The following is a 56,789-nucleotide window of genomic DNA, read 5'->3' as shown; positions in this document are numbered from 1 at the left end:
CAGCGGAGCGGGCGGCGCCGGTGGCCATCCGCCCGCCGTGCGAGCCGAGACGGGACCCGACACCGTCGGCGGCGACCGCACCGGCGAAGCTGAACAGTCCGAAGATCGCGAACGGCGCGAACGCCACCAACACGAGCCCGACCAGCAGCGGCCAGGACTGCGGGTTCCAGATCGTCTTCACCCCGGCGAGGCCGTTGATGATGAGGGTCACGAACCCGATCGTGAGCGGCCCCGTCAGCAGCAGTACGATCACCGCGGATACATACCGGACCACCCATTGCGGTCCGATGCCGCGGACCGGGAACAGCATCCATGCAACCGGACCGACCATGATCAGCGCGGCCAGCACGATGTTGCGGAACGCGAACACCAGCATGAGCAGCAGCATCCCGAGCATAAGGAGGAAGTGGATGAGGAACGCGAAGAAGTAGTTCGCCTGTCCGCCCGCCCACATCACCGACTGCAACGTCGAGTACATGCTGGCGGGGCCCTCGCCGTTGAGGATGTACCAGGTCATCTCATCGACCGCGTTCAACAGATGTCCGGTCAGCCACAGCGTGATCGCGACTGCGGGGATCGCGATGAAGGACCGCACCAACGCTCCGACCAGTTCGGCCCGGTCGCCCGAGACGACCGCGGCGGCGATGGCCCACACCATCGCCCCGAACGTGATGATGAGGATCGCCCACTGCCAGAACGACCACTGATCGACCGCCGCCGTCCACAACAGGCTGCTGGTATCGAAGCGCATGTTCTCCGCGACGAGGAACATCATCCCGGTCGCCGCCAACGCCATCCCGCGACCGGCATTCTCGAACGTGACGCAGACGGCATCGCCAAGGCTGCACCCGTACTTCACAGTGAGCGCCTTGCCTCCGTCGGATTGGATCGCCCGCGCGTGCCCCTCGTAGGTCGTGCAGACCGTCGCCTTTTCGCCGCCCAGAGAGACGCCTATGAAGCACTGCTGAGGTGTGACGTTTCCTGGATCGGTCGGTGTGCAGGTGACTTGTCCGCTGGCGATCTGGCAGTCGACGGGATAGGCGGGAGCCGACCACGGTTCTCCGCCAACGACCTCCATCCGCACAGGGCTGGGGGCATGCGTCGTCATCGCTTGCGCGGCGGTGCCGGATCCCACGGTCAGCGCGATGCCCACGACGATGCCGAGACGGAGAACGCGCGACAGGTTCATCAGAAACCGAAGTCGAAGTTCACGAACCAGGCGAATAGACCGGATGCGGCGCCAAGCACGGCGGCGGCGATGAAGATCCAGAGGATGTTCTCGCCTGCCCAGGTGCGGACCCGGTCCGATGCCAACCCGCGGAATGCGAGGGCAGCGCCGGCGATGATCAACATGATCAGCACGACCAGCATCGCCCCGGCCAGGATGTAGGACGCGATGACTTGGAAGCCTTGGAAGAACGGGGCCGAGAAGTCGGGTTGGATGTCGGGGATGTCGACATTCCCGGGAGTGGTGCGCCTGGACATGATCGTGCTCCCTTGCTCGGTGGCCTACATCAGGGGGAGGCCGCGGGCGGCCATGAACGGCTCCGGGGCTACCGGAGTTCCGGAATCCCGGACTTCGAAATGCAGATGGCAGCCGAACGACTTCCCCGTGTTGCCTTCCGCGCCCAGCGGGGTACCGGCGGTGACCGCCTGCCCGACGGTGACGCGCAGCGAGTCCCACTGCATGTGGCCGTAGAGGGTGACGATCTCGCCGCCGTGGTCGATGCGGACCGCGTTGCCGTAGCCCTGATAGGAGCCGGCAGTGATCACTTCGCCGGGCCCGGCGGCGTAGACGGTGGCTCCACAGCCTTGGGCCATGTCGTAGCCCTGATGATCCGTGGAGCAGTAGCTGCATCCCTGCACCGGGTTGTACCCGAACCCGCGACCTTTGGAGTAGTCCCCGGCGAGCGGAAATCCCCACTCGCCGCTGACCGCTGGAGCGGCACCGGACCCAGCCGAGGTGGTGCTGACGATGCTGCCCGCGACGGCGAACGGGACGGCGATCAGCGGCGTCAGCAGGAACGCGACCGCTAGGAGGGCAGCGAGGCTCGCCCCGATCAGGATCTTCCGGCCAGTCCTCGTGTTGAGGGCTGCGGCGGCGACCATCGGGGCTCCCATGTCAGAGCTCCAACGGCTCCGTGAAGTAGCGGACCACCTTGCAATCCCCAGCCTGTTGCGCCGACTCGAGTGTCGGCACCGATGCCGGCCCGCAGAGCACCTGGACGCTCACCCGCACCGGTTCCTCGTACGCCGTCTCCCCTCCGTCGCCATCTGACCGGGTGAACGTCAACGTCACGTCCGAAGTGCCGATCGACATGTCACCGGATGCGTCATCGCTGACGGCAACGTAGATGACGTCCCCACTCGTCTTCGCTACGACGCGGCCATCCTCGCGGGCGAGCGAGTCCCACTCCTCCTGAGGAAGGACAACACCCGTCCGCAACTCGACCTGCGCGTCGTCTACCGATGACTGTTGGTCGGCTTCCGACGTGTAGCGGGTGTCTGGCGTGAACCAGCTGTCGAGGTAGTCCAACCATTCTTCGCGGGTGCTCAATGTGGTGTCGAACGTGGAAGCCGCTTCGAGCGCGGCCGGGATATAGGTCTCGGGGTCAGTTGTGATCGGCTCCGGTACCCATCCACGCTCAGAGACCGCAGGATCCACGAACTCACCGCCCGCTGATTCCGTTCCACCCGGGCTCGGAGTATTCGAGTTTCCGCCGGGGCTACCGGTAGGGGATGGGGAGGAGAGGGTGGAGCTGACGATGATCGCGACAATTCCGGCGATCAGGACGAGGCCGCCGATGATCGCCCACGCGAGTCCGCGCCGCCCTGAAGCCTGATTTGTCGTCATTGGTCAGCCCTCCTGATCTTGCAGGATGGCCACCGTGCACGGGGAGAACGGCTCGAGCGACGGTCGCCGTGGCGGCATCTTACGCATCCGGGGGCAGCACGGAAAAGGAACCGACCCAAGGTTGTGGACAACTCGGCACAAATGCGTGCGTGTGGACACCTCGCGACAGAGCCGAGTTGGGTGAGCGAATTTTAGGCCGTGAATGAGCGAGTCGTCTGTAGGAAGTTTGGGGGACAAGGCTGCGAGCGCCGCGTTCGACCGCGGTGCCTGTGGCTTGCTCAACCCGACCATGACCACACGGTATAGCAGTGTTGTCTTCGAGTAAACCCCTAAGTCGTATTGTTTGCTGGACGTGTGCACGGTCGGTGCAGCAGAATGGACCTCATGCCTCGTATCGCTCAGCCAGCGGGTTCCGAGGGTTCCGAGGAGCCGATCGCGCTTCTCGGGAGCCTCGTCAAAGCAGCGGTCCTGCGATACCTGCGATCGAACCCGGACGTCACCGCCGGCCCCATCTGCGACGCACTTGAACTTGGTGCGTCGACGATCAAGCCGATCCTCGACGAGCTCGCAGCGGCCGGCCTCGTCATCGCCGACCCACCCCCGGTAGAGGGGCAGTCCCGGAGAGGGATCTGGATCAAGTACCGCGTGAACGACGAGGCCGTCACCGACCTCTACCTCCGGTTGGGAATGGCGATCGGCGAGTTCTGAGCGGCCGCTCGCCGGTTCGCACCTTCCGGAGATCTGGGCGCTCTTGGGGATCGCGACGAGATAGCGTGCCAGGACAGCGCCGCGTTGTGCGAAGCGGGGCGATCGGGGGCTTGTCGATTCGGATCCGAAGGCGGCGGCGGCGGACGTGCTGGTCGATTGAGATCAATCGGCGAAACACAACCGCCGCAAGCGTCAACCCTGCGGGGGCATCGGGCTTGAGCCACGTGAGACCGTGTCGTCGCAGCGACCGCGACCGCGACACCGTCCGTCGGGTAGCTACGCATGCGCCAAGTCACGTCGATTGCCACGCGCTCGGGTCGATGCCATGCGGCCCTCCTGGTCGTTGATGGTGTCCTTCTACGGGTCTGAGTGTGAGTCAGCTGCGCCTTCGCCATGCGGCGGCTTGGGGATCTGACTATGAGACTGCAGTTCGCGCAGGAGGAATCGGCTGGGCAAGCCCAGGCTGACGTCCTCAGCATTCTCGATCACTCGGCTCTCGACCAGGCGGTCGACAATGGCTGGATCGCCGAGTACACACCCCAGGAGGCGGACGCCCTTCCGGCGGAATACGCACGCGCGGGCTACTACTACGCCGTCCAGAGCGTCACCTCGCCGGTCATCGCATACAACACAGACAAGGTCACGCCTGAAGAGGTCGAAAAGCTCCAGGCCGACCCGATGGGCTTCCTCGAGAGCAAGGGCCTCACCGATCGTGTCGGCGTGGTCGCCCCTCAGGCTGGCCAGCAGCTGCAGGCGTACTGGTACCTCTACTCGGATGGTCCTGCGGCCGAAGACTTCGGCTGGGATGGTCTGGGCGGCATCGCGGCCAATACTGGCGCCATCTCGGATACCGTGACGATCGCGCAGAACGTCATCCAAGGTGAAGTCGACTTCGGGCTGCCGCTCGCCGACAGCTACGTGATCTCGCTGATTACCGGCAGCGGCGCCCCGCTCGGCTTCGTCTACCCAGACCCGACTGTCGCGGTCATGTCCGCTCTTGCGGTCGTCGAGAACGCGCCCCACCCGAACGCCGCGCGGCTGTTCTCTGAATGGGCCGCCTCCGCCGACGGTGTCAGCGCGTGGGCGGTGGGTGCGAACAACGCCCCGATGCGCAGCGACGTCGAGGACCCTCGTACCTACCTCGACGAGCCCTGGTTCTCGCCGAAGACGGACGACGTCTGGAGCGACTTCGGTTCGGATCCCGAATTCCTCGAGGCCATGACAGCCGATGGCTGGTACTTCCCGAAGTGGAACGAGACGTTCGGCTACTCAGGATGAGCACACGCGACCACACCATGACCACGACCGAAGCGAAGGAACATTGATGAGTACCAGAACACGTAGGGTCCTATGCGCAGCGATCCTCACCGCGGCCGCGATCGGCCTCGCGGCATGCTCGTCGGGGCCTGCAACACCGGTGAGCTCATCGTCGGGCGACGCGTTCGATTTGGCGACCCTGACGGCAGCGGCCAAGGCCGAGGGCAGCCTCACGATCTACGGTGATGCCTCCGAGGCCAGCCTCCGAGGGTGGGCCGACAAGTTCACCGAGGAGTACGGCATCCAGGTGTTCATCGTGCGCAACACTCCAGGCCCGCTGTTTCAGCAGTTCGCCCAGGAAGCATCGGCTGGGCAGCAACAGGCCGACGTCATCAGTATCGTCGACCATGTTGCACTGGACCAGGGCATCGAGAATGGCTGGATCGCGGAGTACACACCTCAGTATGCGGATCAGTATCCCGAGTCCGAGAGCCGGGCGGGGTACTACTATCCGGTCCAGAACGGCAACGCCCAGACGATCGCGTACAACGCCGACAGCCTTTCAGACGATGAGATCGAACTCATTCAGGAGAAGGGACTTGACGCGCTGACCGACCCGATCTTCGCGGGCCGCGTCGGTGTCGTCAACCCGCAGATCTCCTCGGGCGTCCAGGCGTTCTGGTACCTGTACACGGACGGTGCAGCGAAGGGTTTCGGCTGGGATGGTATGGAGGGCATCGCCAAGAACGTCGGCATGATCTCCGACACCCTGACCCTGGGCCAGAACATGATTCAGGGCGAGATCGATATCGCGGTGCCGATGGTCGACTCCTTCATCTCGTCGCAGATCGCCAACAACGGTGCCCCGCTCGAGTACGTCTATGCGACACCGACCATCGGTCAGACCGATGGTGTGGCCGTCGTGCAGAATGCGCCCCACCCGAACGCAGCACGTCTGTTCTTGGAGTGGGCTGCTGAAGCGCCCCAGGTTTGATGCCGCATCCTTTTGAGTTGGAAGGATGTATGTCATGCCGAAGAAGATCGATCCTGCCCTGCGTGAGCGCGCTGTCCGGCTGGTGCGTGAGCATCGTTCGGAGTATCCCTCGTTGACGGCCGCGTCAGCGGCCGTTGCCCGCCAGGTCGGCGTGGGCCACGAGTCGGTGCGCCGGTGGGTGCTGCAAGCCGATATCGACGACGGCACCCGCGACGGGATCACCAGCGTCGAGCATGCCGAGATCAAGCGGCTCAAGGCCGAGAACAGTCGTCTGCGGGAGGATGTCGCGATCCTGAGAGCTGCGACGACTTTCTTCGCGGGGGAACTCGACCCCCGCAACCGTTGATGCTGGGCTTCATTGACACGATGAGAGCCGAAGGTCACGCGGTCGAGTCGATCATCCGGGTCCTGCAAGCGCAGGGCGTGAAGATCGCCGCGCGCACCTACCGAGCCCACCGGCAAGGCATCGTCGCAGTGCGGACGATCACGGACGCGCAGGTCCAGGACGCTGTCCGCGCCGCGGCATGGACCATTGTCGAACGCAACGGGACGATGCGTCGCGTGCTGACTCCCGAGGGCCTCTACGGGCGGCGGAAGATGACCGCGCTGATCCGCCGCACGTCGATCCCCGGCGCGTCGCGAGGCGCGGTCGACCGGGCCATGCGCTCGCTCGGGCTGTCGGGAATCCGTCGCGACAAGGGCACCCGCACTACGATCCCCGCCAAGGACGGGGTCCGTGCCGGCGACCTGCTGAACCGCGACTTCACCGCGCCCCGGCCGGATCACACCTGGGTGATGGACTTCACCTATTGCCGCACCTGGGCGGGCTGGGTCTACGTCGCCTTCATCGTCGATGTCTACTCGCAACGCATCGTGGCCTGGCACGCACAGACCACCAAGCACGTCGAGCTGGTGATGATCCCGCTGCGCATGGCCCTCTGGGAACGAGCGCGTGATGGGCACCCGGTCCAGCCCGAGCAGCTGCGGGCACATTCGGACGCCGGGTCTCAATACGTCTCGCTGGCCTACACCGAGAAGCTGGCGCTCGATGGCATCGCACCCTCGATCGGGTCCGTCGGCGACGCGTTCGATAACGCGCTGATGGAGACGATCAACGGGCTCTACAAGGCCGAGTGCATCCGCACGACCGTGTTCCACGACGGGCCGTATCGGACCATCGCAGACGTCGAATTCGCGACCGCCGGCTGGGTCAACTGGTACAACACTCGTAGGCTTCACTCGAGCCTCGGCTACGTCCCACCCGCCGAGTTCGAGCAAGCCCATTACGCGACCCTCAACCGAGAGCCGCAACCCGCATAGGAGCGGCACAAAACCTGGAGCGCTTCATCCTCTCCCCGAGACGAACGCGTTCTACTCGACGATCTCGCAGTCCGCTCCGACCAACGTGAAAGCGACTGATTCTCGCAAGATCGTGAATGAGGCATGGTATGCGCCGGCCGGAGATGACACGTGGTTCGACTTCGGCAGCGACGAAGCGTTCCTGACGGCGATGAAGGCCGACGGCTCCTACTTCCCGAAGTGGAACGAGACCTTCGGATACTCCGGATGAATGTGACGGTCGGCGAACACGCGATGAACATCGGAACGGAGCTGTGATGCGCACGAAAGGCGTGTACGCAACGCTGCTCATAGTCGCAGCGACAGGCCTGGCTGCGTGTTCGTCGGCCGTGCCCACAACGGTCACAGCACCTACCGAGAGTGGGAGCGCCTTCAACCTCGAGGCGCTAACGGCGGCAGCACAGGCCGAGGGCAGTCTTACTTTGTACGCGGACTCGACCGAGTCGGTTCTGCGGGGTTGGAGTGACGGCTTCACCAAGGAGTACGGCATCCCGGTGACGATTCTGCGTAACACCGCTGCACCGCTCTATCAGCAGTTCGCGCAAGAGCAGTCGGCCGGGCAGGCGATCGCCGATGTGTTCGGCGTGGTTGACGCAGCCACGATGGCGGATGCGCGGGAGAACGGTTGGATCGCGCAGTACACGCCCCAGAACAGCGACCTCCTGTCGAAAGATCTCGGCGACCCGGGCTACTACTGGGCCCTGCAGAGCTCTACCCAGCAAACCGTCACCTACAATCCCGACAACGTGACTGAGGACGAGGTCGAGTTGATCTTGAAGGACCCCGTCAAGGCCATGACTGACCCACGGTTCGCCGGTCGGGTTGGCGTCGTTCAGCCGCAGGTGTCCCAAGGTGTCGGGGCGTTCTGGTACCTCTACAGCGACGGCGCCGCCGCCGCCGATGTGGGTTGGGACGGCCTTGAGGACATCGCCGACAACACAGCGATGATCGCGGACAACCTCACGCTGGTGCAGAACGTCATCCAGGGCGAGATCGACTTCGCCTTCCCGATCGTCGACTCGATCCCGGCAGCTCAGATCGTCCAGAACGGCGCTCCGCTGCAGTTCGCCTACGCGACGCCAGCGACCGGATCGAGCGCACTCACCGGAATCGTCGCAGACGCCCCGCACCCGAACGCCGCGCGGCTGTTCCTCGAGTGGGCCGCAGAGCCCGACGCGAACTCGCTCTGGTCGAAGCTGTCGCAAACCGCCCCGATCAATGCCGAGGCGACTGACGGACGTGAGTTCACCGACCTGGACTGGTACCAGCCGGCGGGCGACGACACCTGGTTCGACTTCGGCACCGATCCCGAGTTCCTCGCGGCGATCAGTGCAGATGGCGACTACTTCGATCGCTGGAATGAAATGTTTGGATACACCGGATGACGACCATCAATGCCCCCGCCCCGGCCACCAGCAGCGGACGAAACGGGGATCCCGACCCGCCGACGAGGAAGACTACAGCGGAGGCGGTGACGCGTCGGAAAGCGACTAAGCGCGGGCCGAGCCCGTTCGCGGTCGTCATCCTGATCCTGCTCGGCGGCCTGATCCTCGTGCCCGTAGCGATGGTGTTTTTCGGCGCCTTCCAAAGCGCGGCGCCCGGCCTTCCCGGCACCACGTTCTCGCTTCGGGCGATCATGGAGGTCTACGGGACCACGGCGTACCTCGGCTCTCTCATCGGCACACTCCTGATGGCGCTCAGCGTCGCAGTACTGGCGGTGGTCTTCGGTGCGTTGGCGGCCTGGATACTCGCGCGCACCGACGTGCGGCTTCGAGCAGTTCTCGAACTCGGCGTGATCGTTCCGTTGTTCATCTCGCCCTTCATCGGCGCAGTCGCCTGGAACATGCTCGGCGCGCCGCGCTCGGGCATCATCAACGTGAACCTGCGCTGGATCTTCGGCACCGACGCGACATTCATCGACATCGGCACAGTGCCGGGCGTGATCTTCGTGATGCTGCTGTACTTCCTGCCCTACACCTACATGCTCATCTCGGCGTCGCTGAAGAACATGGATCCGGGTCTCGAAGAGGCGTCTTACATGAACGGCCGCGGCATCGTCGCGACTGCGATGAAGGTCACACTCCCGATCGTCCGCCCCTCACTGACGGCCGCGTTCTTCATGATCGCTGTCTTCGCGACCGGGATCTTCGCGATCCCCGCCGCCCTCGGCCTTGACACGGGCTTCTCACCGCTCGCCGTGCAGGTCTACCGCAAGATGACGGTCTTTCCATCTGATCCGCCCGCGGCAGCCGCGATCGGTACGCTTATCTTCTGGTTCACCCTGGCCGGCATCTACTTCTATCGCCGCTCTATTCGCAACAGCGCCCGGTTCGTCACGGTCGGTGGAAAGGCCACGCGTCCGCGCGTCGTGAAGCTGGGCTGGGCACGCTGGCCAGTCACGATCCTCGTCGCGCTCTACGGATTCCTGGCGGCGGTGCTGCCGTACGCGGCGATCATCCTCATTTCGTTGTCGCCCTACACGATCACAGACTTCCGCAAGATGCAGTTCTCGCTCGACAGTCTCTGGACGGTCGTCACCTCCCCGGATGTGACCAGCGCCTTGCTCAATACCGTGTGGATCGCACTGCTCGCACCCACTGTGGCAGTGCTGATCGGCCTTGGTGTCGCCTATATCACCGTGCGCGAACGCGGACGCATCGCCACGATCATCGACTACATCTCGAACTTCCCAATGGCGGTTCCGGGAATCGTGTTCGCAACAGGCATCATTTGGCTCTACGTGCGCACGCCGCTGTATGCGACGTTGGCACTGCTGATAATTACCCTGGTCGCCACGTATATGCCGCAGGCGACGCGATTCGCAGCCACCGGCTTGATGCAAGTCGATGGGTCCCTGGAAGAAGCCGCGCGCATGTCCGGCGCGAGCAAGTTCCGCGCGATTACCACGGTCACCATGCCGCTCGTTGCCCCGTCGCTGATGTCGGCATGGGTGCTCCTGTTCATCTTCTCGTCGCGGGAGGTGAACGAGGCGGTGATCGTTGCCGGTCCCCGCTCCCAGCCACTGTCCGTGCTCGCCTGGAACTACGTCGAGAACGGCTCGCTCAATCAGGCCGCAGTAGTCGGCCTGTTGATGTCGCTCGTGATGCTTGCCGGATTGATCCTGGCGAGATATGTCTTCCGCGTCCGACTCACCTCCTCCCAACTGTGAACATCCGAATCAGTACCCATGCAGAGATGGAAACCCAATGTCTATGACGATTGACAGGACGACGACCGCGACGCAGGAGCGCGTCGGTGCGTCGCTGAGCGTCCGAGATCTGCGCATCCACTACGGCAACGTCGAGGCGGTGAAGGGCATCTCATTCGACATCCTGCCGGGAGAGTTCCTCACGCTCCTCGGCCCTTCCGGATGCGGCAAGTCAACGACCCTGCGCTGTATCGCAGGCCTCGAACCCGCCTCCGCAGGCACGATCACGATCGACGACACGGTTGTGGCAGGTCCCGGAAAGCACGTGCAGCCCGAGAAACGTGGCATCAACATGGTGTTCCAGTCGTACGCCGTGTGGCCGCACATGACTGTCGAGAAGAATGTCGGCTACGGCCTCAAGGGCCTGCAAAAAGACGAAATCAAGACCCGCGTCGACGAGGTACTCGACCTCATCGGGCTCGGCAAGTTCGCGAAACGGTACGGCACTGAGCTCTCCGGTGGACAGCAGCAGCGCGTCGCGCTCGCCCGCGCGATCGTCACCCGTCCGAAGGTCCTTGGCGCCCGTGAGCGGTTGACCGTCCCGGGCATCGCCACGCCCGTCCTTGCCGCCGAGACCGCCGCCAACGATGTTCACGAGTCCGCCTCCGCGGTCTTCCGCGCCGAGAGCCTGCTCGCCGGGAGTGCGGCGGAGTCGGCAGAGAACGTATGGCCGGCGAAGGTCGAGCGAGTCTCATACCTCGGTCGTCACCTCGACGTGCTGTACTCGGTCGGCGATTCGAAGGTCCGTGGTGAGCTTCCGTCGGCGACGCCGATCGTTGTCGGCGACACGGTCACCATCGGCATCCGCGCTTCCGACGTGCACTTCGTGCCGCACACCGAGGTCTAGTATGCGAGCGCAGGTCGCGATCGTCGGCGTAGGAACGACGAAACAGGGCGAGCTTCCCGGGCGGACAGCTAACGAAATCGCCATCGAGGCGATCGAACTCGCGCTCGCGGACGCCGGACTCACGAAGGCAGATGTCGATGGGCTCATAACCTGCCGGAATCTGCATGACCGTTTCGGCATCGACGAACAAATCGGGCACCTGCTCGGAGTGAACCCGAGGTTTGGCGCGACCCTCGATTACGGCACGGGCAACTTCTCGCTTCATCTCGCGGTGATGGCGATCGAGGCGGGTATGGCCGAGACAATCGTGCTTGCATACGGCACGAACCAGCGCTCGATGCGCTCGGGATTCGGCATCTCGGTCGGGGGCGGTGCCGAAATGGCGGCGCTCGCCGGAGTTGTGCACGTCGCCGGACCGGCGGCGCTCGCATTCCGGCGCCACCAGGAGCTGTACGGCACAACCGAGGAACAGTTGGGCTGGGTGGCGGTCGGCCAGCGTGAGTGGGCGCAGAAGAATCCGTTGGCCATCTTCCGTACTCCGCTCACGATTGACGACTATCTCTCCAGCGATCCGCTCGTAGCGCCGCTGCGCCGCGCCGACCTCACGATGATCTCGGATGGGGGGGCCGCTCTCGTGGTGACCTCGAAGCAGCGCGCGAAGGATCTTCCAAAGCAGCCCGTCATGATCGACGGCATGGCCGAGCGCACCGCCTTCCGGGCTGACCACGATCGCGACAGTCTGATGCGCCCCTGGCTCGGCGAACTCGCTCGTGATCTCTGGGCCAGCAGCGGGTACCGCCCCGAAGACATCGATGCCCTCTACATCCAGGATGCGACATCCGTATGGGTGCTCCAGATGCTCGAGTGGTACGGCTTCGCACCGGTCGGCGAGGGAGGCCGCTTCCTCGCCGAAGGTCACACCCGACCGGGCGGTTCCCTGCCGGTCAACACGAACGGCGGCCAACTCTCCGAGAGCTACATGTGGGGATGGCTCCACCTTTGTGAGGCCGTCCGCCAGCTGCGCGGTGAAGCAGGGGAGCGCCAGATAGAGGGGATCGAGGTCGCCCTCGATTGTTCATCTCACGACTTTCTTAAGGGGGCGGCGTCAATTCTGACGACGAGATCATGACGTACCAAGGACTGCTTCCTGACACGCACAACGTGCTCACCGCCCCGTTCTGGGCCGCGACCCACGAGAGACGGCTGACCGCGCAACGATGCAGTTCCTGCAGTGTGTTCCGCTGGCCGCCCAGTGAGCTGTGCCCAGAGTGCCTGAGTACCGCCGCCACGTGGACGCAGCTCGCGGGCACCGCCGAGGTGTGGAGCTATGCCGTCTATCACCGCTCGATGCACCCGGCATTCACGGCTGTGCCCTATACGGTCGCGCTCCTCGAACTTCCCGAAGGCATCCGCATGTACGGAGCCGTGGTGACCTCGACCGGCGACGCCGATGCCGATGGCGAGGTGAAGATCGGCGACCAGGTGCGAGCAGCGTTTGAACGCACCGAAGACGGCGTCGTTCTCGTCCGATGGATTCCAAGCGAGGAAGAATCGGCCCTCGCTGCCGTACAGCTGGAGGAGCAGCCATGACCGACCACGCGAGGCAGGTGAGCTCGACACGCAAGGGGCCGCTGGAACACGTCACCATCCTTGACCTCACCCAGCACCTCTCAGGTCCATTCGGAAGTCAGATCCTTAGCGATCTCGGCGCACGTGTCATCAAGGTCGAGCCGCCCACAGGCGACCCGACACGGCGCATCGGTCCGTACTTCGAAGACGGTGACAGCGCGTACTACCTCAGCGCGAATCGCAACAAGGAGAGCGTCGTCCTTGATCTAAAGGCGCCAGGCGGCGCCGACGCGCTTCTTGCGTTGGCCATGCGTGCTGACGTCGTCATCGAGAACTTCCGCCCGGGTACGCTGGCCAAGCTCGGAATCGACTTCGACGAGCTTCTGCGGGTCAATCCGCGGATCGTGCTGTGCTCGATCACCGGCTTCGGACCGGATGGCCCCTACCGGGCATTGCCCGCGTTCGACATCGTCGTCCAGGCGCTCGCCGGCGGCATGTCGCTCACGGGTGAGGAAAGCGGCAAGTCGGTGCGCTCCGGGCTGCCGATCGGAGACATCTGCGCCGGCATGTACGGTGCAGTCGGCACGCTCGCCGGCCTGCTCGAGGTGGGCAGGACGGGCGTTGGCATGCGTATCGACGTCTCGATGCTCGACGCACAGGTGTCAATGCTCTCGTACGTCGCGAGCTACTACCTCGCCTCAGGCGACGTCGCTGGTCGTCAGGGTCGCGGGCACATGAGCATCCCCACCTACCGGGCGTTCACTTGCCGAGACGGCAAAGACATCGTCGTGGCCGCGAACACGCAGCCGTTCTGGCAGGGTCTCGCGCGTGCGTTCGAGCGCGAAGACCTAGTCGCCGATGAACGGTTCCTCGACAATGACCTTCGCAGGGAGCATCGCGACGAACTCGATGCGGCGCTCGAGGCGGCCGTTGGCGAGCTGGATGCCGCCGAGGCTCTGGCGCGGCTTGCGGCAAACGGCGTACCGTCGGCGCCGGTGAACACCGTCGATGCCGCCCTCGCCGACCCCCAGGTGGTCCAGAGCGACATGGTGTTGCAACTTGAAGGCCGCGGCGACAGCATCCGTGCCGTCGGCAACCCGATCAAGACCCACGGAGGCCGCACCCGTCATATCGCCCCGCCCCGACTCGGCGAAGACACCGAGTCGGTGCTGCGAGACGTAGCGGGCCTGACGGATGATCAGCTCCGGAAGCTCTCGTCCGGCGGGGCGATCACCCTCGCTGCACCCCACGAGGGGTCAGCCGCGGCCTACGCCTGATCCATCGGCCGACATCCGATAACAGTTCACAAGGGAAAAGAACTCGACATGCTTCGCACAGTCCTGATCGGCGTAACCCACTGGCATCTGCCGCTCTTCCTGGAGCCGATGCAGAAACGCGATGACCTCTCTTATGTAGGCGTCTCCGACCCCGATCTCGCCGGTGCGCAGAAGGTCGCCGAACGACTCGGGACGATCGCCCTCGCGGACTACCGCGAACTCGTTGAGCAGACCAAGCCGGACTTCGCGCTCGTGCTCGGTATCCATGCCGAGATGGCGGCGACGGCCGAGTTTCTCATCGAACGCGGCATCCCATTCATCATCGAGAAGCCGGCGGGACTGAACGGCGCGCAGGTCTCACACATCGCGGAACTCGCCGCCGAGCGCGACGCGTTCGCGGCCGTACCGTTCGTTTTCCGTCAGAACGGATGGGTCACCCGGATGCGGGAACACTCGGCCGGCGAGCGCTTCGACCATCTCTCGTTCACCATGATCGGGCGGCCGCCGCAGCAGTACGAACGGATGGCGTCGAGCTGGGTGCTAGACCGCGCCCGTTCCGGAGGCGGAGCGCTTATCAATCTGGGCATCCACTTTCTCGACCTCATCCCCTACCTGGTGCCGGACGAGCCGGTCGAGGTAGTGGGCGCCGCGATCTCGAACACGGCCTGGGACCTCTCCATCGAGGATTTCGCGTCGGTGATCCTCAAGGTCGGCACGAGTCTTGCGACGATCCAGACCGGCTACCGCTACACCTCGCCGGACGAGTACATGGATATGCACTTCTCGGTGCGGACGGCCGCCTCGTATTACGTCGCTCGTACCCCCACCGAAGTGCAGGTGACCACGCCAGAGGGGGGCATCGAGACGTGGGCGGTCAGCACCATGAACATGAAGACCTACCCGTTCTTCGTGAACGATGCCATCGAGCGGGTTTTGCGGGGAGACAAGCCTGCGTTCGACCTCAGCGACGCGGCACGTGCGATGCGTCTGCTAGATCGAATCTACGAGAAGGCCGGTGCGATTCTTCCGACGACACCGGGATCCGCAACACAGGAATAGGAGAAGACCGTGACAGAAGAGAAGCGTCGGGGCCTGCTGCACGTGCAGATGGACATCGCGCCCGAGCACGAAGACGAGTTGAACACGTGGTACTGGCGGGAGCATCTTCCCGAGCGACTCGCTGTTCCGGGTTTCCTGAGCGGGCGCCGGTTCGAGATCGTCGACGGCGGCCCGCCGAAGTACCTCGCGATATACGACCTCGAGGATGTGTCGGTGCTGGACAGCCCGGAGTATCAGCGGCTCATCAATCCCCCCGATCCGCGGACGAAAGAGATCGGACGGATGCTCAACACGAACATCCGTCGGGTCTACGTCGAGATCCCGCGGCTGGAGGCATAGTCCGGATGAAACAGCTGCTGCTCTTCCCCGGGATGGCCCAGGATGCACGCGCTTACGATCTGACTGGCTTCCCGCAGGAGCAGGCATACGTGTATCCCGGGCATGGCGACCGCGAGTCGCAGGTCGTCACTCTGGACGGGCTGGCCGATGAGGCCCTCCGCGGACGAGTCGACCGGCTCGACCTCGTCGGCGTGGCGCTGGGCGGTATTATCGCGCAGCATGTGATGGTCCGACATCCGCACAGAGTCCGCTCGGCAGTCCTCGCAAACACTCCGGCCGGCGTGTCGGACCGGTCTCCGCTGATCGAACGAGCCGAGGCGACCGCCGCGACCGGCCCGCAGGTCGACGAGCTGATCGCACGTTGGCTGCGGCCGTCCACGATCGCAGATGACGGCGACGCCGTGCGATACCTCCGTGACGTGCTCGAAACGATCTCGTGGAACGGTCTCGCGAACGTCCAGCGAGCGATGGCCGATCACGATCTCGTGGCGGCGCTGGAGGGTAATACTCATCCGGTGACGGTCATCATCGGAGAGGACGATCATGTCGGGATCGGTGCAGCCGAGCGCCTCGCCGCCCTGTTCGTCAACCATCGCGTGCGCCGCATTCCCGGCGGACACATGGTACACCTCGACAACCCCCGGGGATTCCGCGAGACGGTACTGGAGCATCTCGACTGGGTCGATGACCTCCAACGCGCGGCCAACGGCGCACGTGAATCAGAGAGAAGGAGCGCATGACCGACACTCAGGTCAAGGGACTGCTGATGGTGCAGATGGAGGTCGCACCGGAGGATGTCGCAGAACTGGATGCCTGGTACTGGGAGGAGCACATCCCTGAGCGCCTCGCCTGTCCGGGGTTCCTGTCTGCGCGGCGCTTCCAGATGGCCGATGGCTCTCCGAAGTTCGTCGCTCTCTACGAGCTCGACGGCATCGGGGCGCTCGAGACCTCTGAATACCGGTACGTGATCGAGAACAGCACCGCGCGCACGAAGGCAGTGGGTCGGATGGCGACGATCACACGCGTCGAATACATCGAGCTACACGATCCGGCTCCGCAAGGCGAGCCGGCCGGCCCGTGACGACGCTTCTGCTCCACCCGATCGGACTGGACCGGCATACGTGGGACGGTGTAGCGATCGACAACGCGCTGGCTGTCGATCTGCCCGGTCACGGTGGGGCTCCCGGTGCTGAGCTACCGAGCCTCGACGATGTCGCCGATGCCGTACTCGAGGCGGTTCCGCTCGAGCTCGGACCCCTGGATGTCGTCGGGCTGTCACTTGGCGGGATGGTGGCGCTGCACGCCGTGCTCCGGCACCCTCAGCGAATACGGTCTCTGGTGGTGGCATGTGCCCCTGCGTTGTCGCCGGCAGACGCGATGCTCCAGCGGGCGGCCGACACGGAGCGACTAGGCATGCGCGGGATGATGCCCTCAACACTGCAGCGCTGGTTCAGCGCCGACGTTCTCGAGCACACCCCGGATTTTGTCGACACGGCAGCGAGGATGCTGCTCGCCAACGACCCGCGTGTTGTTGCACACTTCTGGCGTCTAATTTCGCAGCATGATGTGCGGACACGATTAAGCGAAATTCGCGTGTTCACGACGATCGTCGCGGGTCGAGCCGACCTCTCGGTTCCTCGGCCCGCCGCGCAAGCACTCGCTAGAGGCATTCCGGGCGCACGCTATGTGGAGCTCCCTGGCGCACACATGCTGCACCTCGAGGCCCCAGGCGCCTTCGCCGAGACCATCCGCGAACATACCTTCGTTGCACAGTATTCGTGACTGTAAGACTCGACCGCCTTCGGGCTTAATCAGGCCGATGCCGCAGATGCTTGCAGCCATGCGGGAGGTTGATCGGCAAGTGCGCGCGATATGCCTCGCGCAGCCATCAACACGGCGGGTATGTGTTCTCGCACCGCCGGTGTACCTTCACCGCGGACCGCGACCGAGACGGCGGCGATGACGTCTCCGGATGTCGATCTGATCGGAGCCGCAACGGAGACCGCTTCGCTTGTCATCTGTCGATCGCAGATGGCGTATCCGTCGCGACGCACGTCCGCGAGGATCCGACGAAGCGAGCCGACGTCGACGATAGTGAACGGTGTGAAACGCGGCAGCGACTTCTCGACCACATCGTTGAACACATCTGCGGGGGCGTGGGCGAGCAGCACCAGCCCCGCACCCGTTGTGCGCATCGGCAGTCGGGTTGCGGCCCGTGTACGGAGCGGTACTGAGCCATGACCGGAGAGATGCGATACGAAGATCGCTTCGGTGCCTTCTCTTACGCCGAGTCGCACGTTTCCATGAGTGGCCTCATATAGGTCTTCGAGGAACGGCAGGGCCGCATCAACCAGCCCGGTGCTGCGCGGAGCAAGCGATCCGAGTTCCCAGAGGTGCAGGCCGATGCGGTACACCCCGTTCTCGTCGCGTTCGAGGCCCCCCCAGTCGACCAGCTCCCCGAGAATGCGGTGCACGGTCGTAAGAGGAAGACTGGTCGATCGGCCGATCGCAGACAGCGACATCGGTCGTCGTGTCCGGTAAAGGGCATCGAGGACGGCGAAGACCTTCTGTGGGGCGGTCAGCGAGCGGTCATCGTCAAGGAGCTTTTCGCCGCCAGGCTTGGACCGGCCTTCACGAGGCATCGTACTCACTCTTTCCCCTGGTTCCCGCGCGGTGCCCGGAACAGTATCAGCCTATCCGTCGGTTTTCGTGCCCTTCTCGGCCGTAGGCTGAATGTATGCCTCAGAAGACTTGGTTCATTACTGGCGCGTCTCGCGGCTTCGGCCGCCAGTGGGCTATCGCAGCGCTCGAGAGAGGTGACCGGGTGGCCGCCACGGTGCGAGATATCTCGACCCTCGATGATCTCGTCGAGCGGTTCGGCGATACCATCCTGCCCATTGCACTGGATGTGACTGATCGGCAGTCTGACCTGTCGGCGGTCTCCTCCGCCGCGTCGCACTTCGGCGGGCTCGATGTCGTCGTGAACAACGCTGGCTATGGCCAATTTGGGATGGTCGAAGAGGTGACCGAGAGCGAAGCGCGAGACCAGTTCGAGACGAATGTCTTCGGCGCGCTCTGGATCACCCAGGCGGCCGTGCCGATCATGCGGGCGCAGGGGTACGGCCACATCATCCAAGTGTCCTCGATCGGAGGAATCACAGCGTTCGTCAACCTCGGAATTTATCACGCGTCGAAATGGGCGCTCGAGGGCTTCTCGCAATCGCTCGCGCAGGAAGTCGCCGAGTTCGGCATTCACGTGACCTTGATTGAGCCAGGTGGATTCGCGACTGACTGGAGTGGGGCAAGCGCCAGCCGCTCGACGCCGATTGCTGCATACGACGGAGCTCGCCAGCGGCGTCAGCAGCAACGCCAATCGCAGGTCCCTGGAAGTCCCGAAGCATCCGCGGCGGCGATGATGCGAATCGTCGACGCCGAGAAGCCGCCGCTGCGAGTATTTTTCGGGACAGCTCCCCGACCAATCGCGGAAGCGGACTACGCAGCGCGGCTCAAGACGTGGGAGGAATGGCAGGACGTGGCTGAACTCGCGCAAGGCTGACGAGCAACGGTCTCGCGCGCTACGTCCGTGACTCTCCGACGAAATCGAAATGCGAGGGTGTCCTTCGCAGCAGCTCGGCTGCTCCACGATCGGCGATACCACGACCCACGGTTCCTCCGTCGGCAAACGTCGGTTGAGCGTACGCGCCACTATCATCGCAAGCCGCGCGGCGGTGACAGAGTTGGGGCTCAGATGGATTGGTCCGCCAAGTGTCCCCTCGGGCGAGCACTCTGCGAATCCACGGCCGGCCAGACCGACGAAGCGGCGCGTCGCATCCGCACCATCGAGGGAAGGTCTCGTGTCGATCAGAGGAAAGTGTGCTGCTATCGCGAAGGCACATGAGGGCGGATGCGCGGCAGTTGGTATCGCGTAGAGACCCTGAAGCGGCCACCACGATGAGTTTCGATGCCGCTTCGCGTGGGCCGCGGTCAGCAATATATGAAGGCCGGGCCTTGATGACTACGAGCGATCCTTCGGCGTCAGCGCCTTCCTGAATTGCATTGGCGAGCTGCTGGGGCAAGTTCCTCTTGCAGTTGTGGCCGGGTGCTCAGAATTTCACGACTCCGCCCGATCGAACCGAAACCCCCCCCCGACCACTCGGCATGACGTTGATGGGCCTCCGGACCTTCATTAGGACGCCCCTCGAATCTGCGTCCATTGTCTCGCATCGGCTCAAGCGCATCCCTCGAATCGTTCGCGAACTGGCGAATATGGAGAGCAGCATGCTGGCTGGGCTCGAAGACACTGGGGGTACGTGCGTTTTCACAGGTGCGTCAGTGATCTCCAACCTTCATCCGACGATGCTCACGACGGATGGACCGCCGACTTAGACGGATCGGACGCCAAGCTATCTGACTTCGTCGCGTGACCCAGATGTGGATGCCTGTGCGGGATTGTGTCCGCCGTCGTGAGGGTCCGCATGACCTCGTCGAGTACTTCGCCCACCGACGTGTACCGAGAGGAAAGCACTAGGTCACGCAACCACACGACCTCGGTAAGTTCCGCGACGCACGCCACTGCGCATCGCGGATCGTTGTGCGGAAACCAGTGATCCTGGATGATCGACTCCGTCGCCGTGAGACGACGCAACTCGAATCGGGGGCTATCACACACTGACATGCTCACTCCCAAAGTCAAATCTGACCTGCGCACGAGCCTCCGTGACACCCCGAGAATAACCCTGGCGATACGACCAGGCAAGGGGGCCCCGCAGCGAAGCCGTCATCCCCGTGCGCGCGCTACGTCGGAGCGCTCCGCAGTGGATAGCCGCACCAGGTGGGGGAGGACTCACGACATGGGCGGTGGTGTTCGACTGCCGCTCAAACAGAAATGCCCCGCCAGGTGCTGTGACCGGACGGGGCCGGCGAGAACCAGCCTCGGATTTTTGGACTCGCCGTGCTCAAGGATATCTACCCGGATGGGGAGCGCCGATACGCCCAGTCCGTATGCTGCCCGTCTAGCTCGGCTTGTGCCTTCGCGACGACAACGATCGAACCCAAAAAATATTTGGATGCACTCTCGAGTCACTCCGGTCAATTCGCGCCTTCGGGCCCCTTCGTCGCCTCGGGCGAGCCGGCATGCGTTCTCGTCGTCTTCCCGGCACATTCCCGGCACATGACGCCCAGACGTGCGGGTACAAAAGGATGCTGAATTGACTGGAGGGCTTAGTGTCCGGTGCGGACGGTCAGCGATAAATGCCAGCTAGTCAGGGAATTAGAGAAACCCCCGCGAGTAGAAGCCTCACGAGGGTTTCAGTGGCTCCGACGGGCGTCGATCCCGTGACCTCACGATTTTCAGTCGTGCGCTCTACCAACTGAGCTACAGAGCCTCGCGGCATCCGCTTCGAAAAGCAGAATCTGCCGCGATCTAGACGAAAGGCCCTCTCAAAGAAAGGGCCCGTCGCTTAGAGCGACCCTGACGGGACTTGAACCCGCGACCTCCGCCGTGACAGGGCGGCACGCTAACCAACTGCGCTACAGGGCCATGCTATTTAGTTGTACGAGTGACCCCAACGGGATTCGAACCCGTGCTACCGCCGTGAAAGGGCGGCGTCCTAGGCCGCTAAACGATGGGGCCGAAAGAACCCAAGGGCTCAGGCTTACCGACGCTCAAGCATACGCATTTCACGCCCAAACCGCCAATCGCGGGCGCGTCCGCCGTGCGTCAGCCCGCGAGCGGGGGATGCTGGGCGTCGGAGCATGCGCGGGTGGCCCTGGCGCAGTGGCCGAGGGCTCGCGGGGTCCAGGCGGCTGATTGCGGCACAACATCCCTCCAATCCGTTGCGGATGTGACGGATGTTGTTAGTGTGAATGATGTTACTGACGTACTGAGCGGGAGGGCGACGTGTCAGATCTGCACGGCGATGCCTTTTTGCGCGGCGCTTCCGAGACGGAACCGGACTGCGGATGCGCCCCGACGCCGGCTGAACGCCAGGCGAACGCCGCGATGGCCAAGCGGTCCGTGTCGCGCCGCTGGCTCCTCGGCGCCGGTGCTCTCGGTCTGGTCGCGGCCGGTGCGATCGGCGGACCGATGCTCCCCGCAGCCTTTGCCGCGACGTACCCGTCGTGGGATGACGTCCAGCGCGCCAAGGGCAATGAGGCTTCGAAGGCGAGCGAGGTCACTCGCATCGAGGGCCTCATCAACCAGCTCCAGGCCAACGTCGTGGCCACCCAGGCGATCGCCGAGCAGCGTTCGATGGAGTACTTCCAGGCCGAAGAGGAGTACCTCAACTCGGTCATGATCGCCGATGACCTGCAGGCGCAGGCCGATGCGCAGGGCGCCGCCGCGACCGCGGCCTCGGAGCGCGCGGGCCGCGTCGCCTCGCAGCTCTACCGCACCGGCGGCGACGACACCTCGCTCGAGCTGTTCTTCGCGGGCTCGGCGACGGGAGCAGACGACCTACTCGGACGCCTCGGCCGCATGGACAAGGTGCTCGAGCGCAACAAAGACACCTTCGCCACCGCTGTCACGGCCCAGAACTCGGCGCAGTCGCTGAGCGACCAGGCATCCGTCGCCCGCGACGAACGCGACCGCCTGAAGCAGGTCGCCGAACAGAAGATGGCCGAATCTCAGGCCGCCGCGGACGCCGCCCAGGCCGCGCTGGAGGCGCAGTCCCAGCACCTCGTCGAGCTCGAGGCGCAGCTCGCGGCGCTGAAGGACACCACCGCGCAGACGATCGCCGGGTATCAGGCCGGTGTCGAAGCCAAGCGCAAGGCCGAAGAAGAGGCCCGTCGGCGTGCCGAAGAAGAAGCGCGGCGTCTGGCCGCCGAGGCCGCAGCGAACGCCAACAACGGAGGCGGAGGCGGCGGTGGCGGAGGCGGCGGCGGACAGGTCGGCACGACGGGCTGGGCGCGTCCCTCGAGCGGCCGCCCGAGCGACCGATACGGCTCCCGCGCGACTCTGTGTACCCCGAACTACGGATGCACCGGCTTCCACAACGGCACCGACATGTCGACCGGTTGCGGCGCCGGAGTCTTCGCCGCGTACAGCGGCCGCGTGACCTATGCCGCGCGCAACGGCCAGAGCGGCAACCAGATCCACATCGATCACGGCGGCGGCGTCGTGACGCGGTACTCGCACATCCAAGACGGCGGCTTCATGGTCGGCTACGGCGCGAACGTGAGCGCCGGCCAGCTCATCGGCCGCGAGGGCATGACCGGTCTCTCTTACGGATGCCACCTGCACTTCGAAGTGTGGATCAACGGCGGGCGCACCAACCCCGAGGTCTTCATGCGCGCGCGGGGCATCTCGATCTGACGCCTGAGACTCCGCCGGGTCGGCTTGCGTGCGGCAGGGGGGTCGCGCCTAGCCTGGTGGTGACCCGATCGGAGATCCCATGCCCGAACCCTGGTCAACACTTCTGACCTTCTCTCTCGCCCTCGTCGGCGCGCTCGTCCTCGTCTTCGTCGTCTCGGCGTTGGCATCGCTCATCGTCCGCGTCGCAGCCCGAGGCCGCGACTGGGCCGCGATTCTGATCCGCCGGGCACGCTGGCCGTTCCGGGTCGCGCTGCTCATCGTCGGCGTGTGGATCGCGGTCGCGCTGAGCTTTGCGGATGTCTCGTGGCGAGCCGTTGCCGATCACGCCCTGCTGATCGCCCTGATCTCGGCCGGGGCCTGGCTCGTCTGCCAGGTGCTGCTCTTCGCCGCCGACGTCAGTCTCAGCCGCTACCGCATCGACGTGCCCGACAACCGCGTCGCGCGGCGCCTGCACACGCAGCTCCAGATCGTTCGCCGGCTGGTCGTCGTGATCGTCGTCATCGTGGCGATCGGCGCCATCCTGCTGACCTTCGACGGCGTGCGCGCCGTCGGCGCGAGCGTCCTCGCATCCGCGGGAATCGTGTCGATCGTCGCCGGTCTTGCCGCCCAGTCGGTGCTCGCCAACGTGTTCGCGGGCGTGCAGCTGGCGTTCTCGGAAGCGATCCGCGTCGACGACGTCGTGGTCGTGGACGGCGAGTGGGGACGCATCCACGAGATCACCCTGACCTACGTCGTCGTGATGACGTGGGACCAGCGCACCGTCGTGCTGCCTTGCAGCTACTTCACCTCGACCCCGTTCCAGAACTGGACCAAGTACGGCAGCGAACTGGTCGGCGCGGTCGAGTTCGACGTCGACTGGCGGGTGTCGACCGACGGCATGCGCAACCGACTCTCGCAGGTGCTGGCCGAGACGCCCCTGTGGGACGGCCGCACCGAGGTGCTGCAGGTCACGGATGCGACGGGCGGCATGGTGCGCGTGCGGGTGTTGGTGAGCTCGGCCGACTCCGCCGCCCTCTGGGACCTGCGGTGCGTCGTGCGCGAATCACTCGTCGAGTGGGTGCGCGACCAGGATGTCTCGTCGTTGCCTGTGCAGCGCGTGCTCGTCGGCGACCCCGGCGAAGGGCGGCGCCACGTACCGGCTGCCGAGGGATCGTCGGACGCACGGGATCGCGCGGGGCTGTTCTCAGGTACGGCGGACGGCGAGGCAAGGGCCTCGGAGTTCACCGCCGCGATTCCGGTGGTTCAGTCCGAAGACCGCGACAGCCGCGAGCATCCGCTGGCGGATCCGGCGCGCGACGACTGATGTACGCGCCGGAGTCGGGGCCGGATCAGACCGAGCGGGGCGCTTCGCCCTCACCCTGCGTCTTGGTCCGACCCTCGTGCTCTTCGAAGCGCACGATGGACTCTTCGACCAGGCGCTCGGCCTCGTCGACGTCGCCCCACGCATCGACCTTGACCCACTTGTTCGGCTCGAGGTCCTTGTAGTGCTCGAAGAAGTGCGCGATCTCCTTCTTCGTGAAATCGGGGATGTCGTCGACGTTCTGGATGTGGGCCCAGCGGGGGTCCTTCGCCAGCACGGCGACGAGCTTGTCGTCGCCACCGGCCTCGTCGCTCATCTTGAGCACGCCGACGGGGCGCACGGTGACCATGACGCCCGGGAAGAGGGTGACATCGAGCAGCACGAGCACATCGAGCGGGTCGCCGTCCTCGCCGAGCGTGTTCTCGAAGAATCCGTAGTCGGCGGGGTAGCCCATCGGCGTGAACAGCACGCGGTCGAGGAAGACGCGGCCGGTGCCGTGGTCGACCTCGTACTTGACGCGGCTGCCGCGGGGGATCTCGATGACTGCGTCGTAAGCGCCCATGCGTGGCTCCTCGATAGAGATGGTGCGAAAAGTGAGTGGCGGAACTGCTGATCGCCGCGTTCCAGCCTAGTCAACCGGCCGGGGCGAACATCTCAGAGGTGCGATCGCCCGCATGAGGCGCTGTGGGGCCTCATCTGGCTGCTTGCGTCACACGGATCCTTCGAGATTTCGCCGAGGCCGGAGCAACAGGCCCGGGTACGGTGGGGGCGTGCCCGAGACTCCCGATTCCAGCGCCCTCCGCGGGCGTCTCGACCCCGCCGTAGCGGCCGTGCGGTCCGCGGTCCGCGCCGCGCTCACGCCCCTGAGTAGTGAGCCCGGCGCCCCGGAGCCCCGCGTGATCGTGGCGCTCTCGGGCGGCGCCGACTCGCTCGCGCTCACCGCAGCGGTCGCGTTCGAGGCGCCGCGGCTCGGCATCGAGGCATCCGCCGTCGTGATCGACCACGGGCTGCAGGATGCCTCGAGCGCTCAGGCATCCGCTGCCGCCGACGCCGCGCGGGCCCTCGGGCTCGCGGCGACGGTGATCGCGGTCGAGGTCGCGTCCGACGGCGGGCCCGAGGCCGCGGCACGGGACGCGCGCTACGACGGGCTGCGCGCCGAGGCCCAGCGCAGCGGCGCCGCTGCGGTGCTGCTCGGGCACACCCTGGACGACCAGGCCGAGACGGTACTCCTCGGCCTGTCGCGGGGCTCGGGGAGCTCGAGCCTGATGGGTATGGCACCCGCGCGCCGGGACGAGGCATCCGGTGTGCTCTGGCTGCGCCCGCTGCTCGCCGTGCGTCGCGAGACGACTCGCTCGGCCTGCGCCGCGGAAGGGCTCGCGGTCTGGGACGACCCGCACAACCTCGACCCGCGCTTCACCCGCGTGCGGGTCCGGACCAGGGCGCTGCCGGTGCTGGAGGACGAGCTCGGCCCGGGCGTCGCCGAGGCCCTCGCCCGCACCGCGGAGCAGCTTCGCGAAGACGCCGAGGCGTTCCGCGACATGATCGACGAGACGATCGAAGACATCGTCGAGCACGCCGAGGCGGGCATCTCGGTGTCGGTCCCGGCGCTCGCCGCCAACCCCGCGGCGCTGCGCCATCGGGTCATCCGGCACGTCGTGAACAGCGAGTTCGGCGTGAGCCTGACTCGCGCGCAGACGCTCGAGGTGGCGCGGCTCGTGACCGACTGGCACGGCCAGGCGCCGATCGACCTTCCCGGTTGCACGGCGACCCGGCGCGGTACCCGGCTCGTCTTCACGGCCCGCACCTGAGGCGACCGACGGATGCGGTGGGCCCTCGGGCCGACCGGCCCCAGAGCCTAGACTCGACCGCATGCGCGCTGCCGATCTTGCCGACGACCTGTCCGAAGTCCTGGTGACCGAGGAGCAGATCCTCGCCAAGCTCCAGGAGCTCGCCACCCGGGTCGCCCGCGACTACGAGGGCAAGGACCTGGTGCTGGTCGGAGTGCTGAAAGGCGCGGTCATGGTCATGGCCGACTTCGCCCGCGCGCTGCCGATGCTCGTGCCGATGGACTGGATGGCCGTCTCGTCCTATGGCGCCGGAACCAAGTCGAGCGGCGTGGTGCAGATCCGCAAGGACCTCGACACCGACCTGCACGACAAGCACGTGTTGATCGTCGAGGACATCATCGACTCGGGCCTGACCCTGAGCTGGCTGCTCGAGAACTTCCTCGTCCGCGGTGCCGCATCGGTCGAGGTTCTCGCGCTGCTGCGCAAGCCCAAGTCGGTCAAGGTGCACGTCGACGTGAAGTACGTCGGGTTCGACATCCCGAGCGAGTTCGTCGTCGGTTATGGCCTCGACTACGCCGAGCGGTACCGGAACCTCCGCGACGTCGCGGTGCTCGCGCCGCACGTCTACTCCTGATCTCCTGATCGCCATGTCCCACTCTTGGGCGCGTGTGTCCCACTTTCGACCGGTAAGGGGTCGCCAAACCGGCAGAAAGTGGGACATCAAGGGCCGGGCGGGGGATGTACGCCGTGGGCGAATGCACAGCCGGTGCAAAGCGCGGGAGCGATACCCTGTCTGAACCGCCCTGGTGCGGCACGTCGACGAAAGGCTCCGGGCTCGCCCCGCCACCATGGACTTCAAGAAGCTCACCCGCAATCCCCTGATCTATGTGCTGTTGATCGGGGTCTTCCTCATCGTGGGATTCACGCTGATCTCGAGCCTCGGCGGAGCGAAGCAGATCACCACGCAGGAGGGCCTCTCGCTTCTGAGCGGGGGGACCGTCGAGAAGGTCGTGACGACCGACGGCGACCAGCGCGTCGACATGACCCTGTCGAAGGCGTACGAGGGCGCGACGGATGTCCAGTTCTACTACGTGACCGCTCGCGCGGAGGAGGTCGTCAACGCGATCAACACCGCGGACCCGTCCGATGGCTTCAACGACGTCGTGCCCCAGGCATCCTGGTTCGACGGCTTCCTCTCCCTCATGATCCCGCTGCTTCTGCTGGGTCTGCTCTTCTGGTTCCTGCTCTCGTCGGCGCAGGGCGGCGGCAGCAAGGTCATGCAGTTCGGCAAGTCCAAGGCCAAGCTCGTCTCGAAGGAATCGCCCACGGTCACGTTCGCGGATGTCGCGGGCGCTGACGAGGCCATCGAAGAGATGCAGGAGATCAAGGACTTCCTCAAAGACCCGACGAAGTTCCAGGCCGTCGGTGCCCGCATCCCGAAGGGCGTGCTGCTGTACGGCCCTCCCGGAACCGGTAAGACCCTGCTCGCCCGCGCCGTCGCGGGTGAGGCGGGCGTGCCCTTCTACTCGATCTCGGGCTCGGACTTCGTCGAGATGTTCGTCGGCGTCGGCGCGAGCCGCGTGCGCGACCTGTTCAACCAGGCCAAGGAGAACTCCCCGGCCATCATCTTCATCGACGAGATCGACGCGGTCGGCCGTCACCGCGGTGCCGGCATGGGCGGCGGGCACGACGAGCGCGAGCAGACGCTCAACCAGATGCTCGTCGAGATGGACGGCTTCGACCCCAAGGTCAACGTCATCGTCATCGCGGCGACCAACCGCCCCGACATCCTCGACCCGGCCCTGCTGCGTCCCGGCCGCTTCGACCGTCAGATCGGCGTCGACGCGCCGGACCTGAAGGGTCGCCAGCGCATCCTCGAGGTGCACGGCCGCGGCAAGCCGCTCGCCGACGGCGTCGACCTCGAGGTCGTCGCCCGCAAGACGCCCGGCTTCACCGGTGCCGATCTCGCGAACGTCCTCAACGAGGCGGCCCTGCTGACCGCCCGCTCGAACGCCCAGCTCATCGACAACCGCGCGCTCGACGAGGCCATCGACCGCGTCATCGCGGGCCCGCAGCGCCGCACGCGCGTCATGAAAGACAAGGAACGCCTGATCACGGCGTACCACGAGGGCGGGCACGCACTCGCCGCGGCCGCGATGAACCACACCGACCCCGTCACGAAGGTCACGATCCTTCCCCGCGGCAAGGCCCTCGGCTACACGATGGTGCTGCCGCTGGACGACAAGTACTCGGTCACCCGCAACGAGCTGCAGGACCAGCTGACGTATGCGATGGGCGGCCGCGTCGCCGAAGAGATCGTCTTCCACGACCCGACCACGGGTGCCTCGAACGACATCGAGAAGGCGACCAACATCGCCCGCAAGATGGTCACCGAGTACGGCATGACCATGCAACTCGGTCCCGTGAAGCTCGGCGCCGCGAGCGGCGAGGTATTCATGGGCCGCGACATGGGGCACGGCCGCGAGTACTCGGAGTCGGTCGCCGAACGCGTCGACGCCGAGGTGCGGGCGCTCATCGAGCAGGCTCACAACGAGGCGTACCAGGTGATCAGCGACAACCGCGACGTGCTCGACAAGCTCGCTCTCGAACTGCTCGAGAAAGAGACGCTCGACCACCTGCAGCTCGCCGAGATCTTCACGGACGTGCGACGCCTGCCGCCGCGCCCGCAGTGGCTCTCGAGCGAGAAGCGCCCCGTTTCGGCTCTGCCCCCCGTCGAGGTTCCGAAGCAGAAGCTTCCGGAGGGCCTCGCCGCCGATGTGCAGGCCGAGGCGGTCGTCGCCGAGAAGCAGCCGCATCGTCGTCCCTCGGGTCAGGCACGCCCGGCCACGGCATAGCCCATGGCCGTCGACACACAGCGCGTCGAGGCGCTTGTTCGTGAGATCTTGGTCGCCATCGGCGAGGACCCCGACCGTCCGGGCCTGAAGCGCACCCCGCAGCGGGTCGCCGAGGCGTACGCCGAGTTCTTCGCGGGCCTCGATCAGGACCCGGCGGAGCCGCTGGGCAAGCCCATTTCCGTCGCGCGCGGACCCGAGCCCGAGACGGTCGCGTCGGGAGCGGTGCTGCTGCGCGACATCGCCTTCCGGTCGGTGTGTGAGCACCACCTGCTTCTGTTCCGTGGTGTGGCACACGTCGCCTATCTGCCGGGCGACACAGTCGTGGGGCTCGGCGCCCTGCCGCGCGTCGTCGACATCCTCGCGTCGCGCCCCCAGGTGCAGGAGCGACTCGGTGAGCAGATCGCGGACACGATCCAGCACGAACTCGACGCCCGCGGCGTGCTCGTGGTGCTCGACGCACGTCACGGATGCGTCAACATGCGTGGCGGTCGCCAGCCGGATGCCTCGACCGTCACCGTCGCGGCCCGCGGCGAGCTCGCCGAGCCCGCGGCTCGCGCCGAGCTGATCGCCCTGATCGGCGGCGTTCGCTCGTGAGCCCCGCGAACACCGTGGGAACCGTGATCATGGGGATCGTGAACACGACGCCCGACTCGTTCAGCGATGGCGGCCGGTACCTGAACCCCGAGCGCGCGATCTCGCACGCCCTCGAGCTCGTCGGCGACGGTGCGGGTGTGATCGATGTCGGGGGCGAGTCCACCCGGCCCGGTGCCGAGCGCGTGCCGACCGCGGAAGAGACTCGGCGGGTTCTGCCGGTCGTCGCGGCGCTCGCCGAGCGCGGCATCGTCGTCAGCATCGACACGATGAACGCCGAGACGGCCGTCGCCGCGGTCGACGCGGGCGCGCGGATCGTGAACGACGTTTCGGGGGGCCTCGCCGACGCCGACATGCTCGCCGCCGTGGCCGCGACATCCGCGGATTTCGTGCTGGGTCATTGGCGCGGTCCGTCGTCCGACATGTACGCCCGCGCCGCGTACGCCGATGTCGCGCGCGACGTCACGGTCGAGTTGGCGGAGCGTCTGCGCGAGGCTGCGCGAGCGGGAATGGATCCATCCCGGGTGGTGCTCGACCCGGGCATCGGCTTCGGGAAGACCGCGGAACAGAACTGGGCGATGCTCGCCGGCCTGGAGCATCTCGTCGCGCTCGGGCCGCGCGTCCTCGTCGGAACCTCGCGCAAGCGGTTCCTGACAGCGGCGCTGAGCGACGCATCCGCATCCGCATCCGCAGAGGTTCCGTCCGTCGCCCGCCGCGACGCCGCGACGGCCGTGACGAGCGTGCTGGCCGAGCGGGCGGGTGCGTGGGGTGTGCGTGTACACGACGTCGCGGCGACGCGCGATGCCCTGGCGATCTCGGCGGCCTGGCGAACGGGGGCATCGTGGACGGCCTAGACGAGATCACGCTGACCGGCCTGCGCGTGTTCGGTCGGCACGGGGTGTTCGACTTCGAGCGCGAGCGGGGCCAGCACTTCGTGATCGACGTGGTGCTGAAGCTGCGCACGACAGAAGCGGCCCGCACGGACGATGTGCGCGACACCGTGCACTACGGCGAGGTCGCCGACACGATCGTCGCGATCGTCGCGGGCGAGCCGGTCAACCTGATCGAGACGCTCGCCGAGCGCATCGCCGTCGCGGTACTCGCCGACCGCCGTCTCGCGTCGGTTCGCGTGACCGTCCACAAGCCGAGTGCGCCGATCGAAGCCGAGTTCTCGGACGTCTCGGTGACCATCGAACGAGCCGCGATCGACTTCCCCCGGAGCACCCCATGAGCCGTCGACTGGCCGAAGAACTGCCGCCCCGCGAGGCGAAGCCCGACCACGAGACGACCGTCGCGGTCGTCGCTCTCGGCAGCAACCTCGGCGACCGCGGGGCGACGCTCGAGGACGCGGTGCGCGAGATCGCCCGCCTGCCCCTGGTCGATCACGTGCGGATCTCGCCGACGCGCGAGACGATCGCGCTGCGACCGGATGGTCCGGATGCCTCGGCACCCGCGTACCTGAACGCCGTGGCCCTCGTCTCGACGCGGCTGGCCCCGAGCGTTCTGCTGGCGATGCTGCATCGCATCGAGACCGAGCACGGGCGTCAGCGTCACGAGCGCTGGGGCGACCGCACGCTCGACCTCGATCTGATCGCGTACGGGGACGTGCGGTCGGACGATCCGAACCTCACGCTGCCGCACCCGCGCGCCGCCGAGCGCGACTTCGTGCTCGAGCCCTGGCTCGAGGCCGACCCCGATGCCGTGCTCGTCGGTCACGGCGCGGTGCGGGATCTCGTCGATCGGCTGCGCCCACGGGCGGCGCAGGATCAGCCGGATGCCTCGGACGGGGAGCGCGCGTGAAGCGCACGAGTCCGCTCGTTCTGCTCTCGGCCGCCGTACTCGGCGCCCTCGCGGGCTTCCTGCTCGATCACCTGCTGACCGTCTCCGGGCGACCGACCTTCACGCCGTTCATCTCGTTGCCGATCATGCTGTTGCTGCTCGGCGCGATCGTGGTCGTCCTGGCGCTGCCGATTCGCCGAGCGATCCGGGGCCCTCGTCGGCAGCGCGGCGTGATGCCGACGGGATCGCCATCGGCATCACGGTCGGCATCGGGAATGCCCGTCAACCCGTTCCGGGCTTTGCGCATCGCGATTCTGGCGAAGGCGTCGAGCATCGTGGGGGCGGCGATCGGTGGGGTCGGCGTGGGCTTGGCCGCGTACCTGCTGTCCCGTCCCGTGCCGCCGCCGTTAGGCTCGATCACGGCGGTCATCGCTACCGCCGTCGCGGGGGCGATCCTCGTCGTCGCGGCACTCGTCGCCGAGAACATGTGCATCATCCGGAAGGACGACGATGACGAACCCCCCGAGCCCGCCGCCGGAGGCGACGCCCACCCCTGGTGAGGTCGTGGACGTGTCGACTCCCGGGCGCCCGATCGACGACTCGCCCACCGACCCGCTCGACGACTCGCTCGATCGTGGCACCTTCACCGCGCTGGTCGAGCCGCGTTCGCCGTCCCGTCTCGAACTCGACGCGGGCGACTGGCATCAGATCTCGCCCCAGTACGTGTGGGTTCAGCTGATCTCGAGCGGGGTGATGATCGTGCTCGTCGCGGCGGTCATGCTGTTCGTCGCCCTGTTCTTCCGCCAGACGTGGGCCTACATCCCGGGCGGGATCATCCTGGCGATCCTGATCGCGACGACCGCCGTCGTGCCGCGACAGGCGCGTTCGATCGGCTACCGTCTGCGCCGAGACGACCTCGTCTTCCGCCGCGGCATCCTGTGGCAGCGGCTCGTGGCCGTGCCATACGGACGGATGCAGCTGATCGACATCACCCACGGCCCCCTCGACCGCGGGTTCGGCATCGCGCAGCTGAAGTTCGTCACGGCCGCCGCATCGACGGGGGTCACGATCCCCGGACTGGAGCAAGAGACCGCCGAACACCTGCGCGACCTGCTCGTCGAGGTCGCCGAGTCGCGACGGACGGGACTGTGACCGAGTCCGAGCCGACCGCCACGCCACCCGGGGTACCCACACAGGCCCCAGACGAACCGTTCGAGGCGCGCAGCGACCTGAGTGACGGCGAGTGGCACCGGATGCATCCGCTGTCGCCGATCTTCCGCGGCGGCATCTTCCTGGTCGTGCTCGTCGGCATCGTCATCGCAAACCTGCGCGACCGGCTGGTGGCGATCTTCCTGCCGTCGCTGCTGCCGGAGCTGCCAGACGGCGGCGAGTGGAACTCGGGTGATCCCGTCGACTGGGTCCTCGACCACGGACTGCTGCTCGCGGCGTCCCTCGCCGCTCTCGGCGTGCTCGTGCTGGTCGTCGGCGGGTTCTACCTGTCGTGGCGCTTCCACACCTTCCGGATCACGGACGACGACGTCGAGGTCAGACAGGGCATCCTGTTCCGCTCGCAGCGGCGCGCGCCACTCGACCGTGTGCAGGGCGTCAACCTCACGCGCCCGCTGGTTGCGCGCCTCGTCGGTCTCGTGAAGCTCGAGGTCGTCGGTGCGGGTGCGGATGCGAACGTCAAGCTCGAATACCTGTCGACCAGCAGCGCGGAGCGTGTGCGCGCGGACATCCTGCGTCTCGCGTCAGGGCGACAGCTCGCCGAAGCGGCCGGGGTCGCTCCATCCGGGGCCGCCGCATCCGGATCCCGCGCACGGGGCGTGTCCGTCGCCGTCAGCGAGGGCATCACGGGACTCATCGCGGGGGCCGAGGGGCCGGCGAGCGAGCCCGAGAGCGTGGTGCACATCCCTCCCGGTCGGCTGATCGCCTCGCAGGTGCTCGGTGGCGGCACGGTCGCTCTGCTCGTCATGACGGGCGTCGCGATCGCCGGCGGCATCTGGGGTTCGCCGTGGGTGCTGTTGGGCCTGATCCCCGCACTGCTCGGTTTCGGGGCCTACTGGGTCTCGCAGATCCTGAAGTCGCTGCGGTACTCGATCGCGCCCACACGCCACGGCCTGCGGGTGACCTTCGGGCTCTTCACGACGGTGACCGAGATCATTCCGCCGGGGCGCGTGCACGCGATCGAGGTGCGGCAGTCGATCTTCTGGCGCCCGTTCGGATGGTGGCTGATCAAGATCAACCGCCTGACGGGACGAAGCGCGGGTGACACCGCGACCGACCAGTTCACGACGGTCCTGCCCGTGGGTACGCGCGCGGACGTCGAACGCGTCCTGCGCCTGATTCTGCCGGGCACCCGTGACGAGGAGTGGTCGCTGCTCTTCGACCACGGCATCCTCGGCCCCCGCGACGAAGACCCGTTCTCGCAGACCCCGCGCCGTGCCTGGTTCATCCGGCCGCTGTCGTGGCGACGCAACGGATTCCTCGTCTCGCCGCACGCGCTCCTGCTGCGACGCGGGCAGATCTGGCGGTCGCTCGCGATCTTCCCCTTCGCCCGCATGCAGAGCGTGGGCCTGCACCAGGGTCCGCTCGACCGATCCCTGCGCGTCGCGTCCCTGCGTCCGCACACGGTCGCCGGACCCGTCTACGGCTCGGTCGCCGCACTCGATCGTGACGACGCGCTCGCGGCGTTCGCGGATGTCACGGCCCGGGCCTCGGCCGCCTCCACGGCGGACCGGAGCCACCGGTGGGCGGAGCCGGACCAGGTGCCGGAGCCGACGCGGGAGGCGACATCGTGAGCCGCGCGGGGCGCCTCGGTGTCGGGATCATCGGCGCCGGCCGCGTGGGCCCGATCATCGGTGCGGCGCTCGGCGGCGCGGGGCACGCGCTGACGGGGATCACCGCGGGGTCCGATCCCGACCGCGTCGAGGCGATCCTGCCGGGTGTGCCGCACCTGGACCCGCCCGAGATCGTGCGACGTAGCGAACTCGTCGTGCTCGCGGTACCGAGCGATCAGCTCGCCGAGCTCGTCGCCGGACTCGCCGCGGTATCGGCGTGGCAGCCGGGCCAACTCGTTCTGCACACCGACGCGCGGTTCGGCACGGACATCCTGCGTCCCGCCGTTCTGCAGGGGGCCATCCCGCTCGCCGTCCATCCGGCGATCACCTTCACGGGTACGAGCATCGACCTGCGTCAGCTGCAAGCGGGGTACGCCGCCGTCACGGCTCCCGCGGCCGTGCTGCCGATCGCCCAGGCTCTCGCGGTCGAGCTCGGCTGCGAGCCCGTCGTCGTCGCGGAGGCGGACCGCGCCGCGTACGCCGAGGCGATCGCAACCGCGACCGAGTTCTCCCGCGCGGTCGTGCAGCAGTCGACCTCGCTGCTGCGCGGCATCGGCATCGACAACCCCGGCGGCTACCTCTCGGCGCTCGTCCGGTCGACGGTGGACCACGCACTCACCCTCGAGACGACGCTGGACTGGGACGGCATCGCGCGGGCCGGCATGGGCGATGCCGGATGGGTCAGCCGGGACGGCCTCGACGATCTGGGCGAGCCGCCGGGGTAGCATCCAAAGATGATCAGCTCCATCGCCGAGCTGCGCACCCGACTGGCCGACGCCAGAAGCGCAGCACGGACGGCGGGGGACACGGCGCGAGATGATTCCGCCGAGCCCACCGTCGCACTCATCTCCACCATCGGCGCGCTCCACGACGGGCACATCGATCTCATCCGGTTGGCCCGGGAACGCGCCGACATCGTGGTGGTATCGGTCTTCGTCAACCCGCTGCGCTTCGCCACCACGGCGGCCTTCGAGGCCTATCCGCGCACGCCCGACGCGGATGCCGCGCTGCTCGAATCGCTCGGGGTCGACGTCGTCTTCGCGCCGAGCGCCGAGGAGCTGCTGCCCGGCGGCGCGCAGACGACCAAGGTCACGGCGGGCGACCTCGGTCTGCGCTTCGAGGGTCGGGCGCGTCCGGGGTACTTCGACGGGCTGCTGACGGTCGAGGCAAAGCTGATCAACCTCGTCCAGCCCGACTTCACGGTCTATGGACGACGCGACGCCCAGCGCATCTTCCTTGTGCGTCGCATGGTGCGCGATCTGTACCTCGACGTCGAGGTACTCGAGACCGACACGGTTCGTGATGACGACGGCCTGCCGATCTCGACACGTATCGGGATGCTCGAAGAGCGCGACCTCAAAGCGGCAGGCAAGCTCGTGGCCGCGCTCGAGGCGGCGGCGTCCAACGCCGACCGCGGCGTCGACGCCTGCATCGCCGCGGCACAGTCGTCCCTCATGGGCGAGGAGCGCATCCGGCTCGAGTACCTGAGCGTCGTCGACCCCGAGAGCTTCCTGCCCGCCGACGAGGGGCACGAGGGTGCGGCCCTGGTTCTGATCGCGGCGACGGTCGCGGGGCACCGGTTCATCGACAACGCCGAGGTGTACATCCGCTGATCCGCTCGTTCGTCTGCGCACACACGCAGCCGAGACGCGCCAATCTGCGCGGATAGACTTGTGTCGACTTTCGAGGAGCCCCCGCAGATGACCGATTCTTCCGTTCCGCCTGCCGTGGCAGCATCCGACGCTTCTGTTCCGGAAGGCCTGGCCGACCAGGAAGACGTCTTCGAGCAGAAGGCGGTGCGGCTCGCCAAGCGCGAGCGCCTGCAGGACGAGCGGACGGATGCCTCGGGTGGCGCCTATCCGGTGAGCGTTCCGGTGACCGACACGATCCCCGCGCTGCGCGAGAACTACGGCGACCTCGAAGCCGACACCGCGACGGGCGTGCGCGCGGCGATCGCCGGTCGCATCGTTTTCAGTCGCAACACCGGCAAGCTGTGCTTCGCGACCCTGCAGTCCGGCGACGGCAGCCGTATTCAGGCGATGGTCTCGCTCGCCGGGGTGGGCGAGGAATCCCTGCAGCGCTGGAAGGAGCTCGTCGACCTCGGCGACCACGTCTTCGTCGCGGGCGAGGTCATCTCGAGCCGCCGCGGCGAGCTGTCGATCATGGTCGACGAGTGGCAGATCGCGGCCAAGGCGATCCTGCCGCTGCCGAACATGTACTCCGAACTCAACGAGGAGAGCCGCGTGCGCGCTCGCTACCTCGATCTGATCGTGCGCGATCAGGCCCGCCAGACCGTGCGTGCCCGTGCCGCTGTCAACGCGAGCCTGCGCGAGACGTTCTCGGGGCACGGCTTCCTCGAGGTCGAGACTCCCATGCTGCAGGTGCAGCACGGCGGCGCCGCGGCCCGGCCGTTCGTCACGCACTCGAACGCGTTCGACACCGAGCTGTTCCTGCGCATCGCCCCCGAGCTGTTCCTCAAGCGCGCCGTCGTGGGTGGCCTCGACCGGGTGTTCGAGATCAACCGCAACTTCCGCAACGAGGGCGCCGACTCGACGCACAGCCCCGAGTTCGCGATGCTCGAGGCGTATCAGTCGTACACCGACTACGTCGGGATCGCCGACCTGACGCAGGAGCTCATCCAGAACGCCGCGCGCGCCGTCTCGGGCTCGACGACCGTGACCTGGGCCGATGGCACCGAGTACGACCTGGGCGGCGAGTGGGACCGCATCTCGATGTACGACTCGCTGTCGGCGGCGAGCGGCCACGAGATCACCCCCGAGACATCCGTCGACGAGCTGTTGGCGCTCGCCGCGGCATCCGGTGTCGTCGAGCCCGCGCACGTCACGCACGGCAAGCTCGTCGAGGAGTTGTGGGAGCACTTCGTCAAGGGCGGCCTCGAGCGCCCGACCTTCGTCATGGACTTCCCGGTCGACACGAGCCCGCTCGTGCGGGCCCACCGCTCGGTCGAGGGCGTCGTGGAGAAGTGGGACCTGTATGTCCGTGGGTTCGAGCTGGCCACGGGATACTCCGAGCTCGTCGACCCCGTGATCCAGCGCGAGCGTTTCGTCGAGCAGGCCGTGCTCGCGGCGCGCGGCGACGTCGAGGCCATGCGCATCGACGAGGACTTCCTGCGTGCGCTCGAGCACGGTATGCCGCCTTCGGGGGGCATGGGCATGGGCATCGACCGCCTGTTGATGGCGATCACCGGGCTCGGCATCCGCGAAACCATCCTCTTCCCGCTCGTCAAGTAACGCCCCCTCGCGGGCGAACGCCCCTGTGCTCACTCGCGGGCGAACGCCCACTCTGGCAAGTGCGAGGCCGCGCACATGCTCAGAACGATCTGCGACAGGCCGTGCGCCGGGTCGATCTCGAGGGCCTGCTCGGCGTACCAACCCGCGTGCGTCGATCCGCCGAGGGCCCAGCTGAGCCAGGCCGCCGCCGCCAGGGGACCCGGCCGTGCCGCCCGCGGGGACGCGGCCGCGATGCGACGGACCAGATCGCGGGCGCGGTGCAAGCGGGCAGGATCGGGCCGCGGCCCCGCGCCGCAGAATCGCGCGCCGAGCTCTTCCGGATAGTCCTGCCCGGCCTCCCAACGCAGCTGCGCGAAGAGGGCGAGCTCGCCCGCGTGGATGTCACCGGCCCACTGCTGTAGAGCGACATCGCGCAGCGCCGGGCGACGCAGGCACCAGAGCAGCGCGGCGCCCGAGAACGCTTCCAGATCGTCGGGGTCCCAGAGCAGCGCATCTTCCAGCAGCTCGGGAAGATCATCGAGCGCCTGGATCGCCGCGAGCGCCCGCGGGTCCAACCGCGCCAGCGAGGGTACATCCGCCACCTCGACGTTCGGCGGTGCGGCCAACAGAGCCTCGGCGACATCGTCGATCGTCAGGAGTGCACGCGCGATGCGCTCCTTCTCGGCCAGATCGACCTCGGGCAGGAATGCGCCCGCGCCCTGATCTCCCGACGGCACGGGTAGCGGCAGGCCGACCTCGCGCTCGTGCACCTCCGCGATCGGGCGGGCCTCGCCCTCCTCGTACGAACCCCAGGCATCGTCGGCGACGCACAGCGCCTCCACGACCCGCAGGCCGCAGAGGTGCGCTCGCTTCTCGAGAGCGGCGACCAGCTCGTGCCACACGATCGGTGCCGACGAATCGTCGCGGAGAGGAGCATCCGTGTAGACCACGATGGCGATGCCGTCGATCCGGTCCACCTTGCAGGCGAGCCCGATCGTGGTCGAGGCCATCGCCTCGACAGCATCGGGTTCGGGCAGGTCGTAGCGCATGACACCAGCCGTCCGGTTACCGCGGAACAGCACGAGCGCGAGGCTCTGGCGGGGGCGATACCCGGCCAGGGCGGGAACGAGGGCGAGGAAGTCTGCGGCATCGGAGGCCTTGATGATGGTGGGCATGTGGCCAGCGTGGTGTTCGGGCGGCCCGCGTGGTGCCCGATGCCGTCGATTCGGGGACGACCGGTCCGCGGGCTGCGGTGGGGAGGAGACATCCGATCGTCCCTGACGCTCCAGCCGACGTATCCTGGAGGGGTGGAAGGCTACTGGGCGGCACTGATCTGGTCGATTCTGCCGACCCTCGTCGTCTCGGCGGTCTTCTTCTTCGTGCTCCGCGGCATCATCCGCATGGACCGCACCGAACGCCGTGTCTACGCGCGGATCGAGGCCGAAGAGCGCGCCAAGCGCGGCATGGCTCCCGCGCCGGAAGAGCCGCGTCCCGCCGCACGCTGACCCATCCCGCTACGCTGAGCACGAGCCAGCGGAGGGAAACGGGTGCTCGTCCTCAATTTCGACATCACGTGGTGGCTGGTCGCCGTCCTCATTTTCGACCTCAGCATCCGCGTGTGGGCGATCATCGTCATCCCGCGAAACCGCCGCCCCACGGCCGCGACCGCCTGGTTGCTGGCCATCTACTTCATCCCGTTCATCGGACTGCTGCTGTTCTTCCTGATCGGCAACCCGCGGCTGCCGCGCGTTCGCCGTCGTAAGCAGCGCCGGATCAACCAGTACATCCACGACGCGACCGAGAACCTCGAGTTCGGGTCGCTGCGGCCGGATGCTCCGGCGTGGTTCACATCGCTCGTCACGATGAACCGCAACCTCGGCGCCATGCCCCTCGCGGGCGACAACACCGTGACCCTGATCGCCGAATACCAGGAGAGCCTGGACGCGATGGCCGGGGCCGTGCGCGGGGCGCAGCACTACGCGCACATCGAGTTCTACATCCTGCAGTCCGATGCCGCGACCGACAATCTGTTCCGAGCCATGGAAGAGGCGTGCGCCCGGGGGGTGACCGTCCGCGTGCTCCTGGATCACTGGGCCAACCGAGGCAAGCCGTTCTACAAGGCGACGCTCCGCCGTCTCGACGCGATGGGTGCGCAGTGGCACCTGATGCTGCCCGTGCAGCCGCTCAAGGGCAAGTACCAGCGCCCCGACCTGCGCAACCACCGCAAGCTGCTGGTCGTCGACGGCGAAGTGGCCTTCATGGGCTCCCAGAACGTGACCGACTCGACCTACAACCTGCCGAAGAACATCCGTCGGGGTCTGCACTGGGTCGACCTGATGGTCCGACTGCAGGGACCGATCGTCGCGAGCGTCAACGCCGTGTTCCTTTCCGACTGGTACAGCGAGACTGACGAAGAGCTCTCCGCCGAGTTCGACGTCGAGAACCTCGACACCGGACCGGGCGATCTCGATGCGCAGGTCGTGCCATCCGGTCCCGGGTTCGACTCCGAGAACAACCTGCGCCTGTTCCTCGGACTGCTCTATGCGGCCGAGCGCAAGGTCATCATCGTGAGCCCGTACTTCGTGCCGGACGAGTCGTTGCTGTTGGCCGTGACCACCGCGTGCCACCGCGGCGTCCACGTCGAGCTCTTCGTCAGCGAAGAGGGCGACCAGGCGATCGTGTATCACGCACAGCGCAGCTACTACGAGGCGCTGTTGCGCGCGGGCGTGAAGATCTGGATGTACCGGAGGCCCTACATCCTGCATTCGAAGAGCCTGACGATCGACGACGAGACCGCCGTGATCGGGTCGAGCAACATGGACATGCGATCGTTCGGTCTGAACATGGAGATCTCGCTACTGGTGCGGGGGAGCGAGTTCGCCGATCAGATGCGCGCCGTCGAAGACCGGTACCGCTCGCTCAGCCGCGAACTGACGCTGGAGGAGTGGAACAAGCAGCCGCTCCGCTCGACCGTTCTCGACAACCTCGCCCGCCTGACCTCGGCCCTGCAGTAGCGGCGCGGCGCTTTCCGTGATGCCGCGGTTGCGCGGTGGGCTCAGCGTTATCGAGTTGAGCGTCGATCGTTATCACGCTGTCACCGTCCACGGATGATGCGCTCAGCGCCATCGGTCAGGATGGATGAGCGGTCGACAGCACGTCCGCAGGGTACGGGACGAGGCATCCCGCCCGGAGGGGTTTCATCGTGGCAGTACGCAACGCGTTCACCGCGCTCGGCGCCGGAGCCGTGATGCTCCTCGCGCTCGCGGGTTGCACGACCGCGCCCGCATCACCCGGGAGCAGCAGCTCGGTGCCGACCGGCGGCGAGGTGTCCGAGGTCGAGGTCGACGCGACCTGGCTCGACGACGGCCGGATGATCGGCATCATCACGTACGGCTCGTCGACGTGCATCCCGGTGGTCGAGGACGCCGCGTTGCAAGACAACGGGACGTTCGCCGTGATTCTCGCCGACCCCGACGAAGACACCGTGTGTACGGCGGACATGGTTCCGCGCGTGGCGCTCGTCGAGGCGCTGCCCGACATGGACCCCGCGGTCGACCTCGAGATCACGGTCGCGGGCGACGGATACACGGGCGACACCGAACTCGATGCCGTGCAGGGTCTCGACCCCTCGAACACGGCCTCGGAGTACGCGCCGAGCGCCGGATGGATCGACACGGACGACTCGTTCGTGATCGTGACCTGGGGCAGCTCGACGTGTGTTCCCGTCGTCGAATCGACCGCCGTGTCCGGCGCCGCCGAGGTGACCGTCACGTTCGTCGATCCGCCCGCCGACCAGGTCTGCACGATGGACATGGTGCCGCGCGCGCTGATCACGTCGGTCTCGGGCCTCGGCGATGACAGCGACGGTGACAGCGGCATCACGGCCGTTCTGGTCGGCGACGATTTCGACAACGTTCGCGTGCCGATCTACGGCTCGAACTAGACCGCGCGCGGGGGAAGCGGCAACGGCGCCGTCCCCGCGCGTTTTGCCCGGTTGATCCGGCCGCGGCTTGCACCATGGGCGGGTCAGTCGGCGATGACGAGCAGGTCGCCGACCTCGCACTCGAGCGCGCGGCAGATCGCCGCGAGCGTCGAGTAGCGGATGGCGCGGGCCCGGTCGTTCTTCAGCACCGAGAGGTTGACGATCGAGACGCCGACCAGCTCCGATAGCCGGGTCAGCGTCATGCCGCGCTCCGCGAGGAGTTCGTCGAGTCGGCAGTGGATCCCGCTCGGCCCCTCGTCGTCGGCGGGACTCACACCAACCCCTCGGTCTCGCGCTGCAGATGCTCGCCACGGCGGAACACGATCACGAGCACCCCCACGGCGATGGCGGCCAGGAACCAGGGGAAAAGGACGGACAACGCACCCCATTGCCCGTCGTACTCGCCGCCGAGGGTCGCGAAGAGGCCGTTCAGTCCCATGTTGCGGAAGAAGGAGCCCGCGAGAGGAGCGAACAGCAGAAGCATCGAGATCGCAAAGAGGGCCCGCGTGTTCTGCCTGCTGAAAACGGCTCCTCGGAGCATCCGGAGGCAGACCAGCGAGCCGAGCGCCGTCGCAACGATCAATCCTCCGGACGAGAGGACCACGGCGATCACGAAGCAGGCGGTGGCGACGGGCGATACGCCGGGCACCGACACCTGAGCGGACGTCACGGTGCCCGCGATGCCCGCGCCGACCGAGAGCGGAAACGTCTGCGGGTCGACGGGGATGGTCGCGGTCAGAGAACCGGGCACGCTGAACATCTCGACGATGGCGCGGACGGCGACCGCGGTGATCCCGATCGCGACCACGGCTCCGACGATGATCGCCGTCCACAGATCGCCGCGGTCACGCCGCGCCTGGAGTTCGGGGGTGCGTGTCATCGAAGCATTCCTCTCGCTCGCACATATCGATAAACGTTATTAACGAAAAACGATAAGTCCGATCCCCGGCGGAGTCAACCCCCGCCGGGCGTCACGCCCACGGCGAACACAGGCGTGAGGCATCCGTCCGCTGGTTACCCTCGATGTAACACGCGAGCCGTAGGGACGCGTGCGGCCGATGCCGAGGAGCCTGCAATGTTCGAGAGATTTACCGACCGTGCCCGTCGTGTGGTTGTGCTCGCCCAAGAAGAGGCGAAGATGCTCAACCACAACTACATCGGTACCGAGCACATCCTGCTCGGGCTGATCCACGAGGGCGAGGGAGTCGCCGCCAAGGCGCTCGAGTCCCTCGGCATCTCGCTCGATGCCGTCCGCGAGCAGGTGCAGGACATCATCGGCCAGGGCCAGCAGCAGCCGACGGGCCACATCCCGTTCACGCCGCGCGCCAAGAAGGTGCTCGAGCTCTCGCTGCGTGAGGCCCTGCAGCTCGGCCACAACTACATCGGTACCGAGCACATCCTGCTCGGCCTCATCCGCGAGGGCGAGGGCGTTGCCGCCCAGGTGCTCGTCAAGCTCGGCGCGGATCTCAACAAGGTGCGGCAGCAGGTCATCCAGCTGCTCTCCGAATACCAGGGCAAGGAGCCCGCGGCCGTCAGCGGCGCGGCCAACGAGTCGGGCCAGGCAGCGCAAGGAGGTTCCGCCGTGCTCGACCAGTTCGGCCGCAACCTGACCCAGGCGGCCCGCGACAACAAGCTCGACCCCGTGATCGGGCGCGAGAAGGAGATCGAGCGGGTCATGCAGATCCTCTCGCGTCGCTCCAAGAACAACCCCGTGCTGATCGGCGAGCCCGGCGTCGGCAAGACCGCGGTCGTCGAGGGCCTCGCCCAGGCGATCGTCAAGGGCGACGTGCCCGAGACGCTGAAGGACAAGCAGGTCTACTCGCTCGACCTCGGGTCGCTCATCGCCGGGTCCCGCTACCGCGGTGACTTCGAAGAGCGCCTGAAGAAGGTCACCAAGGAGATCCGCACGCGCGGCGACATCATCGTCTTCATCGACGAGATCCACACCCTCGTGGGTGCGGGTGCCGCCGAGGGTGCGATCGACGCCGCATCGATCCTCAAGCCGCTCCTCGCCCGCGGAGAGCTGCAGACGATCGGTGCCACCACGCTCGACGAGTACCGCAAGCACTTCGAGAAGGATGCCGCGCTCGAGCGCCGCTTCCAGCCGATCCAGGTCGCGGAGCCGTCGCTGCCCCACGCGATCAACATCCTCAAGGGTCTGCGCGACCGGTACGAGGCGCACCACAAGGTGCAGATCACGGATGGCGCGATCGTCGCCGCCGCGAACCTCGCCGACCGCTACATCAGCGACCGCTTCCTGCCCGACAAGGCGATCGACCTGATCGACGAGGCCGGCGCCCGCCTGCGCCTGTCGATCCTGTCGTCGCCCCCTGAGCTGCGGGAGTTCGACGAGAAGATCGCCGCCGTTCGTCAGCAGAAGGAGCAGGCGTCGGAGGAGCAGGACTTCGAGAAGGCCGCCGGGCTGCGGGACGAGGAGAAGTCCCTGCTCGCCGAACGCCTGCGTCTCGAGAAGCAGTGGCGCTCGGGGGATGTCGCATCCCACGCGGTCGTCGACGAGGGCCTGATCGCCGAGGTTCTGGCGCAGGCCACCGGCATCCCCGTCTTCAAGCTGACGGAGGAGGAGACCAGCCGCCTCGTCTTCATGGAGAAGGCGCTGCACCAGCGCGTCATCGGCCAGGAAGAGGCCATCGCCGCTCTGTCGAAGACGATCCGTCGTCAGCGCGCGGGCCTCAAGGACCCGAAGCGCCCCTCGGGCTCGTTCATCTTCGCCGGCCCCACGGGTGTCGGAAAGACCGAGCTCGCCAAGGCGCTCGCCGAGTTCCTGTTCGACGACGAGGGCGCGCTCATCTCGCTCGACATGTCGGAGTTCGGTGAGAAGCACACCGTCTCGCGCCTGTTCGGTGCCCCTCCGGGCTTCGTCGGGTTCGAAGAGGGCGGCCAGCTCACCGAGAAGGTGCGTCGCAAGCCGTTCTCGGTCGTGCTCTTCGACGAGATCGAGAAGGCGCACCCCGACATCTTCAACTCGCTGCTGCAGATCCTCGAGGAGGGCCGTCTGACCGACGGTCAGGGTCGTGTCGTCGACTTCAAGAACACGGTCATCATCATGACGACGAACCTCGGATCCTCGGCGATCGCCGGTGGACCCGTCGGGTTCCAGGTCGAGGGCGACGCGCAGACGAGCTACGACCGGATGAAGGGCAAGGTCGACGAGGAGCTGAAGCGCCACTTCAAGCCCGAGTTCCTCAACCGTCTCGACGACGTCATCGTGTTCCCGCAGCTGTCGAAGCCCGAGCTGGTGCAGATCGTCGATCTGTTCACCAAGCGCCTGGCTGAGCGTCTGCTCGACCGCGACATGACGATCGCCCTGTCGCAGTCGGCCAAGGAGCGCCTGATCGAGATCGGCTTCGACCCGACGCTCGGCGCCCGGCCGCTGCGCCGCGCGATGCAGCACGAGGTCGAGGACCGGCTGAGCGAGCGCATCCTGCACGGTGAGCTGAACCCGGGAGACCACATCACGGTCGACGTCGAGAACGGCGAGTTCGTGTTCGAGACCAAGCCGCGCGGCGAGAAGGTTGCCGTGGGTGTAGCGTCCTCGGGCGAGATCTCGTCGACGCCCGACCTCGCGATCACGAGCGACTGAATCTGCCGGGTTTCGACTCGGACACACGAAGAGCGGATGCCTCAGGCATCCGCTCTTCGTCGCTTCGGGGCGGAGCGCGAGCGGACAATACTCCGGAGAAACAGGCCGATTCTGGGCCGGGGACGCCGCTAGCGCCCCGCGAAGCGGGATTGTTCCGGAGTATTGTCCGAGACCGCGCGCCGTCGGCGACAGGAGGTGCGGGGATAGGCTGAACGGATGGGCGAATTCACGGTGCGGGCGGCGCGGACGAGCGATGTCGTCGGCATCCGCGACATGCTCGAGCCCTTCGTGCAGCGCCGCATCCTGCTCGGCAAAGACCTGGTCGTGTTGTATGAGTCGGTGCAGCAGTTCGTCGTCGCCGAGGTCGATGGGCACCTCGTCGGATGTGGCGCCCTGCACGTCATGTGGGAGGACCTCGGCGAGGTACGCACCCTCATCGTGACGGATGAGTGGCTGCACCGCGGCGTCGGACGAGCGATCGTCGACGCGCTCGAGCGCAACGCCCAGGAACTGGGACTGACGCGCCTGTTCTGCCTGACCTTCGAGGTCGAATTCTTCACGGGCCGCGGCTTCACGCCGATCGGCGAGCAGGTCGTGCCGCCGGATGTGTACTCGCAGCTGTTGCGCAGCCCCGATGAGGGCGTGGCCGAGTTCCTCGACCTGGCTCATGTCAAGCCCAACACCCTGGGCAACACCCGGATGCTCAAGACGCTCTCGTCAGGCCATGGGCCGTGAGGCTAGGGATCAGATTTCCGTATCCGCAAGTTTCGAAGAACTTACTCCTTTGCTGAACGTCACAATGCCCGCGCGTCGAAGGCCAGTCGGCATGCTCGTATTGAACCGACTTATTGAGAGGCCCCCGTGTCACAGATTGGCATCGTTGCCGAAGGCCCCCGCGAGAAGCGGGTGGCTGCGACCCCTGCAACCATCACGAAGCTGATCGCTCTCGGCTACGACGTCGTCGTCGAAGCCGGAGCAGGAGCGGCGTCATCGTTCCCGGACGCCGCGTATGCGGCATCCGGCGCCACCGTCGTCTCGGCCTCGGAGGCGTGGGCGTCCATGATCGTGCTGAAGGTCGACGCGCCGACGCCCGATGAGGTCGCCCGGCTGGCGGACGGTGCGACGTTGATCGCCCTGCTGAGCCCGGCACTGCGGTCCGACCTCGTGGAGTCGCTGGCTACGCGGGAGATCACGGCGATCGCGTTGGATGCGGTGCCCCGGATCTCTCGGGCGCAGTCGATGGATGTGCTCAGCTCGATGGCGAACATCTCCGGGTATCGCGCAGTGATCGAGGCGGCGAACGAGTTCGGGCGATTCTTCACGGGTCAGGTGACCGCGGCCGGGAAGGTTCCGCCTGCAAAGGTCCTCGTCGCCGGAGCGGGTGTGGCGGGTCTGGCCGCGATCGGCGCCGCATCGAGCCTCGGGGCGATCGTGCGGGCGACCGATCCCCGTCCGGAGGTCGCTGATCAGGTCGCGTCGATCGGCGGGGAGTACCTCGAGGTCGTCGTGCCCGATGAGGCCAAGGAGGTCTCGACCGACGGGTATGCCAAGGCGACCACTGCGGCGTATGACCGGCGGGCTGCGGAGATCTACTCCGAGCAGGCGGCGGATGTCGACATCATCATCACGACCGCGTTGATCCCGGGTCGCGCGGCGCCGCGCTTGATCACGGCGGCCGACGTCGCGAGGATGAAGCCCGGCAGTGTCATCGTCGACATGGCCGCTGCGCAGGGCGGAAATGTGGAGGGGTCGGTCGAGGGCGAGCGGGTCGTGACCGACAACGGCGTGGTGATCCTTGGCTTCACCGATCTGCCCGGTCGGCTGCCGCAGCAGGCCTCGCAGCTGTTCGCAACGAACCTCGTGAATCTGATCAAGCTGCTCACGCCCGGCAAAGACGGGCAGCTGCACCTGGACTTCGACGATGTCGTGCAGCGTACCGTCACGGTCGTCCGCAGGGGCGAGGTCACCTGGCCGCCGCCGCCCGTGCAGGTTTCGGCCGCGCCGCAGAAGACTGTGGCCGCGCCGTCCGTTGCCGCGGAACTGAAGAAGCCCATGTCGTCGCGTGCGCGCGGGTGGCTGGTCGCGGCGGGTATCGCGGTTCTGTTCGCCGTTTGCGCGTTCGCTCCGCCGCCGTTGCCGCAGCACTTCCTCGTGCTGACGCTGTCGGTCGTCGTCGGCTTCTACGTCATCGGCCATGTCGCCCACGCACTGCACACACCGCTCATGAGCGTGACGAACGCGATCTCGGGCATCATCATCGTCGGTGCCATGGTGCAGATCATGGCGCCCGATCTCACGGTGCAGATCCTGGCCGCGGTAGGCGTGCTGCTGGCGAGCATCAACATCTTCGGCGGGTTCGCGGTCACCCGGAGAATGCTCGCGATGTTCCAGAAGGGCCAGAATCGATGATCGCCCCCGAGACGGCCACCGCGGTCGCGAGCGCGGCCTATATCGTCGCGGCGCTGCTGTTCATCCTGAGCCTCGCCGGGCTCCGTAAGCACGAGACCAGCCGACGCGGGGTGGCATTCGGGATCGCGGGCATGGCGATCGCGCTCGCCGCGACGGTGTGGGTCACGGTCGCGGGCGCGTGGACCCAACCGCAGGCCGCGTTCGGCCTGACCCTCCTCGTCGTCGCGGTACTCGTCGGCGGAGCGATCGGCTTGTGGCGGGCGCGCGTGGTGGAGATGACGGGCATGCCGGAGCTCATCGCCCTGCTGCACTCATTCGTCGGCCTCGCCGCCGTGATCGTCGGCTGGAACGGAGCGCTCTACGACATCGGGCTCGAGGGAACTCTGGCCGATATCCACCACGCCGAGGTCTTCATCGGCGTGTTCATCGGCGGCGTGACCTTCACCGGCTCGATCGTGGCATTCCTCAAGCTCTCCGGACGCATCTCGTCCAAGCCGCTTGTCCTTTTCGGGAAGAATGTCCTGAATCTCGGCGCCCTGGTCGTGTTCGTCGCTCTCACCGTCTGGTACGTGATCACGCCCGAGCTGTGGCTGCTCGTGCTGGTGACGATGCTCGCGTTCGCGCTCGGCTGGCACCTGGTCGCCTCGATCGGGGGCGGCGACATGCCGGTGGTCGTCTCAATGCTCAACAGCTACTCGGGCTGGGCGGCGGCCGCGGCCGGCTTCCTGCTGAACAACGATCTGCTGATCGTCACCGGTGCGCTCGTGGGCTCGTCCGGCGCCTACCTCAGCTACATCATGTGCAAGGCGATGAACCGCTCGTTCCTGTCGGTGATCGCGGGCGGGTTCGGCATCGAGGCGCCGACCGCCGGCGACGAGGACTATGGCGACCACCGTGAAATCGATGCGGAGTCCGCGGCAGACATGCTCGTCTCGGCGTCCAGCGTCGTGATCACCCCCGGATACGGCATGGCTGTCGCGCAGGCCCAGCACGGCGTCGCCGATCTCGTTCAGAAGCTCCGCGAACGCGGCGTGGATGTGCGGTTCGGCATCCATCCGGTCGCGGGCCGCCTTCCCGGTCACATGAACGTGCTGCTGGCCGAAGCGAAGGTGCCATACGACATCGTGCTCGAGATGGACGAGATCAACGACGACCTGGCGACGACTGACGTCGTGCTCGTGATCGGGGCGAACGACACCGTGAATCCCGCTGCGGCGGAGGACCCGAGTAGCCCGATCGCTGGTATGCCGGTGCTTCGGGTTTGGGAAGCGCACAACGTGATCGTCTTCAAGCGGTCGATGGCATCCGGCTACGCCGGCGTGCCGAACCCGCTGTTCTATCGCGAAAACGCCCAGATGCTCTTCGGCGACGCCAAGGAAAGAGTCGACGACATTCTCCGGTACCTCTGATCGAGGAACTCGCGGAGGCCGAAGCATGACCGCACCGAGATCAAGGCCCCACCGAACTCAGTGATCAGAAGGTATGCATGCCCTGATCGATGCTGAGGTGCTCGGACGTGATCAGGCGAGCGTCATCGGACACCAGGAAAGCCACGGCGTTGGCGATGTCCTCGGGCTCGGCGGCCCACACGGGGAGGAAGGGGGTTCCCATGCCGTTGAGCGACGGCGATGTCTCACCCGCCGCCGTCAGGGCCTCGACCATGGTCCCCGAACCCATGGGCGTGTTCACGCCACCCGGGTGGATGCTGTTGACACGGATGTTGTGGCGCCCGAGTTCTGCGGCGAAGGCGCGGGCCATTCCCGTGACGGCGTGCTTGCTGGCGGTGTAGTGCACCATGAACGGCTGCATCTTCTTGCCCGCGTACGAGCTGGTCAGGACGATCGCGCCGCCGCGGCCGCCCGCGATGATGTGCGGAGCTCCCGCGACGACGCTGTTGAACACTCCGTCGACGTTGGTCTCCATCGTGAAGCGGAACGTCTCGGGTGTGATGGCGTCCCAGGCTTCCGGGATGCAGATGCCGGCATTGGCGACGACGATGTCGAGGCCGCCCAGGGCGGCGACACCTTCGTCCACGGCCTTCCGTAGCGCGGCGCCGTCACGCACGTCGGCAATGGTGGCGACGATCCGTCGGTCTTCCGCCTCGACCAGTCGCACGGTTTCGGCGAGGTCCTCGGGAGTGGGGGAGTCGTAGGGCACGTAGTCGATGTGACCGGCGAGGTCGACGGCGATGATGTCCGCGCCCTCGCGCGCCAGCTTGACGGCGTGCGCCCGGCCCTGCCCTCGCGCCGCGCCGGTGATGAATGCCACTTTTCCCTGCAGTCGACCAGTCATGGTTGTGACCTCCCTGTCAGATTTCGAAGGCTCGTCATCGGGCCGTCCCTCGGATTATGGCACCAGGTGCAGAAAGAAGCTACGAGCGAAAGATCCGCCCGATCGCGGGCGCCACATCGCGATGATCGTGGATGACGCGACAGAGGCCGTGCCCCCGTGCGGCGAGCTCTCGGCCGAGTTCGACGTCCTTCTCACCGGTCGCGTCGAGCAGCACGTCGAGCCGCGGAAGCCGCGCCGCGAGGGGACGCGGATCCGGACCCGCGTTGTGCACGCAGTCCGAGAGCAGGATGACCCGCGCATCCCGTGCCGGAACGCGCGCGAGGTCGCGAGCCGCGAGCTCGAGGGGGAAGCCGATGTTCGTCAGCCCGCGGGCAGGCAGGCGGAGGATGGCGTCGACGAGTTCGCCCGGTCGGACCGGCGCGCCCAGCCTCAGCAGAACGGCCGCGTCGGACCAGAACGCGATGACACCGAGGTCGTCATGGGACAGTTCCGCCGACAACGCACCCACGGTCGCCGCGGCCGTCTTGATCCTCTCCCCGCGCATGGACCCCGAGACGTCGACGAGGAGTACGACCGAGCGGCGTGCGCGCACCCGTTCGCGGACGACGATGTCCTCGTCTTCCGGCACGGGGCGTTCGGCGAGCACCTCGATGGTTCGGTCCAGATCGATGTCGTCGGAGGCGCCGCGGTAGGGCAGGCTCGCCAGGTCGCCGACCCCGCGGTGCGCGGTCGCGTCACGGCGCGCGCGCGGCACGGCGAGCCGCGCCGCGATCTCGCGTGCACGCGCGCGCACCGACGGATCGACCTCGCTCGGCTCGTCGGGAAGCGGGACCAGTGCGCCGACCTCGTCCGTCTCCCCTCGGGCGGTGCCACCCGGACGCGACGCGCCGGCGCTGCGGGGTGGCCCGGCCCCGCGCAGGACCATTCCGCCCGCGCCCGACGACGCGTCGAAGAGCGTGGGCGGCTCGTCCAGGAGCTTCGGTTTCCGGCGCAGGGGAGCCCCGCGCGTCGACGTCTCGCGTCGTCCACCCCGGATGGGTGTGTCGGCCGCGACCTCTCTTCAGCCGGGATCGGCGCGGTGCGGCGCGAGGACGAAGTGGTCCTCCCAGATCTCGCGCAGCACGCGTTCGGGGGTGGCGTCCACCGCCTCGTCGAGGTGGATACGGCCGGAGAGGGCGACGATCATCGCGTCGTAGACGAGCTCGGGGTAGCCGGGTGAGTCCGGGTCATCGAGGTCACGCAACGCGGCGAGACGGAGGGCCACGAGCACGGTGTCGATCGCGCCGCGAACACTGGAACCCTGCCGGATGTCCGGGTGATCGCGCGTCGCCCGCGTCACGGCGACCGCATCACGGACGAGGCGCGCACCGAGTTCGCCGTCGGCCTCGGTGCGCAGGATGACGATGCGCTCCTCGGCATCCGCGTCCTGGTAGTCCACCGCGAGGCGGTTGAGGCGGTCGTGCACGCTGGTCGAGAGCCGCGTCGTGCCGACGTTGTCGTACGGATTCATCGACGCGATGACACGGAATGTCGGTGCGGCCCGGATGCGGCCGACCCGCGGGATCGCGAGGGAACGATCGGCCATGGCGGTCAGGAGCGTATTGAGGGTGTCCTCCGGGGCGCGGTTGAACTCCTCGATGTAGAGGAAACCGCCGCGCTGCATCGCCTCGACCAGGGGGCCCGGGACGAAGTTGTCCGCCGAGTAGTCCTCGCGCAGTACCCTCGCCGGGTTGTGGTGCCCGACGAGCTTTGCGGGCGTCAGATCCGCGTTGCCCTCGACGAAGAGCAGCGGGATGCCCCACTCCTCGGTGATCGCACCGAGGATCGTCGTCTTGCTCGTGCCCGGCGGTCCTTCCAGCACGATGTCGCGCCCCGCGGCGACGGCCGCGAGCGTGAGCTCCAACTCACGCTCGCGGCCGACGAGGTGGCGAGCGATGCGCTCGCGGCTGCGCTGCAGTCCAGCGGGGTCCGTGGGCGCCGTCGCGACCTCGTTCGTCGTCACTTCTGCGTAGACCCGGCGTCGACGGGCAGCATGATGCCCGTCACGTAGCGCGACTCGTCCGAGGCGAGCCAGAGCACCGCGTTCGAGATGTCGACCGGCTCGACCCACGGGATGGGCAGCGCGTTGAGTGACTGGAACCGCCCGCCCAGCGTCTCGCGCGTGCGCTCCTCGACCGGAAGGTCGGGCGCGAAGAGCGCGTAGAGCGAGTCGTTCTGGATCATGTCGGTGTCGACGCTCGTGGGGTGGACGGAGTTGACCCGGATGAAGTCGGGCGCCAGCTCGAGTGCGAGCGTGCGCATGATTCCCACGACCCCGTGCTTCGCCGCGACGTAGTGCACGAAGTTCGGGAACCCCTTGATCCCCGCCGTCGAGCTCGTGAGGATCATCGACCCTCCGCCGGCTGCCCTCAGGTGGGGGATCGCCGCCTTGGCCGTGTGCCAGACGCCGGTGAGGTTGACGCCGATCATGTCGTCCCACGCGGTGTCGGTCAGCTCGTCCGCGGTCGCGCTGGAGAAGATCCCGGCATTCGCGCTGACGATGTCGAGTCGCCCGAGTTGCGCGACGCCCTCGTCCACGGCGGAGCTCAGCGCGTCGTAATCGCGCACGTCGGCCTCGCTCGCCACGATCCGTCGGTCAAGAGCTTCGACCTGGCGCACCGTCTCGGCGAGATCGTCGGCCGTCGCCATGCCGTACGGCACCGTTTCGATCTGGCGCGAGATATCGACCGCGATGATGTCGGCGCCCTCCTGAGCCATCCGGATCGCGTGCGAGCGACCCTGGCCCCGCGCAGCTCCCGTGATGAAGGCGACCTTGCCGTCCAGTCTTCCCATGATGTTTCCCTTTCTGTCGTTACTTCGCGTACGCGCCGGCGTCGACCGGCAGCGCGACACCCGTGACGTAACGGGCCTCGTCGGAGGCGAGCCACAGCACGGCGTTGGAGATGTCGACCGCCTCGACCCAGGGGATCGGCAGGGCGTTGATCATCGTGGCGGCCTCTTTGAAGTCCTCCACCCCCGGGTTGTCGAGGTCGGGCCGGAACAGCCGGAACGTCGCCTCGTTGTTCACCATGGGGGTGTCCACAACCGTCGGGTGGACGCTGTTGACGCGGATCATGTCCGGCGCCAACTCGAGGGCGAGGGTGCGCATCAGACCGACGACCCCGTGCTTCGCCGAGACGTAGTGCGCGATGTTCGGAAACGCGAACAGCCCCGCGTCCGAACTCGTCAGGATCATGGACCCGCCTCCCGCGGCCTTCAAGTGCGGGATCGCGGCCTTGCACGTGCGCCAGACGCCGCTGAGGTTGACGTCGATCATGTCGAGCCAGATCTCCTCGGGCAGGTCTTGCGCCGGGGCCATCGAGGTCGAGATCCCCGCGTTCGCGCAGACGATGTCGAGTCGGCCCAGTTCGGCGACGCCCGCGTCGAGCGCGGCCGTCAGTGCCGATTGGTCGCGCACGTCCGCTTTACGGGCGACGATGCGACGGTCCAGAGCCTCGACTTGTGCGACGGTTTCGGCGAGGTCTTCCTCGGTCGCCGGTCCGTACGGCGCTCCGGGGATCTCCTCGAGGACGTCGACCGCGATGATGTCGGCGCCCTCCTGTGCGAGACGAACCGCGTGCGAGCGTCCCTGCCCGCGTGCGGCTCCTGTGATGAAGGCAACCTTGCCTTCGACCCTTCCCATGGCGTACTCCTCTCTCTTCCCGCGCGTCGGCGGGTCTCTCTTCGGTTGTGGGTTCACGAGACCGAGGGCGGCGCGTCAGCGCGCCGCGGAGGGAGTCGGGGACGGATCAGACGGTGCGGGCGCCTCCGGATCCGTGGACCGGGCACTCGTTGCGTGCGCCGAGCGGAGCGGAGAGACGATCGGGAATCTCTGACGATGTCGTCTGCATATCCATCGGATGCTCCTTATGGGCGGACATCTGTGTCGGCACCCTGCGGGTGTAAGAGATGCTAATGACACTCGGTGCCGAATGGAAGGGGTGGGCGCGGAATCCTCCTACAGTCGTGCCGGGCGCGCCGCGGTGGGGACGCGCCGAGACGCGCTTAGCCTGGACATATGAGCAGCGAAGGCCCGCGTCGACGTCGCCCGTCGCCCGCGGTGTACCGACGGCGACGCGCTGTCGTGCTTGTGGGTCTGCTCCTGGTCGTGGCGCTGATCGTCTGGTTGTTGATCGCACAGCCGTGGCGCGGGTCGGGCGACGCAGCGAATCCGCCGGCGCAGGCGTCGTCGTCCGCTTCGCCGAGCAGTACGACGCCGACTCTGCCGGACCCGGCTGCGACGGGCGGCTCCAATCCCGCGGACGCATTGCCCGACGAAGCCGCGACGACGGATACGGCGGCCGGGCTCACCCCCGAGGCCTGCACGGCCGACAGCGTGCTGGTCGAGGCGCTCACCGACAAAGAGTCCTATGCGTCCGGCGAGCAGCCGCAGCTCAGCATGCGACTGACCAACACCAGCGCCACGCCGTGCACCATCAACGTGGGAACCACCCAGCAGAGCTTCACCATCACGAGCGGCAGCGATGTCTGGTGGCGCTCGACGGATTGCCAGGCGGCACCGAGCGACATGGTCGTGACGCTCGCGGCGGGACAGGTCGTGGAGAGTTCGGCACCGATCGCCTGGGACCGCACACGTTCGTCCGTCGATACCTGCGAGGGTGACCGTCCGCGAGCGACGGGCGGGGGAGCGTCCTACCACCTGGACGTCTCGATCGGTGGCATCCCCTCGCTGACCTCGCGGCAGATCCTGCTCTACTGACGCCCGGCTACCCTGGAAGGGTGGCACGGCAGAGCGGTAAGAGCGGCAAGCGGCGCACGTCCGACGGACGCGTGAAGAAGGCGGGTGCCGCGATGTTCCGATCCGAGGCGCTCGCGCAGGCGCTGGAGAAGAAGGATATGGCCGCGGTCGCGCTGGCGCTCCGCAACGGCAACACGGTCGTGCCGCTGATGGCGCCGACGAACCGTGACAATCCGTTGGACGTCGGCGAGGTCTGGACGTACCGCGACCCGGACACGGGTGAGATCGCGCTCTTGCTCTTCAGCGATGCGGCCAACAAACCCGAGAACCTGCCTCCCGCGATCGGTCTGCAGTCGCCCGGCTGGCTGCTCGCCTTCCTCCGTACGCATCGCGATGCGATCACGACGGTGTTCCTCGATATCGCCGGACCGCACCCGATGCAGGCCTCGCCCGCTGATCTGATCGACGCGCTCGCCGACTGAAGCACGCAGCGGGGTGCGGGCTGCGTCTCCGGAGCCGGCTCAGAACTCCGGAACGTCGCGAGGTCCGCGGCCCTGACGGTCGAGCGGCCCGCGCCCGCCACGCGCCGCGCGGTCGGCATGGGCACGCACCGTCTCGAGCGCCGCCGGCAGGTGCTTCGACGCGGCATCCACGAAGTGGACGAACCCGAGACGGGATGCCTCGCCGCGGCGCTGCGACAGCTGAGCGACGGCTCGGATCTCGCCCGAGAGGCTCAGCTCGCCGACCGCCGCGACCTCGTGCGGGATCGCGAACTCGCCCAGGGCGCTCGCGATCGACAGTGCGATGGCGAGGTCGGCCGCGGGTTCGGTGAGGCGCACGCCCCCGACCGTCGACACATAGACATCGAGGGCGCTCAGCTTGAGCCCCGCGCGCCGCTCGAGGACGGCGAGGATCATCGCGACGCGGGAGGAATCGACGCCGTTGACGACCCGTCGCGGGTTGGGGGTCGAGCTCGGATTGACCAGGGCCTGAACCTCGACGGGCAGGGCGCGACGACCCTCGAGTGCGACCGTCACGCACGAGCCGCTGACCGGGGTGCCGTGCCCGAGGAACAGACCGCTCGGGTCGGGAACCTCGGCGATGCCGTCGCCGGTCATCTCGAAGCATCCGACCTCGTCCGTCGGTCCGAACCGATTCTTGAGGGCGCGCACGAACCTCAGGGCGGTCTGGCGGTCACCCTCGAAGTGGCAGACGACATCGACGAGATGTTCGAGCAGGCGCGGGCCCGCGATCGAGCCGTCCTTCGTGACGTGCCCGACAATTAACACCGGCAGGTCGCGCTCTTTGGCGATGCGCACGAGCGTTGCCGCGACCTCGCGGACCTGGCTCGGATGCCCCGCGAGACCTTCGCTGAGCGAGGATGACACGGTCTGCACCGAGTCGACGATCAGCAGCGTCGGGACGACCTGGTCGATCTGCCCGACGAGGGTCGCCAGGTCGGTCTCGCTCGCGATGAAGAGTTCGTCGTGCAGGGCTCCCGTGCGCTCGGCACGCAACCGCACCTGCGCGGTCGACTCCTCGGCGCTCACGTACAGCACGCGTCGGCCGGAACGGGCGGCGCGCGCGGCGACCTCGAGCAGCAGGGTCGACTTGCCGACGCCCGGCTCGCCCGAGATCAGGATGGTCGCGCCCGCGACGAGCCCGCCGCCGAGCACGCGGTCGAATTCGTCCACGCCCGTCGGGCGTCGCGGTGCCTCGATCGTCGCGACATCCGTGATCGGACGCGCGACGCGATCGGCGGTCGGCGCGTGCGGGGTGAATCCGCGCAGGATGCCGGTCTGTTCCGCGACCTCGGTGACCGTGCCCCACTGCTGGCATTCGCCGCAGCGCCCCACCCACTTGACACTCGTCCACCCGCATTCCGTGCAGCGGTAGGCCGTGCTGGGTTTGCGGGTTGCCATGGCTTCAGCGTACGTGCGGGCCCGGACATCCGCCGTCGAAGGACGCGTGCGTCGTGGGTTCGACGCGGAGGCCGATGTGGGCGAGTGTGCGTCGACGGAAGCACGGTGCACGTTAGTGCAGAGTGCTTGCGCATTTGTTCCGCACCGGCCAGCCTGGACGAGGAGAAAGGAAGCCCATGACCGTGCGCCCGGAAGTGCGAGAGGTTTTCGAACGTCCCGACTATGACGTGGTGATCATCGGCGGAGGAATCAACGGTCTCGCCACTTTCCGCGACCTCGCGATGCAGGGCGTCCGTGTGCTTCTGGTCGAGCGCAACGACTTCGCCTCGGGCGCGAGCGCGGCGTCCAGTCACATGATCCACGGCGGCATCCGGTATCTCGAGAACGGCGAGTTCCGTCTCGTGCGCGAGTCGGTGCGCGAGCGCAACGGCCTGCTGCGCATCGCCCCGCATCACGTCGTTCCCCTGGCGACCACGATCCCGATCCAGGGCGTGTTGTCGGGGATCCTCGCGGCACCGCTGCGCTTCCTGACGCACAAGCAACGCACGCCGAAGGCCCGCGGCGCTGTGCTCATCAAGATCGGCCTGACGATCTACGATCTCTTCTCGCGCGACGGCGGCTCCGTTCCGCGCCACCGCTTCCGCGGGCGTCGCGCGTCGCGTCGCGAGCTGCCCGAACTC

57 protein-coding genes and 3 tRNA genes (2 of these 60 running past the window's edge) are annotated in these 56,789 nt (G+C 67.0%); 42 read left to right on the top strand and 18 right to left on the bottom strand.

Annotated features, from left to right (window positions below):
• The 4 genes in view from C2868_RS11645 to C2868_RS11630 are tightly spaced (at most 24 nt apart) and all read right to left on the bottom strand, a layout consistent with a single transcriptional unit that may run on beyond the window.
• Window positions 1–1,189: the 5' portion of a hypothetical protein gene (locus tag C2868_RS11645; protein ID WP_036300537.1), read on the bottom strand. The gene continues 263 nt to the left of window position 1, outside the view; only the first 1,189 of its 1,452 coding nucleotides appear in the window; the start codon lies at window positions 1,187–1,189; its stop codon lies off the left edge, out of view.
• On the bottom strand, window positions 1,189–1,485 hold the full coding sequence (locus tag C2868_RS11640; RefSeq protein WP_036300536.1) for a hypothetical protein: 297 nt from the start codon (window positions 1,483–1,485) through the stop codon (window positions 1,189–1,191). The genes C2868_RS11645 and C2868_RS11640 overlap by 1 nt, the downstream gene beginning before the upstream one ends.
• A gap of 24 nt (window positions 1,486–1,509) precedes the next feature.
• On the bottom strand, window positions 1,510–2,109 hold the full coding sequence (locus C2868_RS11635) for a M23 family metallopeptidase (RefSeq protein ID WP_181003459.1): 600 nt from the start codon (window positions 2,107–2,109) through the stop codon (window positions 1,510–1,512).
• Window positions 2,110–2,122: 13 nt separating this feature from the next.
• Entirely contained in the window at window positions 2,123–2,854 is a 732-nt protein-coding gene (locus C2868_RS11630; protein WP_036300535.1) for a hypothetical protein, read from the bottom strand.
• 384 nt (window positions 2,855–3,238) lie between these two features.
• Between C2868_RS11630 and C2868_RS11625 the strand changes: the two genes are divergently transcribed.
• The 16 genes from C2868_RS11625 (at window position 3,239) to C2868_RS11560 (ending at window position 17,253) form a co-directional block, all read left to right on the top strand.
• Window positions 3,239–3,562, top strand: a complete 324-nt coding sequence (locus C2868_RS11625) for a helix-turn-helix transcriptional regulator (RefSeq protein WP_100813230.1) — start codon at window positions 3,239–3,241, stop codon at window positions 3,560–3,562.
• A gap of 417 nt (window positions 3,563–3,979) precedes the next feature.
• Window positions 3,980–4,840: an ABC transporter substrate-binding protein gene (locus tag C2868_RS11620; protein ID WP_036300533.1), complete on the top strand. Its 861-nt coding sequence runs from the start codon at window positions 3,980–3,982 to the stop codon at window positions 4,838–4,840.
• A 46-nt stretch (window positions 4,841–4,886) separates the two neighbouring features.
• Window positions 4,887–5,813: an ABC transporter substrate-binding protein gene (locus tag C2868_RS11615; RefSeq protein ID WP_181003458.1), complete on the top strand. Its 927-nt coding sequence runs from the start codon at window positions 4,887–4,889 to the stop codon at window positions 5,811–5,813.
• 34 nt (window positions 5,814–5,847) lie between these two features.
• A protein-coding gene (locus C2868_RS11610; protein ID WP_103663393.1) for an IS3 family transposase occupies window positions 5,848–7,133 on the top strand; the annotation gives its coding sequence in 2 pieces (ribosomal slippage) (window positions 5,848–6,121 and window positions 6,121–7,133; 1,287 coding nt in all).
• A 112-nt stretch (window positions 7,134–7,245) separates the two neighbouring features.
• Window positions 7,246–7,383, top strand: coding sequence for a hypothetical protein (locus tag C2868_RS17455; RefSeq protein ID WP_181003457.1), 138 nt, complete (start codon window positions 7,246–7,248; stop codon window positions 7,381–7,383).
• A 46-nt stretch (window positions 7,384–7,429) separates the two neighbouring features.
• Window positions 7,430–8,557: an ABC transporter substrate-binding protein gene (locus C2868_RS11605; RefSeq protein ID WP_081766413.1), complete on the top strand. Its 1,128-nt coding sequence runs from the start codon at window positions 7,430–7,432 to the stop codon at window positions 8,555–8,557.
• An 86-nt stretch (window positions 8,558–8,643) separates the two neighbouring features.
• On the top strand, window positions 8,644–10,341 hold the full coding sequence (locus C2868_RS11600) for an iron ABC transporter permease (protein ID WP_157814004.1): 1,698 nt from the start codon (window positions 8,644–8,646) through the stop codon (window positions 10,339–10,341).
• Window positions 10,342–10,384: 43 nt separating this feature from the next.
• Window positions 10,385–11,227 carry an ABC transporter ATP-binding protein gene (locus C2868_RS11595; RefSeq protein ID WP_103663389.1) on the top strand — a complete coding sequence of 281 codons (843 nt, stop codon included), beginning with the start codon at window positions 10,385–10,387 and terminating at the stop codon, window positions 11,225–11,227.
• Window position 11,228: 1 nt separating this feature from the next.
• On the top strand, window positions 11,229–12,356 hold the full coding sequence (locus tag C2868_RS11590) for a hypothetical protein (protein WP_103663388.1): 1,128 nt from the start codon (window positions 11,229–11,231) through the stop codon (window positions 12,354–12,356).
• Between the two features lie 32 nt (window positions 12,357–12,388).
• Window positions 12,389–12,817: a Zn-ribbon domain-containing OB-fold protein gene (locus tag C2868_RS11585; protein WP_181003456.1), complete on the top strand. Its 429-nt coding sequence runs from the start codon at window positions 12,389–12,391 to the stop codon at window positions 12,815–12,817.
• Window positions 12,814–14,073: a CaiB/BaiF CoA-transferase family protein gene (locus C2868_RS11580; RefSeq protein ID WP_219811477.1), complete on the top strand. Its 1,260-nt coding sequence runs from the start codon at window positions 12,814–12,816 to the stop codon at window positions 14,071–14,073. Before C2868_RS11585 ends, C2868_RS11580 begins: the two co-directional genes overlap by 4 nt.
• A 48-nt stretch (window positions 14,074–14,121) precedes the next feature.
• Window positions 14,122–15,132, top strand: coding sequence for a Gfo/Idh/MocA family protein (locus tag C2868_RS11575; protein WP_103663386.1), 1,011 nt, complete (start codon window positions 14,122–14,124; stop codon window positions 15,130–15,132).
• A gap of 9 nt (window positions 15,133–15,141) precedes the next feature.
• Entirely contained in the window at window positions 15,142–15,471 is a 330-nt protein-coding gene (locus tag C2868_RS11570; protein WP_100812281.1) for a DUF4286 family protein, read from the top strand.
• A 5-nt stretch (window positions 15,472–15,476) separates the two neighbouring features.
• Complete coding sequence (locus tag C2868_RS11565; protein WP_100812280.1) at window positions 15,477–16,211, top strand: alpha/beta fold hydrolase; 735 nt, start codon at window positions 15,477–15,479, stop codon at window positions 16,209–16,211.
• Entirely contained in the window at window positions 16,208–16,552 is a 345-nt protein-coding gene (locus tag C2868_RS17450) for a DUF4286 family protein (protein WP_157814003.1), read from the top strand. The genes C2868_RS11565 and C2868_RS17450 overlap by 4 nt, the downstream gene beginning before the upstream one ends.
• On the top strand, window positions 16,549–17,253 hold the full coding sequence (locus C2868_RS11560; protein WP_157814002.1) for an alpha/beta fold hydrolase: 705 nt from the start codon (window positions 16,549–16,551) through the stop codon (window positions 17,251–17,253). Before C2868_RS17450 ends, C2868_RS11560 begins: the two co-directional genes overlap by 4 nt.
• Before the next feature lie 29 nt (window positions 17,254–17,282).
• Here C2868_RS11560 and C2868_RS11555 read toward each other — a convergent pair whose 3' ends face one another.
• On the bottom strand, window positions 17,283–18,113 hold the full coding sequence (locus C2868_RS11555; protein ID WP_100812278.1) for an IclR family transcriptional regulator: 831 nt from the start codon (window positions 18,111–18,113) through the stop codon (window positions 17,283–17,285).
• 95 nt (window positions 18,114–18,208) lie between these two features.
• On the opposite strand from C2868_RS11555, the gene C2868_RS11550 reads away from it, so the two are divergent.
• Window positions 18,209–19,027: an SDR family oxidoreductase gene (locus C2868_RS11550; protein ID WP_100812277.1), complete on the top strand. Its 819-nt coding sequence runs from the start codon at window positions 18,209–18,211 to the stop codon at window positions 19,025–19,027.
• A gap of 1,755 nt (window positions 19,028–20,782) precedes the next feature.
• Here C2868_RS11550 and C2868_RS11540 read toward each other — a convergent pair.
• The 3 genes from C2868_RS11540 to C2868_RS11530 all read right to left on the bottom strand — a co-directional run bounded on the left by C2868_RS11540 (window position 20,783) and on the right by C2868_RS11530 (window position 21,103).
• Window positions 20,783–20,855 (bottom strand) — tRNA-Phe (locus C2868_RS11540).
• A gap of 81 nt (window positions 20,856–20,936) precedes the next feature.
• A tRNA-Asp gene (locus C2868_RS11535) sits at window positions 20,937–21,010 on the bottom strand.
• 20 nt (window positions 21,011–21,030) lie between these two features.
• Window positions 21,031–21,103 (bottom strand) — tRNA-Glu (locus tag C2868_RS11530).
• A gap of 267 nt (window positions 21,104–21,370) precedes the next feature.
• Here C2868_RS11530 and C2868_RS11525 point away from each other — a divergent pair.
• Entirely contained in the window at window positions 21,371–22,783 is a 1,413-nt protein-coding gene (locus tag C2868_RS11525) for a peptidoglycan DD-metalloendopeptidase family protein (protein ID WP_181003455.1), read from the top strand.
• Between the two features lie 79 nt (window positions 22,784–22,862).
• Complete coding sequence (locus C2868_RS11520; protein WP_100812275.1) at window positions 22,863–24,086, top strand: mechanosensitive ion channel family protein; 1,224 nt, start codon at window positions 22,863–22,865, stop codon at window positions 24,084–24,086.
• A 25-nt stretch (window positions 24,087–24,111) separates the two neighbouring features.
• Here C2868_RS11520 and ppa read toward each other — a convergent pair whose 3' ends face one another.
• On the bottom strand, window positions 24,112–24,645 hold the full coding sequence (gene ppa / locus C2868_RS11515; RefSeq protein ID WP_100812274.1) for an inorganic diphosphatase: 534 nt from the start codon (window positions 24,643–24,645) through the stop codon (window positions 24,112–24,114).
• A 208-nt stretch (window positions 24,646–24,853) separates the two neighbouring features.
• Between ppa and tilS the strand changes: the two genes are divergently transcribed.
• The 13 genes from tilS to lysS all read left to right on the top strand — a co-directional run bounded on the left by tilS (window position 24,854) and on the right by lysS (window position 37,186).
• The gene (gene tilS / locus C2868_RS11510) at window positions 24,854–25,891 is read left to right on the top strand and encodes a tRNA lysidine(34) synthetase TilS (protein WP_232711331.1); all 1,038 of its coding nucleotides are present in this window, start codon (window positions 24,854–24,856) and stop codon (window positions 25,889–25,891) included.
• Between the two features lie 61 nt (window positions 25,892–25,952).
• Window positions 25,953–26,504: a hypoxanthine phosphoribosyltransferase gene (hpt, locus tag C2868_RS11505; RefSeq protein WP_100812272.1), complete on the top strand. Its 552-nt coding sequence runs from the start codon at window positions 25,953–25,955 to the stop codon at window positions 26,502–26,504.
• 214 nt (window positions 26,505–26,718) lie between these two features.
• Complete coding sequence (ftsH, locus tag C2868_RS11500; protein ID WP_100812271.1) at window positions 26,719–28,725, top strand: ATP-dependent zinc metalloprotease FtsH; 2,007 nt, start codon at window positions 26,719–26,721, stop codon at window positions 28,723–28,725.
• Window positions 28,726–28,728: 3 nt separating this feature from the next.
• Window positions 28,729–29,319, top strand: coding sequence for a GTP cyclohydrolase I (gene folE / locus C2868_RS11495; protein WP_100812270.1), 591 nt, complete (start codon window positions 28,729–28,731; stop codon window positions 29,317–29,319).
• Window positions 29,320–29,348: 29 nt separating this feature from the next.
• On the top strand, window positions 29,349–30,170 hold the full coding sequence (folP, locus tag C2868_RS11490) for a dihydropteroate synthase (RefSeq protein ID WP_100812422.1): 822 nt from the start codon (window positions 29,349–29,351) through the stop codon (window positions 30,168–30,170).
• A complete protein-coding gene (gene folB / locus C2868_RS11485) occupies window positions 30,158–30,547 on the top strand; it encodes a dihydroneopterin aldolase (protein ID WP_100812269.1) in 390 nt (129 codons plus the stop codon). Before folP ends, folB begins: the two co-directional genes overlap by 13 nt.
• Window positions 30,544–31,116: a 2-amino-4-hydroxy-6-hydroxymethyldihydropteridine diphosphokinase gene (folK, locus tag C2868_RS11480; protein WP_100812268.1), complete on the top strand. Its 573-nt coding sequence runs from the start codon at window positions 30,544–30,546 to the stop codon at window positions 31,114–31,116. Before folB ends, folK begins: the two co-directional genes overlap by 4 nt.
• Entirely contained in the window at window positions 31,113–31,655 is a 543-nt protein-coding gene (locus C2868_RS11475) for a DUF3180 domain-containing protein (protein ID WP_100812267.1), read from the top strand. Before folK ends, C2868_RS11475 begins: the two co-directional genes overlap by 4 nt.
• Entirely contained in the window at window positions 31,606–32,247 is a 642-nt protein-coding gene (locus tag C2868_RS11470; protein ID WP_100812266.1) for a PH domain-containing protein, read from the top strand. Before C2868_RS11475 ends, C2868_RS11470 begins: the two co-directional genes overlap by 50 nt.
• Window positions 32,244–33,896, top strand: a complete 1,653-nt coding sequence (locus C2868_RS11465) for a PH domain-containing protein (protein ID WP_232711330.1) — start codon at window positions 32,244–32,246, stop codon at window positions 33,894–33,896. The genes C2868_RS11470 and C2868_RS11465 overlap by 4 nt, the downstream gene beginning before the upstream one ends.
• Complete coding sequence (locus tag C2868_RS11460; RefSeq protein WP_100812420.1) at window positions 33,893–34,660, top strand: DUF2520 domain-containing protein; 768 nt, start codon at window positions 33,893–33,895, stop codon at window positions 34,658–34,660. Before C2868_RS11465 ends, C2868_RS11460 begins: the two co-directional genes overlap by 4 nt.
• 9 nt (window positions 34,661–34,669) lie before the next feature.
• The gene (gene panC / locus C2868_RS11455; RefSeq protein ID WP_100812265.1) at window positions 34,670–35,548 is read left to right on the top strand and encodes a pantoate--beta-alanine ligase; all 879 of its coding nucleotides are present in this window, start codon (window positions 34,670–34,672) and stop codon (window positions 35,546–35,548) included.
• Between the two features lie 87 nt (window positions 35,549–35,635).
• Complete coding sequence (lysS, locus tag C2868_RS11450) at window positions 35,636–37,186, top strand: lysine--tRNA ligase (protein ID WP_100812419.1); 1,551 nt, start codon at window positions 35,636–35,638, stop codon at window positions 37,184–37,186.
• A gap of 29 nt (window positions 37,187–37,215) precedes the next feature.
• Here lysS and C2868_RS11445 read toward each other — a convergent pair whose 3' ends face one another.
• Window positions 37,216–38,340, bottom strand: a complete 1,125-nt coding sequence (locus C2868_RS11445; RefSeq protein WP_103663385.1) for a DUF4192 family protein — start codon at window positions 38,338–38,340, stop codon at window positions 37,216–37,218.
• Window positions 38,341–38,472: 132 nt separating this feature from the next.
• Here C2868_RS11445 and C2868_RS11440 point away from each other — a divergent pair, with 132 nt between their 5' ends.
• The 3 genes from C2868_RS11440 to C2868_RS11430 all read left to right on the top strand — a co-directional run bounded on the left by C2868_RS11440 (window position 38,473) and on the right by C2868_RS11430 (window position 41,108).
• Window positions 38,473–38,670 carry a hypothetical protein gene (locus C2868_RS11440; RefSeq protein WP_100812263.1) on the top strand — a complete coding sequence of 66 codons (198 nt, stop codon included), beginning with the start codon at window positions 38,473–38,475 and terminating at the stop codon, window positions 38,668–38,670.
• A gap of 42 nt (window positions 38,671–38,712) precedes the next feature.
• Window positions 38,713–40,179 (top strand): cardiolipin synthase, encoded by a 1,467-nt coding sequence (cls, locus tag C2868_RS11435; protein WP_100812262.1) that lies wholly within the window; start codon window positions 38,713–38,715, stop codon window positions 40,177–40,179.
• A 188-nt stretch (window positions 40,180–40,367) separates the two neighbouring features.
• A complete protein-coding gene (locus C2868_RS11430; protein WP_103663384.1) occupies window positions 40,368–41,108 on the top strand; it encodes a hypothetical protein in 741 nt (246 codons plus the stop codon).
• 83 nt (window positions 41,109–41,191) lie between these two features.
• Here C2868_RS11430 and C2868_RS11425 read toward each other — a convergent pair whose 3' ends face one another.
• Together C2868_RS11425 and C2868_RS11420 are read right to left on the bottom strand one after the other, a co-directional pair.
• On the bottom strand, window positions 41,192–41,422 hold the full coding sequence (locus C2868_RS11425) for a helix-turn-helix transcriptional regulator (protein WP_100812261.1): 231 nt from the start codon (window positions 41,420–41,422) through the stop codon (window positions 41,192–41,194).
• Window positions 41,419–42,027 carry a hypothetical protein gene (locus C2868_RS11420; protein WP_103663383.1) on the bottom strand — a complete coding sequence of 203 codons (609 nt, stop codon included), beginning with the start codon at window positions 42,025–42,027 and terminating at the stop codon, window positions 41,419–41,421. Before C2868_RS11420 ends, C2868_RS11425 begins: the two co-directional genes overlap by 4 nt.
• A 195-nt stretch (window positions 42,028–42,222) precedes the next feature.
• Here C2868_RS11420 and C2868_RS11415 point away from each other — a divergent pair, with 195 nt between their 5' ends.
• The 4 genes from C2868_RS11415 (at window position 42,223) to pntB (ending at window position 48,566) form a co-directional block, all read left to right on the top strand.
• Window positions 42,223–44,748 (top strand): ATP-dependent Clp protease ATP-binding subunit, encoded by a 2,526-nt coding sequence (locus C2868_RS11415; RefSeq protein WP_103663382.1) that lies wholly within the window; start codon window positions 42,223–42,225, stop codon window positions 44,746–44,748.
• Between the two features lie 216 nt (window positions 44,749–44,964).
• Complete coding sequence (locus C2868_RS11410) at window positions 44,965–45,483, top strand: amino-acid N-acetyltransferase (RefSeq protein ID WP_100812258.1); 519 nt, start codon at window positions 44,965–44,967, stop codon at window positions 45,481–45,483.
• Between the two features lie 126 nt (window positions 45,484–45,609).
• Entirely contained in the window at window positions 45,610–47,157 is a 1,548-nt protein-coding gene (locus tag C2868_RS11405) for a Re/Si-specific NAD(P)(+) transhydrogenase subunit alpha (RefSeq protein WP_103663381.1), read from the top strand.
• Window positions 47,154–48,566, top strand: coding sequence for a Re/Si-specific NAD(P)(+) transhydrogenase subunit beta (gene pntB, locus C2868_RS11400; protein WP_103663380.1), 1,413 nt, complete (start codon window positions 47,154–47,156; stop codon window positions 48,564–48,566). Before C2868_RS11405 ends, pntB begins: the two co-directional genes overlap by 4 nt.
• Before the next feature lie 64 nt (window positions 48,567–48,630).
• Here the strand turns inward: pntB and C2868_RS11395 are convergent, their stop codons facing one another.
• The 5 genes from C2868_RS11395 to C2868_RS11375 form a co-directional block, all read right to left on the bottom strand.
• Window positions 48,631–49,449 carry a mycofactocin-coupled SDR family oxidoreductase gene (locus C2868_RS11395; protein WP_103663379.1) on the bottom strand — a complete coding sequence of 273 codons (819 nt, stop codon included), beginning with the start codon at window positions 49,447–49,449 and terminating at the stop codon, window positions 48,631–48,633.
• A gap of 79 nt (window positions 49,450–49,528) precedes the next feature.
• On the bottom strand, window positions 49,529–50,374 hold the full coding sequence (locus C2868_RS11390; protein ID WP_103663378.1) for a VWA domain-containing protein: 846 nt from the start codon (window positions 50,372–50,374) through the stop codon (window positions 49,529–49,531).
• 135 nt (window positions 50,375–50,509) lie between these two features.
• Window positions 50,510–51,451 carry a MoxR family ATPase gene (locus C2868_RS11385; RefSeq protein ID WP_198519610.1) on the bottom strand — a complete coding sequence of 314 codons (942 nt, stop codon included), beginning with the start codon at window positions 51,449–51,451 and terminating at the stop codon, window positions 50,510–50,512.
• Window positions 51,448–52,281, bottom strand: coding sequence for a mycofactocin-coupled SDR family oxidoreductase (locus tag C2868_RS11380; protein ID WP_103663377.1), 834 nt, complete (start codon window positions 52,279–52,281; stop codon window positions 51,448–51,450). Before C2868_RS11380 ends, C2868_RS11385 begins: the two co-directional genes overlap by 4 nt.
• 19 nt (window positions 52,282–52,300) lie before the next feature.
• Window positions 52,301–53,131, bottom strand: coding sequence for a mycofactocin-coupled SDR family oxidoreductase (locus C2868_RS11375; RefSeq protein WP_100812252.1), 831 nt, complete (start codon window positions 53,129–53,131; stop codon window positions 52,301–52,303).
• 375 nt (window positions 53,132–53,506) lie between these two features.
• Between C2868_RS11375 and C2868_RS11370 the strand changes: the two genes are divergently transcribed.
• Complete coding sequence (locus C2868_RS11370) at window positions 53,507–54,208, top strand: hypothetical protein (RefSeq protein ID WP_181003454.1); 702 nt, start codon at window positions 53,507–53,509, stop codon at window positions 54,206–54,208.
• Window positions 54,209–54,300: 92 nt separating this feature from the next.
• Window positions 54,301–54,669, top strand: coding sequence for a dehydrogenase (locus C2868_RS11365; RefSeq protein WP_103663403.1), 369 nt, complete (start codon window positions 54,301–54,303; stop codon window positions 54,667–54,669).
• Between the two features lie 39 nt (window positions 54,670–54,708).
• Here the strand turns inward: C2868_RS11365 and radA are convergent, their stop codons facing one another.
• Window positions 54,709–56,109 (bottom strand): DNA repair protein RadA, encoded by a 1,401-nt coding sequence (gene radA, locus C2868_RS11360; RefSeq protein ID WP_103663376.1) that lies wholly within the window; start codon window positions 56,107–56,109, stop codon window positions 54,709–54,711.
• Between the two features lie 176 nt (window positions 56,110–56,285).
• On the opposite strand from radA, the gene C2868_RS11355 reads away from it, so the two are divergent.
• Window positions 56,286–56,789 carry the beginning of a glycerol-3-phosphate dehydrogenase/oxidase gene (locus C2868_RS11355; protein ID WP_103663375.1) on the top strand. Its footprint extends 1,209 nt past the window's final position, so the window shows 504 of its 1,713 coding nt (coding positions 1–504); its start codon is at window positions 56,286–56,288; its stop codon lies beyond the right edge, outside the window.

This window comes from Microbacterium sp. CJ77, assembly GCF_002911615.1.
In the GTDB taxonomy this organism is placed as follows: Bacteria; Actinomycetota; Actinomycetes; order Actinomycetales; family Microbacteriaceae; genus Microbacterium.
Note: the sequence above shows the minus strand (reverse complement) of the source record. Positions and strands in the feature narration are given on the sequence as shown.

Bases quoted from the DNA above. Each gene is read 5' to 3' on its own strand.
- C2868_RS11470 (WP_100812266.1), top strand. From the start codon at position 31,606: ATGACGAACCCCCCGAGCCCGCCGCCGGAGGCGACGCCCACCCCTGGT.
- C2868_RS11635 (WP_181003459.1), bottom strand. From the start codon at position 2,109: ATGGTCGCCGCCGCAGCCCTCAACACGAGGACTGGCCGGAAGATCCTG.
- radA (WP_103663376.1), bottom strand. From the start codon at position 56,109: ATGGCAACCCGCAAACCCAGCACGGCCTACCGCTGCACGGAATGCGGG.
- lysS (WP_100812419.1), top strand. From the start codon at position 35,636: ATGACCGATTCTTCCGTTCCGCCTGCCGTGGCAGCATCCGACGCTTCT.
- C2868_RS11520 (WP_100812275.1), top strand. From the start codon at position 22,863: ATGCCCGAACCCTGGTCAACACTTCTGACCTTCTCTCTCGCCCTCGTC.
- C2868_RS11445 (WP_103663385.1), bottom strand. From the start codon at position 38,340: ATGCCCACCATCATCAAGGCCTCCGATGCCGCAGACTTCCTCGCCCTC.
- C2868_RS11630 (WP_036300535.1), bottom strand. From the start codon at position 2,854: ATGACGACAAATCAGGCTTCAGGGCGGCGCGGACTCGCGTGGGCGATC.
- ftsH (WP_100812271.1), top strand. From the start codon at position 26,719: ATGGACTTCAAGAAGCTCACCCGCAATCCCCTGATCTATGTGCTGTTG.
- C2868_RS11390 (WP_103663378.1), bottom strand. From the start codon at position 50,374: ATGGTCCTGCGCGGGGCCGGGCCACCCCGCAGCGCCGGCGCGTCGCGT.
- ppa (WP_100812274.1), bottom strand. From the start codon at position 24,645: ATGGGCGCTTACGACGCAGTCATCGAGATCCCCCGCGGCAGCCGCGTC.
- folP (WP_100812422.1), top strand. From the start codon at position 29,349: ATGGGGATCGTGAACACGACGCCCGACTCGTTCAGCGATGGCGGCCGG.
- C2868_RS11590 (WP_103663388.1), top strand. From the start codon at position 11,229: ATGCGAGCGCAGGTCGCGATCGTCGGCGTAGGAACGACGAAACAGGGC.
- folK (WP_100812268.1), top strand. From the start codon at position 30,544: ATGAGCCGTCGACTGGCCGAAGAACTGCCGCCCCGCGAGGCGAAGCCC.
- C2868_RS11580 (WP_219811477.1), top strand. From the start codon at position 12,814: ATGACCGACCACGCGAGGCAGGTGAGCTCGACACGCAAGGGGCCGCTG.
- C2868_RS11620 (WP_036300533.1), top strand. From the start codon at position 3,980: ATGAGACTGCAGTTCGCGCAGGAGGAATCGGCTGGGCAAGCCCAGGCT.
- C2868_RS11595 (WP_103663389.1), top strand. From the start codon at position 10,385: ATGACGATTGACAGGACGACGACCGCGACGCAGGAGCGCGTCGGTGCG.
- C2868_RS11625 (WP_100813230.1), top strand. From the start codon at position 3,239: ATGCCTCGTATCGCTCAGCCAGCGGGTTCCGAGGGTTCCGAGGAGCCG.
- C2868_RS11565 (WP_100812280.1), top strand. From the start codon at position 15,477: ATGAAACAGCTGCTGCTCTTCCCCGGGATGGCCCAGGATGCACGCGCT.
- folE (WP_100812270.1), top strand. From the start codon at position 28,729: ATGGCCGTCGACACACAGCGCGTCGAGGCGCTTGTTCGTGAGATCTTG.
- C2868_RS11575 (WP_103663386.1), top strand. From the start codon at position 14,122: ATGCTTCGCACAGTCCTGATCGGCGTAACCCACTGGCATCTGCCGCTC.
- C2868_RS11640 (WP_036300536.1), bottom strand. From the start codon at position 1,485: ATGTCCAGGCGCACCACTCCCGGGAATGTCGACATCCCCGACATCCAA.
- C2868_RS17450 (WP_157814003.1), top strand. From the start codon at position 16,208: ATGACCGACACTCAGGTCAAGGGACTGCTGATGGTGCAGATGGAGGTC.
- C2868_RS11605 (WP_081766413.1), top strand. From the start codon at position 7,430: ATGCGCACGAAAGGCGTGTACGCAACGCTGCTCATAGTCGCAGCGACA.
- C2868_RS11395 (WP_103663379.1), bottom strand. From the start codon at position 49,449: ATGACTGGTCGACTGCAGGGAAAAGTGGCATTCATCACCGGCGCGGCG.
- C2868_RS11375 (WP_100812252.1), bottom strand. From the start codon at position 53,131: ATGGGAAGGGTCGAAGGCAAGGTTGCCTTCATCACAGGAGCCGCACGC.
- C2868_RS11370 (WP_181003454.1), top strand. From the start codon at position 53,507: ATGAGCAGCGAAGGCCCGCGTCGACGTCGCCCGTCGCCCGCGGTGTAC.
- C2868_RS11410 (WP_100812258.1), top strand. From the start codon at position 44,965: ATGGGCGAATTCACGGTGCGGGCGGCGCGGACGAGCGATGTCGTCGGC.
- hpt (WP_100812272.1), top strand. From the start codon at position 25,953: ATGCGCGCTGCCGATCTTGCCGACGACCTGTCCGAAGTCCTGGTGACC.
- C2868_RS11415 (WP_103663382.1), top strand. From the start codon at position 42,223: ATGTTCGAGAGATTTACCGACCGTGCCCGTCGTGTGGTTGTGCTCGCC.
- pntB (WP_103663380.1), top strand. From the start codon at position 47,154: ATGATCGCCCCCGAGACGGCCACCGCGGTCGCGAGCGCGGCCTATATC.
- C2868_RS11550 (WP_100812277.1), top strand. From the start codon at position 18,209: ATGCCTCAGAAGACTTGGTTCATTACTGGCGCGTCTCGCGGCTTCGGC.
- C2868_RS11615 (WP_181003458.1), top strand. From the start codon at position 4,887: ATGAGTACCAGAACACGTAGGGTCCTATGCGCAGCGATCCTCACCGCG.
- C2868_RS11420 (WP_103663383.1), bottom strand. From the start codon at position 42,027: ATGACACGCACCCCCGAACTCCAGGCGCGGCGTGACCGCGGCGATCTG.
- C2868_RS11365 (WP_103663403.1), top strand. From the start codon at position 54,301: ATGTTCCGATCCGAGGCGCTCGCGCAGGCGCTGGAGAAGAAGGATATG.
- C2868_RS11380 (WP_103663377.1), bottom strand. From the start codon at position 52,281: ATGGGAAGACTGGACGGCAAGGTCGCCTTCATCACGGGAGCTGCGCGG.
- panC (WP_100812265.1), top strand. From the start codon at position 34,670: ATGATCAGCTCCATCGCCGAGCTGCGCACCCGACTGGCCGACGCCAGA.
- C2868_RS11555 (WP_100812278.1), bottom strand. From the start codon at position 18,113: ATGCCTCGTGAAGGCCGGTCCAAGCCTGGCGGCGAAAAGCTCCTTGAC.